This window comes from Streptomyces sp. NPDC012825 (assembly GCF_042900925.1).
Lineage (GTDB): Bacteria > Actinomycetota > Actinomycetes > Streptomycetales > Streptomycetaceae > Streptomyces.
This window is the reverse complement of the sequence record NZ_JBIBBZ010000003.1, coordinates 453,685-509,015: the sequence shown is the minus strand read 5'-3', so window position 1 is coordinate 509,015 and position 55,331 is coordinate 453,685. Positions and strand designations below refer to the sequence as shown.

The 55,331-nt window shown below is 72.3% G+C and carries 56 protein-coding genes and 1 tRNA gene (2 of these 57 only partly in view); 23 read left to right on the top strand and 34 right to left on the bottom strand.

The annotated features are described in order from the left end of the window. A protein-coding gene (gene ssd / locus ACFY7E_RS10965) for a septum site-determining protein Ssd (RefSeq protein WP_389483077.1) crosses the window boundary here: on the bottom strand, positions 1-685 show its 5' portion. Its footprint begins 536 nt before the window's first position; only the first 685 of its 1,221 coding nucleotides appear in the window; the start codon lies at positions 683-685; its stop codon lies beyond the left edge, outside the window. A gap of 450 nt (positions 686-1,135) precedes the next feature. On the opposite strand from ssd, the gene ACFY7E_RS10960 reads away from it, so the two are divergent. Beyond that, positions 1,136-2,005, top strand: a complete 870-nt coding sequence (locus tag ACFY7E_RS10960) for an HAD family hydrolase (protein WP_389483075.1) — start codon at positions 1,136-1,138, stop codon at positions 2,003-2,005. A 335-nt stretch (positions 2,006-2,340) separates the two neighbouring features. Here ACFY7E_RS10960 and ACFY7E_RS10955 read toward each other — a convergent pair whose 3' ends face one another. Continuing rightward, positions 2,341-3,159, bottom strand: a complete 819-nt coding sequence (locus ACFY7E_RS10955) for an oxidoreductase (protein WP_389483073.1) — start codon at positions 3,157-3,159, stop codon at positions 2,341-2,343. A gap of 102 nt (positions 3,160-3,261) precedes the next feature. On the opposite strand from ACFY7E_RS10955, the gene ACFY7E_RS10950 reads away from it, so the two are divergent. Then, positions 3,262-4,236, top strand: coding sequence for an ATP-binding protein (locus ACFY7E_RS10950; RefSeq protein ID WP_389483071.1), 975 nt, complete (start codon positions 3,262-3,264; stop codon positions 4,234-4,236). Between the two features lie 22 nt (positions 4,237-4,258). Here the strand turns inward: ACFY7E_RS10950 and ACFY7E_RS10945 are convergent, their stop codons facing one another. Then, positions 4,259-5,596, bottom strand: coding sequence for a hypothetical protein (locus ACFY7E_RS10945; RefSeq protein ID WP_389483068.1), 1,338 nt, complete (start codon positions 5,594-5,596; stop codon positions 4,259-4,261). Between the two features lie 316 nt (positions 5,597-5,912). Here ACFY7E_RS10945 and ACFY7E_RS10940 point away from each other — a divergent pair, with 316 nt between their 5' ends. From ACFY7E_RS10940 to ACFY7E_RS10915, 6 genes are all read left to right on the top strand, one after another. Further along, complete coding sequence (locus ACFY7E_RS10940) at positions 5,913-8,378, top strand: SulP family inorganic anion transporter (RefSeq protein ID WP_389483066.1); 2,466 nt, start codon at positions 5,913-5,915, stop codon at positions 8,376-8,378. Positions 8,379-8,646: 268 nt separating this feature from the next. Beyond that, positions 8,647-10,602, top strand: a complete 1,956-nt coding sequence (gene acs / locus ACFY7E_RS10935; RefSeq protein WP_389483063.1) for an acetate--CoA ligase — start codon at positions 8,647-8,649, stop codon at positions 10,600-10,602. A 259-nt stretch (positions 10,603-10,861) separates the two neighbouring features. Continuing rightward, entirely contained in the window at positions 10,862-12,253 is a 1,392-nt protein-coding gene (gene nhaA, locus ACFY7E_RS10930) for a Na+/H+ antiporter NhaA (RefSeq protein ID WP_389483061.1), read from the top strand. Positions 12,254-12,289: 36 nt separating this feature from the next. Then, a complete protein-coding gene (locus ACFY7E_RS10925; protein WP_389483058.1) occupies positions 12,290-12,796 on the top strand; it encodes a phage holin family protein in 507 nt (168 codons plus the stop codon). After that, entirely contained in the window at positions 12,793-13,731 is a 939-nt protein-coding gene (locus tag ACFY7E_RS10920) for an alpha/beta fold hydrolase (RefSeq protein WP_389483057.1), read from the top strand. Before ACFY7E_RS10925 ends, ACFY7E_RS10920 begins: the two co-directional genes overlap by 4 nt. Positions 13,732-13,853: 122 nt before the next feature. After that, complete coding sequence (locus ACFY7E_RS10915) at positions 13,854-14,045, top strand: hypothetical protein (protein WP_389483054.1); 192 nt, start codon at positions 13,854-13,856, stop codon at positions 14,043-14,045. Between the two features lie 72 nt (positions 14,046-14,117). On the opposite strand, the gene ACFY7E_RS10910 is transcribed toward ACFY7E_RS10915, so the two are convergent. From ACFY7E_RS10910 to nth, 3 genes are all read right to left on the bottom strand, one after another. Continuing rightward, entirely contained in the window at positions 14,118-15,317 is a 1,200-nt protein-coding gene (locus ACFY7E_RS10910; RefSeq protein ID WP_389483052.1) for a MarP family serine protease, read from the bottom strand. 48 nt (positions 15,318-15,365) lie between these two features. Further along, positions 15,366-16,100: an NUDIX hydrolase gene (locus ACFY7E_RS10905; RefSeq protein WP_383442624.1), complete on the bottom strand. Its 735-nt coding sequence runs from the start codon at positions 16,098-16,100 to the stop codon at positions 15,366-15,368. 96 nt (positions 16,101-16,196) lie between these two features. After that, complete coding sequence (gene nth / locus ACFY7E_RS10900) at positions 16,197-17,114, bottom strand: endonuclease III (protein ID WP_389483048.1); 918 nt, start codon at positions 17,112-17,114, stop codon at positions 16,197-16,199. Between the two features lie 255 nt (positions 17,115-17,369). Here nth and ACFY7E_RS10895 point away from each other — a divergent pair, with 255 nt between their 5' ends. Next, positions 17,370-18,044: a Crp/Fnr family transcriptional regulator gene (locus tag ACFY7E_RS10895; RefSeq protein ID WP_015034542.1), complete on the top strand. Its 675-nt coding sequence runs from the start codon at positions 17,370-17,372 to the stop codon at positions 18,042-18,044. Positions 18,045-18,134: 90 nt separating this feature from the next. Here ACFY7E_RS10895 and ACFY7E_RS10890 read toward each other — a convergent pair whose 3' ends face one another. The 5 genes from ACFY7E_RS10890 to ACFY7E_RS10870 form a co-directional block, all read right to left on the bottom strand. Then, on the bottom strand, positions 18,135-19,019 hold the full coding sequence (locus ACFY7E_RS10890) for an SPFH domain-containing protein (RefSeq protein ID WP_389483046.1): 885 nt from the start codon (positions 19,017-19,019) through the stop codon (positions 18,135-18,137). A gap of 195 nt (positions 19,020-19,214) precedes the next feature. After that, the gene (locus ACFY7E_RS10885; RefSeq protein WP_383442615.1) at positions 19,215-20,045 is read right to left on the bottom strand and encodes an MBL fold metallo-hydrolase; all 831 of its coding nucleotides are present in this window, start codon (positions 20,043-20,045) and stop codon (positions 19,215-19,217) included. Then, on the bottom strand, positions 20,042-20,929 hold the full coding sequence (locus ACFY7E_RS10880) for an NUDIX hydrolase (protein ID WP_383442612.1): 888 nt from the start codon (positions 20,927-20,929) through the stop codon (positions 20,042-20,044). The genes ACFY7E_RS10885 and ACFY7E_RS10880 overlap by 4 nt, the downstream gene beginning before the upstream one ends. Before the next feature lie 171 nt (positions 20,930-21,100). Continuing rightward, a complete protein-coding gene (locus tag ACFY7E_RS10875; RefSeq protein WP_383436699.1) occupies positions 21,101-21,571 on the bottom strand; it encodes a RidA family protein in 471 nt (156 codons plus the stop codon). After that, entirely contained in the window at positions 21,568-21,726 is a 159-nt protein-coding gene (locus tag ACFY7E_RS10870; RefSeq protein ID WP_106969341.1) for a DUF4177 domain-containing protein, read from the bottom strand. The genes ACFY7E_RS10875 and ACFY7E_RS10870 overlap by 4 nt, the downstream gene beginning before the upstream one ends. A gap of 147 nt (positions 21,727-21,873) precedes the next feature. Here ACFY7E_RS10870 and ACFY7E_RS10865 point away from each other — a divergent pair, with 147 nt between their 5' ends. After that, positions 21,874-22,836, top strand: coding sequence for an ArsA family ATPase (locus ACFY7E_RS10865; RefSeq protein ID WP_389483043.1), 963 nt, complete (start codon positions 21,874-21,876; stop codon positions 22,834-22,836). Positions 22,837-22,913: 77 nt separating this feature from the next. Continuing rightward, complete coding sequence (locus ACFY7E_RS10860; RefSeq protein WP_389483380.1) at positions 22,914-24,287, top strand: ArsA family ATPase; 1,374 nt, start codon at positions 22,914-22,916, stop codon at positions 24,285-24,287. Between the two features lie 110 nt (positions 24,288-24,397). Here the strand turns inward: ACFY7E_RS10860 and ACFY7E_RS10855 are convergent, their stop codons facing one another. Beyond that, complete coding sequence (locus tag ACFY7E_RS10855; protein WP_062754170.1) at positions 24,398-24,742, bottom strand: WhiB family transcriptional regulator; 345 nt, start codon at positions 24,740-24,742, stop codon at positions 24,398-24,400. Between the two features lie 504 nt (positions 24,743-25,246). Here ACFY7E_RS10855 and ACFY7E_RS10850 point away from each other — a divergent pair. Further along, positions 25,247-27,442 carry a transglycosylase domain-containing protein gene (locus ACFY7E_RS10850; RefSeq protein WP_389483041.1) on the top strand — a complete coding sequence of 732 codons (2,196 nt, stop codon included), beginning with the start codon at positions 25,247-25,249 and terminating at the stop codon, positions 27,440-27,442. A 73-nt stretch (positions 27,443-27,515) separates the two neighbouring features. On the opposite strand, the gene ACFY7E_RS10845 is transcribed toward ACFY7E_RS10850, so the two are convergent. Continuing rightward, positions 27,516-27,980, bottom strand: coding sequence for a GatB/YqeY domain-containing protein (locus tag ACFY7E_RS10845; protein WP_389483038.1), 465 nt, complete (start codon positions 27,978-27,980; stop codon positions 27,516-27,518). A gap of 73 nt (positions 27,981-28,053) precedes the next feature. Here ACFY7E_RS10845 and ACFY7E_RS10840 point away from each other — a divergent pair, with 73 nt between their 5' ends. Further along, positions 28,054-28,992 (top strand): metallophosphoesterase, encoded by a 939-nt coding sequence (locus ACFY7E_RS10840; RefSeq protein WP_389483036.1) that lies wholly within the window; start codon positions 28,054-28,056, stop codon positions 28,990-28,992. A gap of 99 nt (positions 28,993-29,091) precedes the next feature. Next, a tRNA-Pro gene (locus ACFY7E_RS10835) sits at positions 29,092-29,165 on the top strand. A gap of 108 nt (positions 29,166-29,273) precedes the next feature. Here ACFY7E_RS10835 and ACFY7E_RS10830 read toward each other — a convergent pair. Further along, the gene (locus ACFY7E_RS10830) at positions 29,274-30,152 is read right to left on the bottom strand and encodes a glycosyltransferase family 2 protein (protein ID WP_389483034.1); all 879 of its coding nucleotides are present in this window, start codon (positions 30,150-30,152) and stop codon (positions 29,274-29,276) included. A gap of 251 nt (positions 30,153-30,403) precedes the next feature. Between ACFY7E_RS10830 and ACFY7E_RS10825 the strand changes: the two genes are divergently transcribed. After that, positions 30,404-31,465: a protein kinase gene (locus ACFY7E_RS10825; RefSeq protein ID WP_389483032.1), complete on the top strand. Its 1,062-nt coding sequence runs from the start codon at positions 30,404-30,406 to the stop codon at positions 31,463-31,465. 55 nt (positions 31,466-31,520) lie between these two features. Here the strand turns inward: ACFY7E_RS10825 and ACFY7E_RS10820 are convergent, their stop codons facing one another. Then, positions 31,521-31,802 carry a hypothetical protein gene (locus ACFY7E_RS10820; RefSeq protein ID WP_383436723.1) on the bottom strand — a complete coding sequence of 94 codons (282 nt, stop codon included), beginning with the start codon at positions 31,800-31,802 and terminating at the stop codon, positions 31,521-31,523. A 168-nt stretch (positions 31,803-31,970) separates the two neighbouring features. Between ACFY7E_RS10820 and ACFY7E_RS10815 the strand changes: the two genes are divergently transcribed. Further along, positions 31,971-32,270, top strand: coding sequence for a hypothetical protein (locus ACFY7E_RS10815; RefSeq protein WP_389483030.1), 300 nt, complete (start codon positions 31,971-31,973; stop codon positions 32,268-32,270). Further along, complete coding sequence (locus ACFY7E_RS10810; protein ID WP_389483377.1) at positions 32,165-32,839, top strand: alkyl sulfatase C-terminal domain-containing protein; 675 nt, start codon at positions 32,165-32,167, stop codon at positions 32,837-32,839. Before ACFY7E_RS10815 ends, ACFY7E_RS10810 begins: the two co-directional genes overlap by 106 nt. A 156-nt stretch (positions 32,840-32,995) precedes the next feature. Here the strand turns inward: ACFY7E_RS10810 and ACFY7E_RS10805 are convergent, their stop codons facing one another. Next, complete coding sequence (locus tag ACFY7E_RS10805) at positions 32,996-34,339, bottom strand: tetratricopeptide repeat protein (protein WP_389483028.1); 1,344 nt, start codon at positions 34,337-34,339, stop codon at positions 32,996-32,998. A gap of 410 nt (positions 34,340-34,749) precedes the next feature. Here ACFY7E_RS10805 and ACFY7E_RS10800 point away from each other — a divergent pair, with 410 nt between their 5' ends. Further along, positions 34,750-35,784 carry an Lrp/AsnC family transcriptional regulator gene (locus ACFY7E_RS10800; RefSeq protein ID WP_389483026.1) on the top strand — a complete coding sequence of 345 codons (1,035 nt, stop codon included), beginning with the start codon at positions 34,750-34,752 and terminating at the stop codon, positions 35,782-35,784. Between the two features lie 23 nt (positions 35,785-35,807). On the opposite strand, the gene ACFY7E_RS10795 is transcribed toward ACFY7E_RS10800, so the two are convergent. Further along, positions 35,808-36,638 carry a class I SAM-dependent methyltransferase gene (locus ACFY7E_RS10795; protein ID WP_389483023.1) on the bottom strand — a complete coding sequence of 277 codons (831 nt, stop codon included), beginning with the start codon at positions 36,636-36,638 and terminating at the stop codon, positions 35,808-35,810. Positions 36,639-36,700: 62 nt separating this feature from the next. Here ACFY7E_RS10795 and ACFY7E_RS10790 point away from each other — a divergent pair, with 62 nt between their 5' ends. Both ACFY7E_RS10790 and ACFY7E_RS10785 read left to right on the top strand, forming a co-directional pair. Further along, positions 36,701-38,545: a prolyl oligopeptidase family serine peptidase gene (locus ACFY7E_RS10790; RefSeq protein ID WP_383436814.1), complete on the top strand. Its 1,845-nt coding sequence runs from the start codon at positions 36,701-36,703 to the stop codon at positions 38,543-38,545. A gap of 141 nt (positions 38,546-38,686) precedes the next feature. After that, positions 38,687-39,427: an SURF1 family protein gene (locus ACFY7E_RS10785; protein ID WP_389483020.1), complete on the top strand. Its 741-nt coding sequence runs from the start codon at positions 38,687-38,689 to the stop codon at positions 39,425-39,427. A 122-nt stretch (positions 39,428-39,549) separates the two neighbouring features. Here the strand turns inward: ACFY7E_RS10785 and ACFY7E_RS10780 are convergent, their stop codons facing one another. The 6 genes from ACFY7E_RS10780 to ACFY7E_RS10755 all read right to left on the bottom strand — a co-directional run bounded on the left by ACFY7E_RS10780 (position 39,550) and on the right by ACFY7E_RS10755 (position 45,363). Next, the gene (locus ACFY7E_RS10780) at positions 39,550-40,665 is read right to left on the bottom strand and encodes a hypothetical protein (protein ID WP_389483018.1); all 1,116 of its coding nucleotides are present in this window, start codon (positions 40,663-40,665) and stop codon (positions 39,550-39,552) included. 431 nt (positions 40,666-41,096) lie between these two features. Further along, complete coding sequence (locus ACFY7E_RS10775; RefSeq protein ID WP_389483015.1) at positions 41,097-41,825, bottom strand: SigE family RNA polymerase sigma factor; 729 nt, start codon at positions 41,823-41,825, stop codon at positions 41,097-41,099. Positions 41,826-42,192: 367 nt separating this feature from the next. Continuing rightward, the gene (locus tag ACFY7E_RS10770) at positions 42,193-43,464 is read right to left on the bottom strand and encodes an aspartate kinase (protein ID WP_389483013.1); all 1,272 of its coding nucleotides are present in this window, start codon (positions 43,462-43,464) and stop codon (positions 42,193-42,195) included. Positions 43,465-43,622: 158 nt separating this feature from the next. Beyond that, a complete protein-coding gene (locus ACFY7E_RS10765) occupies positions 43,623-44,285 on the bottom strand; it encodes a DUF5063 domain-containing protein (protein ID WP_389483010.1) in 663 nt (220 codons plus the stop codon). Positions 44,286-44,323: 38 nt separating this feature from the next. Further along, positions 44,324-44,923, bottom strand: coding sequence for a recombination mediator RecR (recR, locus tag ACFY7E_RS10760; protein WP_188271073.1), 600 nt, complete (start codon positions 44,921-44,923; stop codon positions 44,324-44,326). Positions 44,924-45,027: 104 nt separating this feature from the next. Further along, complete coding sequence (locus ACFY7E_RS10755; protein ID WP_365539404.1) at positions 45,028-45,363, bottom strand: YbaB/EbfC family nucleoid-associated protein; 336 nt, start codon at positions 45,361-45,363, stop codon at positions 45,028-45,030. 374 nt (positions 45,364-45,737) lie between these two features. Between ACFY7E_RS10755 and ACFY7E_RS10750 the strand changes: the two genes are divergently transcribed. Continuing rightward, positions 45,738-46,493 (top strand): SLATT domain-containing protein, encoded by a 756-nt coding sequence (locus ACFY7E_RS10750; RefSeq protein WP_389483375.1) that lies wholly within the window; start codon positions 45,738-45,740, stop codon positions 46,491-46,493. Positions 46,494-46,524: 31 nt separating this feature from the next. Here the strand turns inward: ACFY7E_RS10750 and ACFY7E_RS10745 are convergent, their stop codons facing one another. The 6 genes from ACFY7E_RS10745 to ACFY7E_RS10720 form a co-directional block, all read right to left on the bottom strand. Next, on the bottom strand, positions 46,525-47,178 hold the full coding sequence (locus ACFY7E_RS10745) for a hypothetical protein (RefSeq protein ID WP_383436760.1): 654 nt from the start codon (positions 47,176-47,178) through the stop codon (positions 46,525-46,527). A gap of 96 nt (positions 47,179-47,274) precedes the next feature. Continuing rightward, positions 47,275-47,991 carry a GntR family transcriptional regulator gene (locus ACFY7E_RS10740; protein ID WP_389483006.1) on the bottom strand — a complete coding sequence of 239 codons (717 nt, stop codon included), beginning with the start codon at positions 47,989-47,991 and terminating at the stop codon, positions 47,275-47,277. Positions 47,992-48,071: 80 nt separating this feature from the next. Next, positions 48,072-49,433, bottom strand: a complete 1,362-nt coding sequence (locus ACFY7E_RS10735) for an aspartate aminotransferase family protein (protein ID WP_389483003.1) — start codon at positions 49,431-49,433, stop codon at positions 48,072-48,074. Between the two features lie 105 nt (positions 49,434-49,538). Beyond that, positions 49,539-49,937, bottom strand: coding sequence for a type II toxin-antitoxin system VapC family toxin (locus tag ACFY7E_RS10730; RefSeq protein WP_389483000.1), 399 nt, complete (start codon positions 49,935-49,937; stop codon positions 49,539-49,541). Further along, positions 49,934-50,200 carry a hypothetical protein gene (locus tag ACFY7E_RS10725; RefSeq protein ID WP_389482998.1) on the bottom strand — a complete coding sequence of 89 codons (267 nt, stop codon included), beginning with the start codon at positions 50,198-50,200 and terminating at the stop codon, positions 49,934-49,936. Before ACFY7E_RS10725 ends, ACFY7E_RS10730 begins: the two co-directional genes overlap by 4 nt. 197 nt (positions 50,201-50,397) lie before the next feature. Continuing rightward, positions 50,398-50,847 carry a hypothetical protein gene (locus ACFY7E_RS10720; RefSeq protein ID WP_389483373.1) on the bottom strand — a complete coding sequence of 150 codons (450 nt, stop codon included), beginning with the start codon at positions 50,845-50,847 and terminating at the stop codon, positions 50,398-50,400. A gap of 157 nt (positions 50,848-51,004) precedes the next feature. Between ACFY7E_RS10720 and ACFY7E_RS10715 the strand changes: the two genes are divergently transcribed. Beyond that, the gene (locus ACFY7E_RS10715) at positions 51,005-51,841 is read left to right on the top strand and encodes a Scr1 family TA system antitoxin-like transcriptional regulator (protein ID WP_389482995.1); all 837 of its coding nucleotides are present in this window, start codon (positions 51,005-51,007) and stop codon (positions 51,839-51,841) included. Further along, entirely contained in the window at positions 51,838-52,077 is a 240-nt protein-coding gene (locus ACFY7E_RS10710) for a DUF397 domain-containing protein (protein ID WP_389482993.1), read from the top strand. The genes ACFY7E_RS10715 and ACFY7E_RS10710 overlap by 4 nt, the downstream gene beginning before the upstream one ends. A gap of 7 nt (positions 52,078-52,084) precedes the next feature. Here ACFY7E_RS10710 and ACFY7E_RS10705 read toward each other — a convergent pair whose 3' ends face one another. The 5 genes from ACFY7E_RS10705 to ACFY7E_RS10685 all read right to left on the bottom strand — a co-directional run. Further along, positions 52,085-52,975 (bottom strand): glycoside hydrolase family 19 protein, encoded by an 891-nt coding sequence (locus tag ACFY7E_RS10705; RefSeq protein WP_389482991.1) that lies wholly within the window; start codon positions 52,973-52,975, stop codon positions 52,085-52,087. 175 nt (positions 52,976-53,150) lie between these two features. After that, positions 53,151-54,095 carry an FG-GAP repeat domain-containing protein gene (locus tag ACFY7E_RS10700; protein ID WP_389482988.1) on the bottom strand — a complete coding sequence of 315 codons (945 nt, stop codon included), beginning with the start codon at positions 54,093-54,095 and terminating at the stop codon, positions 53,151-53,153. 161 nt (positions 54,096-54,256) lie between these two features. Continuing rightward, positions 54,257-54,406 carry a hypothetical protein gene (locus ACFY7E_RS10695; RefSeq protein ID WP_389482985.1) on the bottom strand — a complete coding sequence of 50 codons (150 nt, stop codon included), beginning with the start codon at positions 54,404-54,406 and terminating at the stop codon, positions 54,257-54,259. 397 nt (positions 54,407-54,803) lie between these two features. After that, positions 54,804-55,007: a hypothetical protein gene (locus tag ACFY7E_RS10690; protein WP_389482982.1), complete on the bottom strand. Its 204-nt coding sequence runs from the start codon at positions 55,005-55,007 to the stop codon at positions 54,804-54,806. A gap of 96 nt (positions 55,008-55,103) precedes the next feature. Next, positions 55,104-55,331, bottom strand: partial view of an NADP-dependent oxidoreductase gene (locus ACFY7E_RS10685; protein ID WP_389482980.1) — the final stretch only. 714 nt of this gene lie beyond the right edge of the window; the window shows 228 of its 942 coding nt (coding positions 715-942); the start codon falls outside the window, past its right edge — the gene reads right to left on this strand; its stop codon occupies positions 55,104-55,106.

The following is a 55,331-nucleotide window of genomic DNA, read 5'->3' as shown; positions in this document are numbered from 1 at the left end:
GCCACCGCCTGCCCTCCTCGCGCTCGCCGCCGAGCAGCACGTCGAGGCCGCCGCCCAGCGGGTCGCCGTCGACGAGGAGGGTGCGCCGCCCGGTCCTGGCGGCGGCGAGGGCGAGACCGCAGGCCAGGGTGGAGGCGCCCGCGCCCCCGCGGCCGCCGACGACGCCGACGGTCAGCGCCTGCCGGCCCACTCCTTCGGCCGCGTCGGCGATGCGGTCCACGAGGAGGCCCTCGGCGTCCGGAAGCCGCAGCACGCACTCCGCGCCGATCTCCACGGCGAGGCGCCACACCCCCGGATCGTCCCGGTCCCGTCCGACGAGGACGGTCCCCGGCCGGCGCACCGCTCCCCGGCAGCGGGCGGCGGCGTCGTCGCCGACCAGGACGAGCGGTGGGTCCGTCCAGCCCGCCCGTCGCTCGGGCACCCGGTGGTGCACCTCGGGTTCGACCCCGGCCGCCGCGCACAGCCTGAGGAGGTCGTCGAGCAGCCCGAGGTCCTCGGTGACGATCAGCGGCCCGGCCCGACGCCCCTCGTCCACACCCCGCGCCCCGGACCCTCGCCCCTCGTCCGCACCCCGCGCCCCGGGCCCTCGCGCCTCGGTTTCCCGCGCCGGCGACAGCGGGCCCCGGTCCTTCTCTCCCCCGGTCCCGGCTCCTGGCCCGGCCCCGGAAGTCCTGGATGCCTCCATGGCACACGCCCCTCTCGTGATTCCCTCCGTCCGCGAACTTCGCGACAGGAATCACCGTGGGGCAGCCCAGGAAATCGTGGGGATCTCACCGAAAAACTGTGGATAAGGGAGGGCCTGTGAATAACCGCGTCACCCCTCCGGAGACTGCCCGGAACGCATCACACTGGTTACTCTGAGTGAGGAATCGAGGGCACGACAGCCCGATGGCCGACTCGCGGCCGAGGGGCGAAGAGAAGGGAGCGGGCGATGTCTCACAGGCCCGAAACGGCTCCGGACATGCGACGACCCCCGCCGGGGGGGAGAGCGGGGGTCGTCTCTCCGGCCGACTCGGGGGGGGAGGAGCCGGACCGGGGTAGCACGGTCGCGAACGATCCGTGACTTCCATGGTGTACCCGAGAGGCTTCTCAGGCAAACCCACGCGCCCCAGCGTACGCCGAATGGCGGGCACCTATGCTCGGGCTCGTGGAAAACCACTCCTTGCCGCGCACAGCCGCCTTCTTCGACCTGGACAAGACGGTCATTGCGAAGTCCTCGACGCTGACCTTCAGCAAGTCCTTCTACCGGGGCGGGCTGATCAGTCGCCGTGCCGCCCTGCGGACGGCCTACATCCAGTTCGTCTTCCTGGCGGGCGGAGCCGATCACGACCAGATGGAGCGGATGCGCGAATATCTTTCCGCCCTCTGCAAAGGCTGGAACGTCGCCCAGGTGAAGGAGCTCGTCGCCGAGACCCTTCACGATCTGATCGACCCGATCATCTACGACGAGGCGGCCTCCCTCATCGAGACCCACCACGCCGCCGGTCGGGACGTCGTCATCGTCTCGACCTCCGGCGCCGAGGTGGTCGAGCCGATCGGCGAGATGCTCGGGGCCGACCGGGTCGTCGCCACCCGGATGGTGGTCGGCGAGGACGGCTGCTTCACAGGGGAGGTGGAGTACTACGCCTACGGACCGACGAAGGCCGAGGCCGTCCGGGAACTCGCCGAGTCGGAGGGCTACGACCTCTCGCGCTGCTACGCGTACAGCGACTCGGCGACCGACATCCCCATGCTGGAGGCCGTCGGCCACCCGCACGCGGTCAACCCCGACCGGACGCTGCGCCGCGAGGCCGTCGCCCGGGAGTGGCCGGTCCTCACCTTCGAGAAGCCGGTCCGCCTCAAGCAGCGGCTGCCCGATTTCCGGATGCCGCCCCGGCCCGCGCTCGTCGCCGCGGCGGCCGTGGGAGCGGCCGCCGTCGGAGCCGGGCTCGTCTGGTACGCCGCCAGGCGTCGGCAGGCCACCCTCGCCGCCTCCCGGACCGCCGGCGACTTTGCCCGAATTTGAGCAAAAACCAGAGAAGTGGAACCAGCACTTTCGCTTCTACCCCAAGAGGAGTAAAAAGGAATCAGGCCCGCGAGACCTGGGACATCCGAGAGGATCACCTGTTGAGCATGAAGGCCCCACGGACCTAGCACGAAAACCAGGTACCCACGCGACGTCGACCCGTCGATTACGGGCCAGCCGCACCAGGCCACGGGCAAAGTTCCCGGCCTGATGGGCACATATCGAGGACGCTTGGTAACTGGGTGGACGTGCCAGCGGCGGTACCCGAACGGGTACCGCCGCAACCCTTTCCAGAACCCGGTACCGAAGTGCTCCCGTCCCGGAACCGGAGTGCCTCAGGCCGCGCCCCGCTGAAGCGCCTCGCAGACGGCCGTCGACTCCCTGACCCCCAGCTCCACCGAGCGCCCGCAGTGCGCGATCCAGGCACCCACGCCCTCCGGCGACCCCGACAGGTATCCCTCGAACGCGGCGAGGTACGCGGCCCGGCCCTGCTCCGCGTGGCCCACCTCGGCCGGGCAGACCGCCTTGGGGTCGAGGCCGCTGCCGACGAGCGCGATCCGCTCGGCCGCCCGCGCCACCAGGCCGTTGTGCGAGGTGAAGGGGCGCAGCGCGAGCAGTTCGCCGTGCACCACGGAAGCCGTCACGAGCGCCGGGGCCGCGCTGCCCGCGACGATCAGCTCCGCCAGGCCGTCGAGTCGTCCGGCGACCTCGGCGGGCGTCGGCACCGGGCCCTCGATCAGCGGCTCGTCGACCTTCTCGCCGTCCAGCCGGGGCCGTCCCACCGAGTCGTCCGGGTCTCCCGCGGCGACCAGGTGGAGGCGGGCGAGCACGCGCAGCGGCGACTGGCGCCAGATGGAGAGGAGCTGACCCGCCTCGGCGCCCAGACGCAGGGCGGCGCCGACCGTGCGGGCCTCGGGGTCGGCACTGAAGTCGGTGCGCCGGCGGACCTCCTCCAGGGCCCAGTCGGCGCCGGACAGGGCGGCCGAGCCACGCGCCCCGCGCAGGGCCGCTTCGGAGGAGATCTCGTTGCTTCGGCGGCGCATCACACGGTGGCCGTAGACCCGGTCGACGGCCTTGCGTACGGAGTCCACCGCGTCGGCGACGCCCGGCAGGGAGCCGAGCGCGGCCAAGGGGTCAGAGGCGTGCGTACTCATAGGTAGGGAGGCTACGCGCCCGGCGGCCCCGCCCCACGATGGAGTGGTCTTCTTCACGCAACCCGACCACGCATGGCTATCATGCAGCTACCCTAGGTGAACATGAAGATCGCTTTCGTCGGGAAGGGCGGCAGCGGCAAGACCACGCTGTCCTCGCTCTTCATCCGCCACCTCACCGCCAACGAAGCTCCGGTCGTCGCCGTCGACGCGGACATCAACCAGCACCTGGGCGCCGCGCTCGGCCTGTCCGAGACGGAGGCCGCCGAGCTGCCCGCGATGGGCGCGCACCTGCCGCTCATCAAGGAGTACCTGCGGGGTACCAACCCGCGGATCGTCTCCGCCGACACGATGATCAAGACGACGCCGCCCGGGGAGGGCTCCCGACTGCTGCGGGTCCGCGAGGACAACCCGGTGTACGAGGCGTGCGCGCGTCCGGTCCGGCTCGACGACGGAGAGGTCCGGCTGATGGCGACCGGTCCCTTCACGGAGTCGGACCTCGGGGTCGCCTGCTACCACTCGAAGGTCGGGGCGGTGGAGCTCTGCCTCAACCACCTGCTCGACGGCCCCGACGAGTACGTGGTCGTCGACATGACGGCGGGTTCGGACTCCTTCGCCTCCGGTCTCTTCACCCGCTTCGACATGACCTTCCTGGTGGCGGAGCCGACCCGCAAGGGCGTCTCGGTCTACCGCCAGTACAAGGAGTACGCGCGGGACTTCGGCGTCGCGCTCAAGGTCGTCGGCAACAAGGTGCAGGGCCCGGACGACCTCGACTTCCTGCGCGAGGAGGTCGGGGAGGACCTGCTCGTGACGGTGGGGCACTCGGACTGGGTCCGCGCGATGGAGAAGGGCCGGCCGTCCCGCTTCGAGCTCCTGGAGGCGGAGAACCGCATGGCGCTCCAGGCCCTCCAGGACGCGGCGGACGACTCGTACGCCCACCGCGACTGGGAGCGGTACACGCGCCAGATGGTCCACTTCCACCTGCGGAACGCGGAGAGCTGGGGCAACGCCAAGACCGGGGCCGACCTGGCGGCGCAGGTCGACCCCGGTTTCGTCCTCGGCGAGCCGCTGGCGGTGTAGCGGCGGTTCGCGCCGGGCCGGGTCAGCCCGCCGCGGGGGCGGCGGCGCCCGCCTTCGCCGGGCGGGCGGCGGCGGAGGCCGGAGCGGCCGGGGAAGCCGGGGCGGCCGGTGAGGAGGAGAGGAAGGCCTTCCAGCCGGCCGCCGGGGCCTCGCCGACCTTCAGGGTGCGCATCTTGGCGACGACGTCGGGGTCCTGGGCGTCGAGCCAGTCGGCGAGCTGGCGGAAGGAGACGCACTTGACGTCCTTCTGCACGCAGACGGTGGCGATGGTCTCCTCGACGGCCTTCATGTACGTGCCGCCGTTCCAGGATTCGAAGTGGTTGCCGATGATCAGCGGGGCGCGGTTGCCCCGGTAGGAGCGCTCGAAGGCCTGCACCAGACCGTCCCGCATCTGGTTGCCCCAGTACCGGTGCTGGGCGGGGTCGCCCTGGGTGGTGCCGGGAGACTGGTTGACCAGGAAGTTGTAGTCCATGGACAGCGTCTGGAAGGCGCGGCCGGGCATGGGCACGAGCTGCAGCGACAGGTCCCAGAGGCCCAGGTCCTTCTTGGGCCAGATCTGGTCGTTGACGCCGCTGGTGTCGTAGCGGAAGCCCATCTGCGCCGCCGCCTGGACGAAGTTCTTCCGGCCCTCCAGGCAGGGGGTGCGGGCGCCGACGAGCTCCTTGTCGTAGTCGAAGGGCAGCGGCTGCTCGGCACGCAGGCCGGCGTTCGTCTTCCAGGTCTTGACGAAGGACTTGGCCTGGTTGATCTCGCTCTTCCACTCCTCGACGGACCAGGTGCCGACACCGCCGTCGGGGCCGCAGAAGTGCCCGTTGAAGTGGGTGCCGATCTCGTTGCCGTCCTGCCAGGCCCCGCGGAGTTCGCGGACGGTGGCGCGGATGCCCTCGGTGTCGTTGAAGCCGATGTCGGAGCGGCCCGTGCTGTGCTGCGGCGGGTCGTAGAGGCTCCGCTTCTCCTCGGGCAGCAGGTACACCCCGCTGAGGAAGTACGTCATGGTGGCGTTGTACTTCTTGCCCACCTGGCGGAAGTGGGAGAACAGCTTCTGGCTGTCCTCGCCCGCGCCGTCCCACGAGAAGACCACGAACTGCGGCGGGGTCTCCCCCGGCTTGAGGCGCTGCCAGGCCGGCTGCTTCGGCTGGGCGCCGGTGAAGGCGGTCGAGCCGTCGCCGATCAGCCGGGGCACCGTCTGCGGGGCCGCGGCCGGGCCCTTCTTGGCACCCGGGCCGCCGCCCGGCGTGCCCTTCGTGGCGTCTCCGTCGGAGCCCGAGCAGCCGGCGACGCCGGTGATCAGGGCGACGGCGAGGGCGCCGGCGGCGAGCACCCTCTTCTGGGCAGTGGTCCTTCTCCCGGCGGCAGTCATCCGCCCACCTCTCCTCGGTTCCGTGCGAGCGGCGTCAACGTCGCACCGAGACCGCCGGGGAGATGAAACGACAAGCGGAGTAATACGCACTAATCACCAGAACAGGTGAACCACTGCCCCATTTGCCCGGAAAGTACTGCCAGAGTCTTTACTCTCCATTACGATCTATTTACCGAGCGTTGATGATTTCTTCGAAGGGTCTCGTGTCGAGAGACCCCTAGCGCACATCCCGCCGCTGTATGCCGTGCCCACGGCCGCGAGCCCCACGTTCGACCCGCACGAGCCGCGACCGCGCCGCCCCGGAGGAGACGGGAACATGACCCTCTGCACCCCTGACCGCACGACCACCCGACCCCGCGTCCAGCGGCCGCACAGTCCCCCGGAGGGACCGCGCCGCTTCCGCGTCGCCGCCGTCGACGTGTCCGCGTCGATCGCCGTCTTCCTGATCGCGCTGCCCCTCTCGCTCGGCATCGCGCTCGCCACCGGAGCCCCGCTCCAGGCCGGCCTGGTGGCCGCCGCCGTCGGCGGCCTCGTCGCCGGCCGCTTCGGCGGCTCCCCGCTCCAGGTGAGCGGCCCCGCCGCCGGTCTCACCGTCGTGACCGCCGAGCTCATCCGGCTCTACGGCTGGCGCACCACCTGCGCCATCACCGTCCTCGCCGGACTCGCCCAACTCGGCCTGTCCGCCCTGCGCGTGGCCCGCTCCGCGCTCGCCGTCTCGCCCGCGATCGTGCACGGCATGCTGGGCGGCATCGGCGTCACCATCGCCCTCGCCCAGCTGCACATCGTGCTCGGCGGCACCCCCCAGAGCTCCGCCGTGGACAACGCCCTGGGTCTGCCCGCCCAGTTGGCGCACGTCCAGCCGGCCGCGTTCGCCATCAGCGCGCTCACCGTGGCCGCGCTGCTCTGCTGGCCGCGCCTGCCGGGCCGTGCCGGAAGACTCCTGCGCAAGGCCCCGGCCGCGCTCGTGGCGGTGGCGGGCGCGACGGCGGTGGCGGTGCTCGCCGGACTCGCCGTGCCCCGCGTCGACCTGCCGTCCTGGAGCAGCCACGCCCTGCCGGGAATGCCCGAGGGGCCGGTCCTCGGCATCGCCGCCGGCGTGCTCACGATCACCCTCGTCACCAGCGTGCAGTCGCTGCTCTCCGCCGTCGCGGTCGACAAGCTCGTCGCCGCCCGCCCGGACCACGGCCTGGGCATCCCGCGCACGGCCCTCGACCGCGAACTCGCCGGCCAGGGCGTGGCGAACGTGGTCTCCGGCGCGCTCGGCGGCCTTCCGGTCGCCGGAGTCGCGGTCCGCAGCGTCGCCAACGTCTCGGCGGGCGCGGTGAGTCGCGCCTCCACCATGCTGCACGGTTTGTGGATCGTGCTCGCGGCCCTGCTGCTCGTGCCCGTGCTCGACCTGATCCCGCTGCCCGCGCTCGCCGCCCTCGTGATGGTGGTCGGCATCCAGATGGTCAGCATCACCCACATCCGCACCGTCACCCGTCACCGTGAAGTCGTCGTCTACGCGGTGACGCTGACCGGAGTCGTCCTCATCGGCATCCTGGAGGGCGTGGCCCTCGGCATCGGCGTGGCCGTCGCGGTCGCTCTGCACCGGCTCACCCGCACCCGGATCACCCGCGAGGAGCGGGACGGGCGCCATCTGCTGCACGTCCGGGGCCAGCTGACCTTCCTCGCCGTGCCCCGGCTGAGCCGGGCCCTGCACCAACTGCCCGCCGGTTCCGACGTGGTGGTCGAGCTGGACGGGTCCTTCATGGACCACGCCGCGTACGAGGCGCTGAGCGACTGGACGGCCGGGCACCTCGCCCACGGCGGCAAGGTGGAGACGACCGGCCCCACCGGCGCCCGGATCGCCGAGCCCTCCCCCGGCGCGGCCCCGCACTCCTGCTGCCGCCCCTGGACCCCCTGGCACAACCACCAGTGCGGGGAGCCGCCGGCCGAACGGAAGGGGCCGGGGCCCGACGGGGCGGACGAGGAGCGGCCCGCGCCGGGGCTGAAGCTGGCGAGCGGGATCGGCAAGTTCCAGCGGAACACCGCCCCGCTCGTACGGGACGAGCTGGCCCGGCTCGCCCGGGAGGGCCAGCGTCCCTCGCAGCTCTTCCTGACCTGCGCCGACTCCCGCCTGGTCACCAGCATGATCACGGCGAGCGGCCCCGGCGACCTCTTCACCGTGCGCAATGTCGGCAATCTCGTCCCGCTCCCCGGCGAGGAGAGCGGAGACGACTCGGTGGCGGCGGCGATCGAGTACGCGGTGGAGGTGCTGCGGGTCGAGTCGATCACCGTCTGCGGCCACTCCGGCTGCGGCGCGATGCAGGCCCTCATGAACGCCGGCCCGGACGATCCGTCGTCCCCGCTCCGCCGCTGGCTCCGGCACGGCCGACCCAGTCTGGAGCGGATGGCGAGCAGACGCCACGCCTGGGCCAGGATCGCGGGACGCCTGCCGGCCGACGCGGTCGAGCAGCTCTGCCTGACCAACGTCGTCCAGCAGCTGGAGCACCTGCGGGCGTACGAGTCGGTGGCCCGTCGGCTCGCCGACGGCAGCCTCACTCTGCACGGGATGTACTTCCACGTGGGCGAGGCACAGGCGTACCTGCTCAGCGGCACGGACGAGCCGCACGGCCACGACGCCTACGACGACGTCTTCACCCGCGTCATGCCGACCGCCCTGCCGGCCGCACCGGAGACCGAAACGGAGAAGGAGCGGGGGGCCGAACCGGAGGAGGACCAGGGAGCCGAACCGGCGACCCGTCCGGCGGCCCGGCTGGAGGCGGCGCGCGCCTCCTGAGCAGGCGCCTCCCCGCGAGCCTGCGCCTCCGGGGCTCGCGCCCCGGGCGTACGGCCCCGGGGCGCGCGCTCCCTGAACCATCGGTGCCGTCCGTCCGTGAGACTGTGTGGCCCCTTCTCCCACCGCTCGGGAAGAAGGGGCCACCCACGCCAGGCCGCCCACAGGTCTAAACCAATTACCTGGAGACCCTTGTCACCCGGGCCTCTGACTGGTGAGCTATGACGCGGGACACATACGCACAGAGGACGCCCTGGGAAAGGGAGATGTCGTGAGCAACGAAAGCCTGGCCAATCTGCTTCGCGAGGAGCGCCGCTTCGCGCCGCCCGCGGAGCTGGCGGCGGACGCCAATGTGACGGCGGAGGCGTACGAGCAGGCCAAGGCGGACCGTCTGGGCTTCTGGGCCGAGCAGGCCAAGCGGCTGACCTGGGCCACCGAGCCGACCGAGACCCTGGACTGGTCGAACCCGCCGTTCGCCAGGTGGTTCGCGGACGGCGAGCTGAACGTGGCGTACAACTGCGTCGACCGGCACGTCGAGGCCGGTCACGGCGACCGGGTCGCCATCCACTTCGAGGGCGAGCCGGGCGACAGCCGCGCGATCACCTACGCCGAGCTCAAGGACGAGGTCTCCAGGGCCGCCAACGCCCTGACCGAGCTGGGCGTCCGCAAGGGCGACCGGGTCGCCGTCTACCTGCCGATGATCCCCGAGGCGGCCGTCACGATGCTGGCCTGCGCCCGCGTCGGCGCCGCCCACTCGGTGGTCTTCGGCGGCTTCTCCGCCGACGCCGTGGCCTCCCGCATCCAGGACGCCGACGCCAAGCTGGTCGTGACCGCCGACGGCGGCTACCGCCGCGGCAAGCCGAGCGCCCTCAAACCGGCCATCGACGAGGCCGTCGCCAAGTGTCCGCAGGTCGAGCACGTCCTCGTGGTCCGCCGCACGGGCCAGGACACCGCCTTCACCGAGGGCCGCGACGTGTGGTGGGACGACATCGTCGCCCGCCAGTCCGCCGAGCACACCCCGGAGGCCTTCGAGGCGGAGCACCCGCTCTTCATCCTCTACACCTCGGGCACCACGGGGAAGCCGAAGGGCATCCTGCACACCTCCGGCGGCTACCTCACCCAGGCCGCCTACACCCACCACGCCGTCTTCGACCTCAAGCCGGAGAGCGACGTCTACTGGTGCACCGCCGACATCGGCTGGGTCACCGGACACTCGTACATCGTCTACGGCCCGCTGGCCAACGGCGCGACGCAGGTCATGTACGAGGGCACCCCGGACACCCCGCACCAGGGCCGGTTCTGGGAGATCGTGCAGAAGTACGGCGTCACGATCCTCTACACGGCGCCGACCGCGATCCGCACGTTCATGAAGTGGGGCGACGACATCCCCGCGAAGTTCGACCTGTCGAGCCTGCGCGTCCTCGGCTCGGTCGGCGAGCCGATCAATCCCGAGGCCTGGGTCTGGTACCGCGAGCACATCGGCGCCGGCAAGACCCCGATCGTGGACACCTGGTGGCAGACCGAGACCGGCGCGATGATGATCTCGCCGCTGCCGGGCGTCACCGAGACCAAGCCGGGCTCCGCCCAGCGCCCGCTGCCGGGCATCTCCGCCACCGTCGTGGACGACGAGGCGGGCGAGGTGCCGAACGGCGGGGGCGGCTACCTGGTCCTCACCGAGCCGTGGCCGTCGATGCTCCGAACCATCTGGGGCGACGACCAGCGCTACATCGACACGTACTGGTCCCGCTTCGAGGGCAAGTACTTCGCGGGCGACGGCGCCAAGAAGGACGAGGACGGCGACATCTGGCTGCTCGGCCGGGTCGACGACGTCATGCTCGTCTCGGGCCACAACATCTCGACGACCGAGGTCGAGTCGGCCCTCGTCTCCCACCCGGCCGTCGCCGAGGCGGCCGTCGTCGGCGCCGCCGACGAGACGACCGGCCAGGCGATCGTCGCCTTCGTGATCCTGCGCGGCACCGCAAGCCAGGACGAGAACCTGGTGTCCGAGCTGCGCAACCACGTCGGCGCGACCCTCGGCCCGATCGCCAAGCCGAAGCGGGTCCTGCCGGTGGCGGAGCTGCCGAAGACCCGCTCGGGCAAGATCATGCGCCGTCTGCTGCGCGACGTGGCGGAGAACCGGGAGCTGGGCGACGTCACCACGCTGACCGACTCCTCGGTCATGTCGCTCATCCAGACCCAGCTGCCGACCACCTCCAGCGAGGACTGAGCGCGGACCGAGCGAGGACCGTACGACGGAACGCCCGCCCCGGGAAGCACCGCCCGGAGCGGGCGTTCCCGCGTACCCGCACGCCCCTCCCCGAGGGGACGAAACGGGAGAAACTCCCTAGGCTGCTTCTCGCCGGACGCCCCACCGTCGCCTTGGGTAGGGTGAGGGTCGCGTCGGAGACGCGACAGAAGGACCAAGGTGCGCCGGGAAGTCTGGTCGGCATGTGCTTCGCCCTGCCCGCCCGACGGAGGTCCCCCGCATGTCCGCGCCCACCGACCGCAAGTTCCTCGGCCTGCTCCCCCTACCCGAGCGCCGCTACCTCGCCGACGCCCTGCGCACCGAGACCGTCGGCGGCGTCCTGCTCCTCCTCGCCGCCGTCGCCGCCCTGATCTGGGCGAACACCCCGCTGAGCGACAGCTACGAGTCCCTGCGCGACTTCCACTTCGGCCCCGCCGCCCTCGGCCTCGACCTCTCCGTCGAGCACTGGGCCGCCGACGGCCTCCTCGCGGTCTTCTTCTTCGTCGCCGGCGTCGAGCTCAAGCGCGAACTCGTCGCGGGCGAGCTGCGCGACCCCCGGGCCGCCGCGCTCCCCGTCGTCGCCGCGCTCTGCGGCATGGCCGCGCCCGCCCTCGTCTACACCCTGGTCAACGTCCTCGGCGACGGCCCACTCGGCGGCTGGGCCGTCCCCACCGCGACCGACATCGCCTTCGCGCTCGCCGTCCTCGCCGTGATCGGCACCTCGCTGCCGTCCGCGCTGCGCGCCTTCCTGCTCACCCTCGCCGTCGTCGACGACCTCTTCGCCATCCTGATCATCGCGGTCTTCTTCACCACGGACCTGAACTTCGCCGCGCTCGGCGGCGCCCTCGCCGGCCTCGCCGTCTTCTGGCTGCTGCTCCGCAAGGGGGTCCGCGGCTGGTACGTGTACGTGCCGCTCGCCCTGGTGATCTGGGGCCTGATGTACAACAGCGGCGTCCACGCCACCATCGCCGGCGTCGCCATGGGCCTGATGCTGCGCTGCACCACCCGGGAGGGCGAGGAGCACTCCCCCGGCGAGCACATCGAGCACCTCGTCCGCCCGTTCTCGGCCGGTGTCGCGGTGCCGCTGTTCGCCCTCTTCTCCGCCGGCGTCGGCGTCTCCGGCAAGTCCCTCGGGGACGTCTTCACCCAGCCGGTCACCCTCGGCGTCGTCCTCGGTCTCGTCGTCGGCAAGGCCGTCGGCATCTTCGGCGGCACCTGGCTCACCGCCCGCTTCACCCGGGCCGAACTCAACCCCGAGCTGAACTGGCCGGACGTCTTCGCCCTCGCCACCCTCGCCGGGATCGGCTTCACCGTCTCGCTCCTCATCGGCGAACTCGCCTTCACCGACGACCCCGCCCTCACGGATCAGGTGAAGGCCGCAGTCCTGACGGGCTCGCTCGTCGCGGCCGTCCTCGCCACCGTCCTGCTGAAGCTGCGGGTGCGGAAGTACAGCGCGCTCTACGCGGACGAGGAGCGCGACGAGGACGAGGACGGCATCCCGGACATCTACGAGGAGAACACTCCGGAGTACCACCTCCGGATGGCCGCGATCCACGAGCGGAAGGCCGCCGAACACCGACAGCGCGCCCAACTGGCGGGGGCATCGAGCGAGGAGGCCGACCGTCCGGCATGATCTGAGTCGGACCGTAGACGAGGAGAGGGAGCAGCGATGAGCGACCTGTACGACAAGGGCGAGCCGAGCCTCGGCCAACTGGTCGCCTCGGCGACCGCCGAGATGTCGGCACTGGTGCACGACGAGATCGCCCTGGCGAAGGCGGAGCTGAGGCAGGACGTCAAGCGCGGCGCGATGGGCGGAGCGGCGGGGACCGCGGCCGCCGTGGTGCTGATGTTCTCGCTGCCGATGCTGAGCTTCGCCCTCGCGTACGCCATCAACACCTGGACCGGCGGGCACAACGGCAACGGGGGCTGGAACCTCGTCTGGTGCTTCCTGCTCTCCTTCGCCGCGAACGTGCTGCTCGCGGGGCTCCTCGGCCTCGTCGCGTACTCCAAGTTCAAGAAGGTCAAGCCGCCGGAGAGGTCCATCGCGTCGGCCAAGCAGACGGCCGCGATCGTGCAGAACGTCAAGCCGCACCCGCGTCCCGGGGCGCCCAAGGCTCTGGTCAAGGGCTCCGTCGACCTGGACAAGGGCACCGTTGTGGCACGCTCGTCCGTATGACCCTTCCCGAGAGCAGCACCGCCGGCGGTGGACCCGTACGGCTCGACGGGCCGTGGACCCACCGGGACGTGGCGGCCAACGGCGCCCGCTTCCACATCGCCGAGATGGGCGACGGGCCGCTGGTGCTGCTCCTGCACGGCTTCCCGCAGTTCTGGTGGACATGGCGCCATCAGCTGCCCGCCCTCGCCGAGGCCGGGTTCCGGGCCGTCGCGATGGACCTGCGCGGGGTCGGCGGCAGCGACCGCACCCCCCGGGGTTACGACCCCGCCAACCTGGCCCTCGACATCACCGGCGTCGTCCGCTCGCTCGGCGAGCCGGACGCGGCGCTCGTCGGGCACGACCTGGGCGGCTACCTCGCCTGGACGGCGGCCGTGATGCGGCCCAAGCTGGTGCGCCGGCTCGTGGTCTCCTCCATGCCGCACCCGCGCCGCTGGCGCTCGGCGATGCTCTCCGACCTCTCCCAGTCCCGGGCCGGTTCGCACGTCTGGGGCTTCCAGCGACCGTGGCTGCCGGAGCGCCGGCTCGTCGCGGACGACGCCGCGCTCGTCGGGGAGTTGATCCGGGACTGGTCGGGGCCGCAGCCGATCGCCGACGAGGAGGCGTTCGAGACGTACCGGCGGGCGATGCTCGTCCCGTCGACGGCGCACTGCTCGATCGAGCCGTACCGCTGGATGGTGCGGTCGCTCGCCCGCCCGGACGGCATCCAGTTCAACCGGCGCATGAAGCGGCCGGTGCGGGTGCCGACGCTGCATCTGCACGGCTCCCTGGACCCGGTGATGCGGACCCGCAGCGCGGCCGGTTCGGGCGAGTACGTGGAGGCGCCGTACCGCTGGCGGCTCTTCGACGGCCTCGGGCACTTCCCCCACGAGGAGGACCCGGTGGCCTTCACCACGGAACTCGTCAACTGGCTGAAGGACCCCGAGCCGGACCGCTGACGGTCCGTCGGACCCCTGTCCGGCGAACGGAGTTGCCTCGAACGGCCATGTGCCCCACGCATACTCCGATTGGCGGGCTCCGGGGAGGTTACCGACCTTGGGCCACGGGCACACGTCGGGGTATGGGCTGGACGCACGACTACGGTGACACGACGGCACACGACCGCGGCTCGGCCGCCGGACCGGGGCCCCTCGAAAGGGGCGGACCTCCGGAGCCGGGCCGTACGCACGCCGTGCAGGGGGTGGGGATCTCGCGCATCCTGCGCCGCCGGGCCCGCTGGGTCTCGGCCCGGCTCAGGCACACCCGCGGCTGACCCTCCGGAGCATCCGGAGCGGTCCGTACGAGGAGTGCGAAAAGCACGTGGAGTACGCGGAGTACGCGGGGGTCAGAGGGCGCAGGCCTGGGTGTCGACCTGCTGGGCGGCGGTCCGGCCGCGCTCGATGTCCCCGTGGATCTCGTCGACCGTCAGGGCGTACCCCGTGTTCGCGTCGTCGCGGGAGCGGGCGAAGATCACGCCGTACACCTCGCCGTCCTCGGTGAGGAGCGGGCCGCCGGAGTTGCCCTGGCGGACCGTCGCGTACAGCGAGTACACGTCCCTGCTGACCTGTCCCCGGCTGTAGATGTCGGGGCCGTCGGCGCCGATGCGGCCCCGGACGCGCGCCGAGCGCACGTCGTACGAGCCGTTCTCCGGGAAGCCGGCGACGATCGCGCCGTCTCCGCTGCGGGCGTCCTCGTCGGTGAAGACGAGCGGCGGGGCCTTGAGGTCCGGCACGTCCAGGACGGCGATGTCGCGCTGCCAGTCGTAGAGGACGACCTTGGCGTCGTAGAGCTTGCCCTCGCCGCCTATCTGGACGGTCGGCTCGTCGACGCCCCCGACGACGTGGGCGTTGGTCATGATGCGACGCTCGGCGAAGACGAAGCCGGTGCCTTCCAGGACCTTGCCGCAGCTCTGCGCGGTGCCGACGACCTTCACGATGGAGCGCTGGGCGCGGGCGGCGACCGGGCTGTTCGCGAGCGCCGGGTCGGGGGGCGTGACCGGGGTGATCGGCTCGTTGACGAAGGGGCTGAAGACCGGCGGGAAGCCGCTGCGGGCCAGGGTGGAGCGGAAGTCGGCGAACCAGCCGGACGCCTGTTGCGGCATCACCCGCTCCAGGCCGAGCAGGACCTTGGAACTCCGCACCTCCTTGCCCAGGGTGGGCATCGGGGTGTTGGCGATGAGCGAGCCGATCAGCCAGGCCACGAGCAGCATCGCGACGACGTTGACCAGGGCGCCGCCCGTGGCGTCGAGGGCGCGCGCGGGCGACCAGGTGATGTGCCGGCGCAGCTTGTTGCCGAGGTGGGTGGTGAAGGCCTGGCCGACGGAGGCGGAGACGATGACGATCATCACGAAGACGACCGTCGCCGTGGTCGAGACCTCGCTGTTGTCGGTCAGCTCGTTCCAGAGGACCGGGAGCAGCAGAACGGCGACGAGGCCGCCGCCGAGGAAGCCGATCACGGAGAGGATGCCGACGACGAACCCCTGGCGGTAACCGATGATCGCGAACCACACGGCGGCGAGCAGCAGCAAGATGTCCAGCACGTTCACCGTCGATAGCCTCGCAGATTCGTTTCCGGTCGCTCCGGGATCAGCCTGTCATGAGCGCCAGTCGAGCGGGACCTGTCTGGACCTGTCCCAGGGCAGCTCCCAGCCGGCGAAGTGGAGGATCCGGTCGATCACGCCGGCGGTGAAACCCCACACCAGGGCGGATTCGACCAGGAACGCCGGGCCTTTGTGGCCGCTGGGGTGGAGGGTGGTCACGCGGTTGCGGGGGTCCGTGAGATCCGCCACGGGGACGGTGAAGACGCGGGCGGTCTCCCCGGGGTCGACGGCGTCGACCGGGCTCGGGGCGCGCCACCAGCCGAGGACCGGGGTGACGACGAAGCGGCTGACCGGGATGTAGAGCCGGGGCAGCACGCCGAAGAGCTGGACGCCGGCGGGGTCGAGCCCGGTCTCCTCCCGGGCCTCGCGCAGGGCGGCGCGCAGCAGCCCGCCGTCCTCGGGGGCGCCGTCCTCGGGGTCGAGGGCGCCGCCGGGGAAGGAGGGCTGCCCGGCGTGCGAACGGAGGGTGCCGGCGCGCTCCATGAGGAGCAGTTCGGGGCCCCGCGCGCCCTCGCCGAAGAGGACGAGGACGGCCGACTGGCGGCCGTCCCCGCTCGCGGGCGGCAGGAAGCGGCTCAGCTGCTCGGGCCGGACGGTGCGGGCGGCCCGGTCGACGGGGCCGAGCCAGGCGGGCAGGCCGTCGCGGCTGACGAGGCCGCCGGTGCCGGGCCCATGGGCCCCGTACCCGTGGGGCTCGTGTCCCTGGGTCTCTTCTTCAGTGCGCGTCATAGGCACCCCCGTTGGTTCACAACGCGATGGACGGACGGGATCGTTCCCCGGGCCGGGCCTCTTCCCGGCCGGAGGGACGGGTGGTGACCGCCGGGCTCAGCCGCTCGCACCCAGGGGCGGCGCCGGGCGGCCCGGGTAGTCGGGCGGCGGATTGAGCCGCTGGCCGGGGAAGCCGCCCTTCTCGTACTTGAGGAGCTTCGCCGCCTTCTCGGGATCGGTCTCGCCCTCCCCGTACGACGGGCAGAGGTGGGTGATCGGGCAGGCACCGCACGCCGGCTTGCGGGCGTGGCAGATGCGGCGGCCGTGGAAGATCACCCGGTGCGAGAGCATGGTCCACTCGCTCTTCGGGAAGATCGTGGCGACCTCGGCCTCGATCTTCACCGGGTCGTCGGACTCGGTCCACTTCCAGCGCCGGGCGAGGCGCATGAAGTGGGTGTCGACGGTGATGCCGGGGACCCCGAAGGCGTTCCCGAGGACGACGAAGGCGGTCTTGCGGCCGACGCCGGGGAGCTTGACGAGGTCCTCCAGACGGCCGGGCACCTCGCCGCCGAAGTCGTCCCTGAGAGCGGCGGAGAGGCCCATGATCGACTTCGTCTTGGCGCGGAAGAAGCCGGTCGGCCGGATCAGCTCCTCGACCTCCTCGGGCACGGCGGCGGCGAGGTCCTCGGGCGTGGGGTACTTCGCGAAGAGGGCGGGGGTGGTCTGGTTGACCCTCAGGTCGGTGGTCTGGGCCGAGAGGACCGTGGCGACGAGCAGCTCGAAGGAGTTGCGGAAGTCGAGCTCCGGGTGGGCGTACGGATAGACCTCGGCCAGCTCGCGATTGATCCGGCGCGCCCGGCGGACCATCGCGAGCCGCGACTCGGGCTCGGCGGCGCGGCGCGACCCGGACTCGGCCGCCCGGGCCGATCCGGTTCCGGCCGTTCGGCTCGATCGGGGTGCGGCCGTGCGTCCGGGCTCGGGCGCAGACTTCCGATTTGCCTCTTTTACCCGTTTGGACGCACCCTGTTCGCCCACGGCGGAATTACTTTCGGCCGACACTCTTCCAGCCCCCTTGGCCTGTGCTTTCACCGGCGAGTTGGACACGCGGCCAGCCTAGGGGCCGCCACCGACATCTGCCCCGGGCACGGCCGATCAGCCCCCGATCGGGCCCCTGACGTACGGAAGTGCGGCACGGTGCGTCAAACTTGTTGTGATTGATCGCACTGTTTTGTACGTCCGGCATCATGGGATCCGGATCCCGTGAGCAGGTCGACAGTATGGAGAGAACTCGTGGACGACGTTCTGCGGCGCGCCCCGCTCTTCGCGGCGCTCGATGACGAGCAGGCTGCCGAGCTGCGCGCCTCGATGAGTGAGGCGACGCTGGCCCGTGGCGACGCGCTCTTCCACGAGGGCGACCCCGGCGACCGCCTGTACGTGGTCACCGAGGGCAAGGTGAAGCTGCACCGCACCTCCCCCGACGGCCGCGAGAACATGCTGGCCGTCCTCGGCCCCGGAGAGCTCATCGGCGAGCTGTCCCTCTTCGACCCGGGCCCGCGCACCGCCACCGCGACCGCGCTGACCGAGGTCAAGCTGCTCGGCCTGGGCCACGGCGACCTCCAGCCCTGGCTGAACGCGCGCCCCGAGGTGGCCACCGCACTGCTGCGCGCGGTCGCCCGCCGCCTGCGCAAGACCAACGACCAGATGTCCGACCTGGTCTTCTCCGACGTGCCGGGCCGTGTCGCCCGCGCGCTCCTCGACCTGTCGCGCCGCTTCGGCGTGCAGTCGGAGGAGGGCATCCACGTCGTCCACGACCTCACCCAGGAGGAGCTGGCCCAGCTCGTCGGCGCCTCCCGCGAGACCGTCAACAAGGCGCTCGCGGACTTCGCCCAGCGCGGCTGGCTGCGCCTGGAGGCCCGCGCCGTGATCCTCCTCGACGTGGAGCGCCTCGCGAAGCGCTCGCGCTAGACGGCCCGAGCACGCGCGCGTACGTACGGAAAAGGCCGCCCCCGGACCACGGGGGCGGCCTTCCGCGTACTGCCGGTCAGGAGCGCGGGATCAGCGCTTCGAGCCGTCCACGATCACCGGGGCCGAGGCGCCGTTCGCGCAGGGCACGGTGTAGACCGGGTTCTTCGCCGCCGCCTCCTTGAAGGCGTCGATGCACTGGTTCATCAGGACCTTGTCCGTCAGCGAGTCGTTGAGGATCCGGTTGGCGCGGGCGATGCCCTCCGCCTCGATCCGGCGCCGGTCGGCCTCGGCCTTGGCGGTGCGGGCGGCCTCGGTGGCCCGCTCGGTGGCCTGCTGCTGCTGGATCTTGCGGTCGATCTGGTCCTGGAGGGCCTCCGAGGGCTTCACGTTGCGCAGGTTGACCGTGGTCACGTCGATGCCGCGCGGGGCCAGGCGCTCCTTGACCAGGGTGCCGATCTCCGCGTTGATCTTCTCGCGGTCGGTGGCGTAGCCCTGCTCGCTCGTGTAGCGGGCGAAGACGTTGCGGACGATCTCACGGCTGTCCGGGAAGACGAGCCGCTGCTGGATGGCGTCCTCGCTGCCCGCGAGCCTGTAGAGCTCGACGGACTTGGCCGGGACGACCGCCCACTTCACCGTCAGCTCGGCGTACATGACGCCGCCCTGCGAGGAGCGGACCTCGACCACGTCCTTGTCGGAGAGGTTGAGGTCGACGGGGCGGGTGGAGAAGGTGGTGACGCTGGTGAACGGCGACTTCAGGTGCAGGCCCGAGGTCATGGGCGAGCCGACCTTGCCGAAGGCGACCGGGACGCCGACCTCGTACGCGCTGATCACGTACGTCATGCTCGCGACCAGCGAGAAGAGGCCGGCGATCACGGCGCCGAGGGCACCGAGCCTCAGCCCCTTCGAGTCCTGCGAGCGGGCGACGAAGTAGAGCACCACTGCGGCTATGAACAACAGGATGGCGACGACGAACACAGGCGTTCCCCCCGAAAGCTATGGCCGGAGCCACGAGCAGATGTAAAGGGAGCGTAAAACACCGGTCGCCGGGGGCCGAGGGCCGGGGCGCGTCCTGGTTCAGGATCGTGACACGACGGGCCCGCCGGTCGCCCGAACACCCTCCACGCGCGGGCGTTCCCCTCTCCGGCCCTCGCTCCCCTGCCCTTTGGCCCCTCAGATCAGCCCGCGCTCCCGCAGGTACTCCAGCTGGGCCCGCACCGACAGCTCGGCCGCCGGCCACAGGGAGCGGTCCACGTCCGCGTACACGTGGGCGACGACCTCCGGTGCCGTACGGAAGCCGTTCTCGGCCGCCGTCTCGACCTGGGCGAGCCGGCTCGCCCGGTGCGCGAGGTAGAACTCCACGGCCCCCTGCGCGTCCTCCAGGACCGGCCCGTGGCCCGGCAGGACCGTGCGCACCCCGTCGTCGACGGCCAGCGAACGCAGCCGCCGCAGCGAGTCCAGGTAGTCCCCGAGGCGCCCGTCCGGGTGCGCGACCATCGTCGTCCCGCGCCCCAGGATCGTGTCGCCGGTGAGGACCGCCCGGTCGGCGGGGAGGTGGAAGCAGAGCGAGTCCGAGGTGTGTCCGGGCGTCGGGACGACCAGCAGCTCCAGGCCGCCGACCGTCACCACGTCCCCCTCGCCGAGCCCCTCGTCACCGAGCCGGAGCGCCGGGTCGAGGGCCCGCACGGGCGTCCGGGTCAGCTCGGCGAAGCGCCCGGCGCCCTCCGCGTGGTCCGGGTGGCCGTGGGTGAGGAGGGTGAGCGCGATCCGCTTGCCGAGCTTCTCGGCGGTCTCGATCACGTTCCGCAGGTGGCCCTCGTCGAGCGGGCCGGGGTCGACGACGACCGCCAGGTCCGAGCCGGGCTCGGAGAGCAGCCAGGTGTTGGTGCCGTCGAGGGTCATCGCGGACGGGTTGGGCGCCAGGACGTTCACGGCCCGGTCGGTCGCGGGCCCGGTGACCACGAGCCCGCGCGGCTGCCCGGGCAGGGCGGCGGCGTCGCTCATCGCACGCCTCCGGCCGGGATGATCTTGGTGAACTCCTCGTGGCCCGGCCAGCTCAGGACCAGCTCCTCGCCCTCCAGGCGCGCCTGGGCGAGTACCGGGGCCAGGTCCTGCGCCTCCGCCGCCGCGAGGGCCTCGGCGGCCGTCCCGTACGGCTCCAGGGTGCGCAGGGTGGAGATCGTCGGCGGCATCATCAGGAGCTCGCCCCGGTCGTAGCCGGCGGCGGCCTCCCCCGGGCGGATCCAGACCGTGTGGTCGGCCTCGGTGGAGGCGTTCCGGGTCCGTTGCCCGGCCGGGAGCGCGGCCACGAAGAACCAGGTGTCGTACCGGCGCTGCTCGAACTCGGGCGTGACCCAGCGGGCCCAGGCGCCGAGCAGGTCGGAGCGCAGGACGAGCCCGCGCCGGTCGAGGAAGTCCGCGAAGGACAGCTCGCGGGCGACGAGCGCCTGCCGGTCCCGCTCCCAGTCCTCGCCGGTCGTGTCCCCGACGACCCCGTCCTCGGTCTCCCCGGCGAGCAGCACGCCCGCCTCCTCGTACGTCTCGCGCACGGCGGCGCAGACGACGGCCTGGGCCTGCGCGGGGTCGTCGAGGCCGAGCCGGGCCGCCCAGGTCTCCCGGGACGGGCCCGCCCAGCGCACCGGGTGCTCGTCGCGCGGGTCGACGCCGCCGCCGGGGTAGGCGTACGCGCCGCCCGCGAAGGCCATCGAGGTGCGGCGGCGCAGCATGTGGACGTCAGGCCCGGCGGCCCCGTCGCGCAGGAGCAGGACGGTGGCGGCGCGCCGGAGCGGCACCGGGGTCAGCTCACCGGCGGCGAAGGCGCGGATGCGGTCGGGCCACTCCGGCGGGTACCACTGACCGTTCGACTGATTCGACTGACCATTCGACATGGCCGGATGCTATGCGCAAGGACGGGAATGCACGAGGGCGAGCCGCCGCGGGGGCCGAAAGGCGCGGGTCCGGGGGGAACGGGTCCGAAGAGGCGGAGCGGCGCCACGCGCGCGAAGGCCGGCCGCCCCCAGGGGGACGACCGGCCTTCGCGCGTACTGCCCGCGGCACGGTCAGGCCTCGGTCAGCTCGACCTGGACCTCGACCTCGACGGGGGCGTCGAGCGGCAGCACGGCCACGCCGACGGCGCTGCGCGCGTGCACGCCCTTCTCGCCGAGGACGGCGCCGAGCAGCTCGCTGGCGCCGTTGATCACGCCCGGCTGCCCGGTGAAGTCGGCGGCGGAGGCGACGAAGCCGACGACCTTCACGACGCGCTTGACGCGGTCGAGGTCACCGGCGACCGACTTCACGGCCGCGAGGGCGTTGAGCGCGCACGTGGCGGCGAGCTGCTTGGCCTCCTCGGCGGTGACCTCGGCGCCGACCTTGCCGGTCACCGGAAGCTTGCCCGCCACCATCGGGAGCTGGCCCGAGGTGTGGACGTACACGCCCGACTGCACGGCCGGCTGGTACGCGGCCAGCGGCGGCACGACCTCCGGCAGGGTCAGGCCCAGCTCGGCGAGCTTCGCCTCGACGGCCCCGCTCACGACTTGGGCCGCTTCAGGTAGGCCACGAGCTGCTCGGGGTTGTTCGGCCCGGGCACGACCTGGACGAGCTCCCAGCCGTCCTCGCCCCAGGTGTCCAGAATCTGCTTGGTCGCGTGCACCAGAAGCGGCACCGTGACGTACTCCCACTTGGTCATGGGCCCGACTGTATCCGCTGCCGGGGAGCGGTTCTCCGAGGCGGCTCCCCGGGAGGCCTCCCGGGGCGACCCCGAAGCGGACCCTAGGGGGGTTCTGGGGGGCGGCCTCCTGATTGGGCGCGGTCGCCAGTGGTTAGGCTCGACAGCGTGAGCAGGCTCCAGGTCGTCAGCGGCAAGGGCGGTACCGGTAAGACGACGGTCGCCGCCGCCCTCGCCCTCGCCCTCGCGACGGAGGGGAAGCGGACCCTCCTCGTCGAGGTCGAAGGCAGGCAGGGCATCGCCCAGCTCTTCGAGACGGAGGCCCTTCCGTACGAGGAGCGCAAGATCGCCGTCGCCCCGGGCGGCGGGGAGGTGTACGCGCTGGCGATCGACGCCGAGCGCGCGCTCCTCGACTACCTCCAGATGTTCTACAAGCTGGGCAGCGCGGGGCGGGCCCTGAAGAAGCTCGGCGCGATCGACTTCGCGACGACGATCGCGCCGGGCGTACGGGACGTCCTGCTGACCGGCAAGGCGTGCGAGGCGGTCCGGCGGCGGGAGAAGGACGGCCGCCCGACCTATGACCACGTGGTCATGGACGCGCCGCCCACCGGCCGCATCACCCGCTTCCTGAACGTCAACGACGAGGTGGCGGGCCTGGCCAGGATAGGCCCGATACACAACCAGGCGCAGGCCGTCATGCGGGTCCTCAAGTCCCCCGAGACGGCGGTCCACCTGGTGACCCTCCTGGAGGAGATGCCGGTCCAGGAGACGGCGGACGGCATCGCGGAGCTCCGCGCGGCCGAACTGCCGGTGGGGCGGATCGTGGTGAACATGGTCCGGCCCCACGTCCTCGACGCCGCGGCGGTACGGGCCGCCTCCGGCGACCACCGGGAGGCGATCGCGAAGACCCTGGCCTCCGTCGGCGTCACGGGCTCCGCGAAGCTGGTCGAGCCGCTCCTCGACCAGGCGGCCGAGCACGCCCGGCGGGTGGAGCTGGAGCGGACGCAGCGCGCCGTCCTGGACGGCATCGGCGTCCCCGCCCACGAGCTTCCGTACCTGGGGGACGGGGGAGACGTCGCGGGGCTCTACCGACTGGCGAAGGAACTGCGGAGACAAGGGGTGGGCGCGTGACGGAGAAGACGGCGACCGCCACGGAGGCGCGCGGGGCGGCCGGTCCGGGCGCGCGCGGAACGACCGCGTCCGTCGGGATCGACACCGCTCCCGTCCTGGAGCTGGACCCGCTGCTCGACGACCGGGGCACCCGCATCATCGTCTGCTGCGGCGCGGGCGGGGTCGGCAAGACGACCACGGCGGCGGCGCTCGGCGTGCGGGCGGCGGAGCGCGGGCGGCGCGTCGTCGTCCTCACCATCGACCCGGCCCGCCGGCTCGCCCAGTCGATGGGGATCGACTCCCTCGACAACACCCCGCGCAGGGTGGCGGGGATCAAGGGCTCCGACGGCGGCGAGCTGCACGCGATGATGCTCGACATGAAGCGGACCTTCGACGAGATCGTCGAGGCGCACGCGGACGCCGGGCGGGCCCGGGCGATCCTGGAGAACCCCTTCTACCAGTCCCTGTCGGCCGGGTTCGCCGGTACGCAGGAGTACATGGCGATGGAGAAGCTGGGCCAGCTCCGGGCGCGGGACGAGTGGGACCTGATCGTCGTCGACACCCCGCCGTCCCGGTCGGCCCTGGATTTCCTGGACGCGCCGAAGCGGCTCGGGTCCTTCCTGGACGGGAAGTTCATCAAGCTGCTCATGGCCCCGGCGAAGGTGGGCGGCCGAGCCGGGATGAAGTTCCTCAACGTCGGCATGTCGATGATGACGGGGACGCTCGGAAAGCTGCTCGGGGGTCAGTTCCTCAAGGACGTGCAGACGTTCGTGGCGGCGATGGACACGATGTTCGGCGGTTTCCGGACCCGCGCCGACGCCACGTACAAGCTGCTCCAGGCCCCGGGCACGGCCTTCCTCGTGGTGGCCACGCCGGAGCGGGACGCGCTGCGCGAGGCCGCGTACTTCGTGGAGCGGCTGGCCGCGGAGCGGATGCCGCTGGCCGGTCTCGTCCTCAACCGCGTGCACGGCAGCGGGGCCGCCGGTCTGTCGGCGGAGCGGGCGCGGGCCGCGGCGGAAAATCTTGACGAGGGTCGCATTGTGGATCAGGGGGACGGGAAGACTGGTCAGCGTGGCTCCCCGGCCACCGACCCCGAGCCGTCCCCACTCGCCACCGCCGCCGCATCTTCCACACCTGCCGCACCCACCGGATCCGAGGCCGCCCCCACGGCCACGACCGATCCGGCCGCACAGCACGCCCACGCACCTGAAGCACGCGACGCACGCGACTCACACGACGACGATGCGGACGACGCCGTAGACGTACGGCATCTCACCGCGGGACTCCTGCGGCTGCATGCCGAGCGCATGCGGGTGCTCGCGCGCGAGCAGCGCACGCGCGACCGCTTCACCGCGCGCCACCCCGAGGTGGCGGTGGCGGAAGTGGCCGCCCTGCCCGACGATGTGCACGACCTCGCCGGGCTGCGGGCCATCGGTGACCGGCTCACGGGCGGACGAACGCCCTCGGCCTGAGCCGTCGCCACCCTCTCCGGATCGTCCCGGAGCCCTCTCCGGATCTTCGGAGCCCTCTCCGGATCGCCCGGAGCGTTTTCCGCGCGTCGGGGGCGTACGCCCCGGCGCGTTCACCCGACCGCCGCGTACTCCTCGTACGTCGCGTCGTCATCCATCGCCACGGGCAGCAGGCCCGCTCCGCGCTCGTACTCCGTGCGCGCGGTCTCCAGGAGCCGGCGCCACGAGGTGACGGTCGGTCTCCGGCGCAGCAGGGCGCGGCGCTCGCGCTCCGTCATGCCGCCCCACACGCCGAACTCCACGCGGTTGTCGAGGGCGTCGGCGAGGCACTCGGTCCGCACCGGACATCCGGTGCACACCGCCTTCGCCCTGTTCTGCGCCGCTCCCTGCACGAAAAGTTCATCCGGATCGGTAGTGCGGCAGGCCGCCTGCGCACTCCAGTCAGCTACCCAGCCCATACCGGCGCCGTCCTCTCCCGAATCGAGGCTCCCCCACGGCGGCAGCGGCATATTCACCGCTGCCAGTTGGGACGTTACGGAAGGTGGGCACAGCGCAACACCCCCTTCGGGCCCAATCTTGAATGGCCCGAACGGACTATGCGTGCGCGTCAGATCACCCAGGGGAGTGATCGATGGACATGCGTGGGGTAACGGACATACCTCGCGGATATGCCCTTCCTCGGCGGTGTCACTTGGGACGCCGCGTGACGCATGTGCCGGAATCGGACACGAGCTTCCCGTGTTTCGGGGTCACGGAAATTCATGCCGACGTCACAACCGGGCCTTGTTGTCGGACCGCACTGCTGTGACAGTTGTGAGCAGCTTAGGCCAAGGCCTGGGCGCGTGTCCGGCGAATGGAAACCTCGGCACGCGCGTGCCCGGATGTCACGGTCCGGTACCCGAACGCTCCGAGGGGCCCCCGCTCCCGCTGTTCGCTCATGTCTACGGATTAGGCTGCCCCCCATGGCAAAGAAGCGCTCGGGCGGTGGTCTGACCGGGACCCAGCAGGCCGCCAAATTCCTCGGTGTCAGTGTGCTCGCCGGAGCCGTGCTGGCAGGCATCGCCCTGCCCGCGGCCGGGGCACTCGGGCTGGCCGCGAAGGGCACGGTCGAGGGGTTCGACGAGATCCCCTCCAATCTGAAGACCCCGCCGCTGAGTCAGCGCACCAAGATCCTCGACTCCGAGGGCGGTCTGATCGCCACGGTGTACTCGCGGGACCGGACGGTCGTCCCGATCGAGAAGATGTCCCCGTACATGCAGAAGGCGATCGTCGCGATCGAGGACGGGCGCTTCTACGAGCACGGGGCGATCGACCTCAAGGGCGTGCTGCGCGCGATCAACCGCAACGCGCAGTCCGGCGGGGTCTCCGAGGGCGCGTCGACGCTCACCCAGCAGTACGTGAAGAACGTCTTCGTCGAGGAGGCCGGCGACGACCCCGAGAAGGTCGCGCAGGCCACCCAGCAGACCATCGGCCGCAAGGTCCGCGAGCTGAAGTTCGCGATCCAGGTCGAGGAGGAGCTGGGCAAGAAGAAGATCCTGGAGAACTACCTCAACATCACCTTCTTCGGTCAGCAGGCGTACGGCATCGAGGCCGCCTCCCAGCGGTACTTCTCCAAGCACGCCGCCGACCTGACCCTCGGTGAGGCGGCGATGATGGCCGGCCTCGTGCAGTCGCCCAGCCGCTACGACCCGATCAACGACATCGAGGAGGCGACCAAGCGCCGCAACGTGGTCCTCCAGCGGATGGCCGACGTGAAGGACATCAGCCAGGCCGAGGCGGACGAGGCGAAGGCCGCCCCGCTGAAGCTGAAGGTGAAGACCCCGAAGAACGGCTGCATCACCGCCGTCGACGGCGCCGGCTTCTTCTGCGACTACGTCCGCAAGACGATCCTCAGCGACCCGGTCTTCGGCAAGACGTCCGAGGAGCGCCAGAAGCTGTGGAACCTGGGCGGCCTCACCGTCAGGACCACGCTCAGCCCGCGCGCCCAGGCCGCCGCCAACGAGGCCGCCATCGCGAAGGTCAACAAGGACGACCCGGTCGCCACCTCGGTGGTGCAGGTCCAGCCCGGCACCGGCAAGATCCTCTCGATGGGCCAGTCCCGCCCGTACGGCCTGGACCCGAAGAAGAACGAGACGACGCTCAACCTCGCCGTCAGCAACCGGATGGGCGGCAGCACGTACGGCTTCCAGGTCGGCTCGACCTTCAAGCCGTTCACCGCCGCCGCGGCCCTGGAGAAGGGCATCAGCCCGGCGCAGTCGTACACCACGCCGTGGAAGATCAAGGTCAACGAGAACACCTTCCGCGACTGCACCGGCGCCCCCGGCGGCAACAGGGAGTGGGAGCCGGAGAACGAGCTGGAGTCCGAGGCCGGCTCCTGGGACATGACGAGCGCGCTCAGCAAGTCCATCAACACCTACTTCGTGCTCCTGGAGCAGCAGGCCGGTCTGTGCGAGACGGCCCAGATGGCGCAGAAGCTGGGGTACGCGCGCGGTGACGGCAAGCCGCTCGACGTGACGCCGGCGCTCACCCTCGGCAGCCAGGTCAGCACTCCGCTGGCGATGGCGTCCGCCTACGCGGCCTTCGCCAACCGCGGTCTGTACTGCACCCCGGTCGCCATCGAGTCGATCAAGGCCGCCAACGGCGACAAGCTCAACGTGCCGCAGACGAAGTGCACGCGGGCGATGAGCGACCGGACCGCCGACACGGTCAACCAGATGCTGAAGGGCGTCGTCGAGGACGGCACCGGCACGAAGGCCGGTCTGAGCGACCGCGACAACGCGGGCAAGACCGGTACCACCAACGACCGCAAGGACGCCTGGTTCGTCGGCTACACCCCGAACCTCTCCACGGCGGTCTGGGTCGGCGACGACGTCGGCGAGCAGAAGCCGATGCACGACATCACCATCGGCGGCCAGTACTACGACAAGGTCTGCGGCGGCTGCCTTCCCGGACCGATCTGGCGGATCGCCATGACGGGCGCGCTGGACGCCGGCGACACCCCGTCCTTCACCCCCGTCTCCGTCCCCCGGGCCGAGAACCCCAAGGACAAGGAGCCGGAGGGGGACGAGGGCCCCAACAAGCCGGGGAAGCCGAACAAGCCCGGTGACCGCAAGCCGAACATCCCCGGGATCACGCTCCCGCCGGGCCTGTTCGACTGAGACCGGCCCCGCCGAACGACGAGAGAGGGCGCCCCCACGACGGGGGCGCCCTCTCTCGTGCGTTCTCCGCGGGTCAGCCCGCGAGCAGCTTCTTCACGGCGGCGGCGACCCGGCCGCCCTCGGCCCGGCCGGCCACCTTCGGGTTCACGATCTTCATGACGGCGCCCATGGCGCGCGGCCCCTCGGCGCCCGCGGCCCTCGCCTCCTCGACGGCCTCCGCGACGATCCCGTCGAGCTCCTCGTCACCGAGCTGCTTCGGCAGGTACGCGTCGAGGAGGACGCCCTCGGCCCGCTCCCGCTCGGCGGACTCGGGGCGACCGCCCTGCTCGAAGGCCTCCGCCGCCTCGCGGCGCTTCTTCGCCTCCTTGGCGATCACCTTCTGCACCTCGTCGTCGGAGAGCTCGCGCTTCGTCTTGCCCGCGACCTCCTCCTTGGTGATCGCGGTGATGGTCAGCCGCAGGGTCGAGGAGCGCAGTTCGTCGCGCTCCCTGATCGCGGCGTTGAGGTCGTCCTGGAGCTTCGCCTTGAGCGTGGTCATGACCCAAGTGTGGCAGGTGCGGCCTCCCCACCGCCCGCGCATTTCCCCCGCACGGGTCTGCGACGATGGGGGGATGCGCGCACGGTACGGGATCCCTCTGAAGATCACGGCAGGTCTCACGGCGACGGCCGCGGCCGGACTCGTCTACGCGGCGGGCTTCGAGGCCCGCTCCTTCCGGCTCCGCCGGGTGACGGTCCCGGTCCTCCCCCGGGGCATGGGGGACCTGCGGGTCCTCCAGGTCTCCGACATCCACATGGTGAGCGGGCAGGGCAAGAAGCGGGCCTGGCTCCAGTCGCTCGCCGGGCTCCGCCCGGACTTCGTCGTCAACACCGGCGACAACCTCTCCGACACCGAGGCGGTGCCGGAGGTCCTGGACGCGCTCGGGCCGCTGATGGAGTTCCCGGGCGTGTACGTCTTCGGCTCCAACGACTACTACGGGCCGAAGCTGCGCAACCCCGCTCGCTACCTCCTGGAGAAGGCGCAGGGCCGCCACGGCCTCAACGGCAACAAGCCGGCCGTCGGCGTCGTCCACAACCCCTGGGAGGGGATGCGGGACGCCTTCGACGCGGCGGGCTGGGTGGACCTCACCAACACCCGGGGCCGGCTGAAGCTGTCGGGGGCCGAGCTGGCGTTCACCGGCCTGGACGACCCGCACATCAAGCGCGACCGGTACGAGCGGGTGGCGGGCGGACCGGACCCGGACGCCGACTTCACGGTGGGCGTGGTCCACGCCCCGTACCTGCGCTCCCTGGACGCCTTCACGGCGGACGGGTACGAGCTGGTCCTCGCCGGGCACACCCACGGCGGCCAGCTCCGCGTCCCCTTCCGCGGGGCGCTCGTCACCAACTGCGACCTGGACACGGACCGGGCACGGGGCCTCTCCACCCACACGGCCGGGGGCCACACCTCCTACCTGCACGTCTCGGCGGGCTGCGGCACCAACCGCTACACCCCGGTCCGCTTCGCCTGCCCCCCGGAGGCCACCCTCCTCACCCTGACGGCCCGCTCCTGACCCCGGGGCGGCGCCCCCGGATACCGGATTTCGCCTCAGCGCGCGCGTGGGCTAAAGTAATCGATGTCGCCGCGACGTGAACACGCAGAGCAGTGACATCGGGGTGTAGCGCAGCTTGGCAGCGCGCTTCGTTCGGGACGAAGAGGTCGTGGGTTCAAATCCCGCCACCCCGACAGCCGAAATATCAGGTCAGGCGGTTACTGGATCCAGTAACCGCCTGACCTGTTCTCGTTCCCGGGTGGGTGGCCGTGGGGGCGGGCCGCAGCCCGCCCCCGGGCCGGCTAGATCACCGGCGGGCGGCCCAGGCGGGTCATGCGCAGGACCGTGGACCAGCGGATCGGGGTGCGGGGGCCCGCCGGGCGGCGGACGCCCTCGGCGAAGCCGGCGAGCCAGGCGCCGAGGCCCGGGAGGGAGCGGGTGCGGGCCAGGGTGAGGAGGGTCCAGACGCCGAGGTAGACGGGGACGAGGGGGGCCGGGAGGTTGCGCTTGGCCAGCCAGACGCGGTTGCGGGCGGTCATCCGGTGGTAGACGGCGTGCCGGGCCGGGCTGGTCTTCGGGTGCTGGAGGAGGAGTTCCGGCGCGTAGACGACCTTCCAGCCCGCGTCGAGGGCCCGCCAGGCCAGGTCCGTCTCCTCGTGGGCGAAGAAGAAGTCCTCCGGCCAGCCGCCGATCTCGTCGAGCATCCGCATGGACAGGCCGTGGCCGCCGCCGAGGAAGGTGGTCACCTCGCCGCCGCGCAGCGGGTCCTTCGCCCCGAGGCGCGGGACGTGGCGACGCTGGGTCTCGCCGGTCTCGTCCGCGATCCGGAACGAGACGACGCCGAGCGCCGGATCCCCGTCGTACAGGTCCGCGAGGCGGCGGAAGACGTCCCGGTCGACCAGGAGACCGTCGTCGTCGAGGTCCACCACCACGTCCACGTCGCCGAAGGCGCGGAGCGTGTCGAGCGCGACGTTCCGGCCGCCCGTCACCCCCCGGTTCTCCGGCAGTTCGACCCCGGTCACGCCCTCGGGCAGCTCCGGGAGCGTTCCCGTGCCGTTGCCGACGACCACGATCCGGGCGGCCCGCTCGTCCTGGTCCGCCACGGCGTCGAGCAGCGCCCGCAGTTCGGTCGGGCGCGTGCCCATCGTCAGTACCGCCACACCCACGCGCGGTCGCGCCACGGTCCGCTCCGTTCCCTGTTCGCCGAAGGTCCTCGAAGAGCCTCGAAGGCCTTTTCGGGCGCGATGCTAGCCGCACACCGACACCTTCCGTTCATCCGCGCCACAGATGTCGTGCACCGTGAGGGCGTTCGGAGGGGGAGCGCGGCGAGGAGCGCGGCCGCGCGGCTCTACGCTGGTTCTCTTCCGTCAGGTTGATCGATCTTCGAAAGGGTGGTCTCCAGGTGCTGGTCGCGGACCGATATCGGCTTCACGTGTGTATCGGCCGGGGCGGCATGGGCGAGGTGTGGCAGGCCACCGACGAGGTCCTCGGCCGGGCCGTGGCCGTGAAGCTGATGCTGGCGAACGCGGCCGACCCCTCCGCCGGCGACCGGTTCCGCCTGGAGGCGCAGACCGCCGCCCGGCTGAGCCACCCGCACGTCGTGGGCGTCTTCGACTTCGGCACGTGGGACGGGAAGTTGTTCCTCGTCATGGAGCTGGTCGAGGGCGACAGCCTCGCCGGAAGCCCCTCCGATCCCCTGGTCCTGCCGCCCGAGCGGGTCGCCGTGGTCGCCGCGCACGCCGCCGCCGGGCTCGCGGCCGCGCACCGGCAGGGCGTGGTGCACCGGGACATCAAGCCGGGGAACCTGCTCATCGACGCCGAAGGGACGGTCAAGCTGGCCGACTTCGGCATCGCCCGCTTCGTCGACGACCCCTCCGCCGCACTCACGACGACCGGTCAGATCGTGGGCACCGGCCTCTACCTGGCCCCCGAGCGGGCCCTCGGACAACCCGCCTCGCCCGCCTCCGACGTGTACTCCCTGGGCTGCGTGCTCTACCAACTGCTCACCGGGAGACCTCCGTTCCGCGCGGACACCGCGACCGCCCTGCTGTACCAGCACATCGACACCCCGCCGGCGCCGCCCGCGCACCTCGGGGTCGCGCTGCCGCCCGAGTTCGAGTCGTACCTGCTGAGCCTGCTCGCGAAGCAGCCGGAGCAGCGTCCCCCGGCCCAGGCCATCGCCGACTGGTTCTCCTCCGGCGCCTGGCGGTCCTACCACCGGGCCCCCGCCGCCCCAGCACCTCAGCACCACACCGCTCCGGCGCCCCGGCACCACACCGGGCCCGCGCCCATGCCCCGGCACGTGTCCGCTCCCACCCCGCCGCCGACGACCGGGCCCGTCGCCGCCGCGCCCGCCTCCCGTCGCCGCGAGCGCCCGGCCGCCGGCGGCGGGCTCGCGGAGCTCTCCCGGCGCCGTCCGCGCAAGACGGCCGCCGTGGCCGGTGCCATCGCCTTCGTGGTCTTCCTGGTCATCGGCATGGCCTGGCTCTCCTGAGGCCCGTCGGCATGGAGGCCCCGGCTCCCGTCCGTACGGCCCCGGGCGCGGCCGTTCAGTACGCCCTCGGCGGCATCACCAGCGGGTCCCCCTCGCCCGCCGGGATCAGCAGACAGCGCGGTACGCCGGGGCCCGCGGCCACCCTCACGGTCACCGTCGTCGGCGGGTCGGCCGGCAGCTCGACCGGGAGCGCGACCTGCCGCTCGTGCCCGATCCCGACCCGGGCGGTCTCCTTGCCGTCGACGAGGACGTCGACGACCGCCGAGTGACCCGTCTCCACGGTCACGGAGACCGAGTGCCCGAGGTGGTCGATGTGGAAGTGGTGCCGTCGTCCCATGGGACACCTCCGTACCACCCAGGGTAGGCACGCCACGGGCCTTCCGCCCTTCCCGTTCCGGCGTGCGGGTCCCGGGGTCCGGTGGTCAGATGGATCGGTACATATCGGCATGGATCATCACGTACCGGTAAGGCGAGCGCCGCCCGCGCGGAACGGAGCACCCCGCCCATGAGCGACACCCTCCCCCCGTTCGAGGACACGACGGACTTCGACGACGCCGACCGGGGCTTCCTCGCCGCCCTCGTCCCCGGCACGGTCACGGACGCCGCCGGGCGGACCGTCTGGGACGGCGACGCCTACCGGTTCCTGGAGGCGGACTGCCCCGACACCGCGCACCCCAGCCTCTGGCGCCAGTCGCGGCTCTGCGCCCGGCAGGGGCTCTACGAGGTCACCGAGGGGATCTACCAGGTGCGGGGCCTCGACCTGCCGAAGAGGAGGGCGACCTGCGGTTCGCCGCGACCCTTCTGAACCACCTGGTCTTCGCCACCGCGCCGGAGGTCCCCGTCGGCGAGGAGCGGCCGGCGAGCGCGGTGCACGAGGAGGCCAAGGAGGCGCTCGCCTCGGTCTACGAGCGGCTGGGACACGGCTCCGAGAACGGCCCCTGGCGCAACTTCTACCTCACCTCGGCGCAGGAGCTCCGGGAGGGGATCAGCGGCGAGATGGTCGACATGACCAACCCGGAGATGGCGGCGGCCCTCACCGTCCCCATGCTGATCGACTCGGTCGCCGTCGCGATCGACGGGCCGCGCGCCCGGGACGACGACCTGACCGTCGACCTGGTCCTGACGGACGACCCCGTGGGCGGGCGGCGGCGCCTGACCCTGCACAACGGCGCCCTCACCCACCGGGCGGTCGCCGAACCCCGGACGCCCGCCGGGCTCACCCTGACCCTGTCCAAGCAGCAGCTCCTCGGCCTGCTCGCCGGGAAGGGGCCCGGGGAGCTCGGGGTCGGTGTGAAGGGCGACCCCGCCCTGTTCGCCCGCCTCCTCTCGTACGTGACGAAGCCCGATCCGCTGTTCCCGATCGTCACCCCGTAACTACCCGGCAGGGCACCGGGGAAGACGCCGGAGGTCCCTGAGAGGACCCGGAGAGGTCCCCTGACAGGGCCCGGACGGCCCCTGGGCAGGGCCCCCTGAGGCCCCCTAGGGCTTTCTCCGGCTCCTCGGACCCCTCCCTCCGGCTCCTCCGGGCTCCTAAGGCTCCTCGGAGAGGGCGAACAGGCCCAGGCTCGCGCCCTCCTCGCGGGCCCGGCACAGCTCCTCCGTGCCGAGCGCCTCCCGCAGGGCCCGGTCGCTGCGCCGCCGCGCCGCCGCGCTGGAGGCCGCCGGGCGGTACTCCTCGCCGAAGACGGAGGACCGCAGCACGTCCACGGCGCCCAGGACGTGGGCGGCGGCGACGGGCCGCCCGGTCGTGATCCGCAGCTCCGCGAGGAGTTCGGCCGCGCAGGACGCGCCCGCCGCCGAGCCGAGTGCCAGATGGCCGCGGAGCGCCCGCCGGGCGTGGTCGACGGCCCTCCCCCGCTCCCCGTCCCAGGCGAGGAGCTCGGCACGCGCGTGGTGCGCCCACGCGTCGGCCCACAGGTCCCGACCCGCCCAGGCCCGCCGCCCCGCCCGTTCGAGCGGCAGCCGGTCCAGGGCCTCCTGCGCCGCCTCCGGGTCGGTGCGGGCGAGGGCGAGCGCGAGCCCCGCCCAGCCCGCCTCGCGGCCGGGGCCGAAGTCCGGGGGCCCCTCCGTCAGGGCCAGCGCCTCCCGGAACTCGGCCGCCGCCGCGCGCGTGCGCCCCTGGTGGAGGGCGGTGGAGCCGCGCAGCTGCGCGAGCAGGCCCAGACACCGGTCGTCGCCGTCCCGTACGGCCGCCGCCCAGGCCTGGACGAGGAGCGGGTCGGCGTCCTCGGGACGGCCCGCCTCCAGCTCCAGGTGGGCGGCGAGCCACAGGGCGCGGGCCGGCGGCGGCCCGGGGTGCAGGGCGAGGGCGTGCCGCAGCCGGGTCCGGCCCTCGGCGACCCGTCCGCAGACCACCCACAGGAACCACAGGGAGACCGTGATCTCGACGGCCGTGCCGGACTCGGCGTTCGGGGACAGCGGCGCGGTCGTGGGGTCCATGGCGGCGGCCAGGTCCGGGAGTTCCCGCAGGGCGAGATCGCGGGCGTCGAGCTGCCGGCCGCTCTGCCACCGGTCGGCGGCCCGCCGGGCGAGCCGGGCGCACCACCTGCGGTGGCGCAGGACGACGGACCGGCGGTCGCCGCGCTCGGTGAGCCTGCGGGCGCCCACCGCGCGCACGGGGTGCGGCATCCAGTAACGGGGCGCCTCCTCCTCACCGTCGAAGAGGTCGTCGACGGGCAGGAGCGCGAGGGGCGCGAGCCGGTCGAGAACCGCCGGGACCAAGGCCGGGGGGAGCGTGCCGGAGGCGCACACCTCGCGGACGGCGTCCCGGCCGAAGGCGCCCTCGAAGACGGAGAGCCGTTCCCACAGGAGCCGTTCCTCCGGTCCGCAGCGGGCGTATCCGCTCTCGGCGGCGGCGAGTTGACCTGCGGTCACCGGCTCGCCCCACAGCAGCTCGGCCTCCGGGGGGCCGCCACCGGTCCCGAAGCCTCCGGCGCCTCCGACGCACCCGCCGTTCCCGGTGCTCCCTGCGCTCCCGACGTTCCTGCTGTTCCCGACGTGTCCGATGCTCCGGACCTGTCCGGTCGTGCCGGCGTCCGGTCCTCCGGCCGGACGGCCGGACGGACGTCCGTTCCCCCGCAGGTGCCTCCTCATCCCCGCCCTTCCCTGCTCGTCCCGACCCACGCGCGCGCGTGGGGACGTCACGGACCGCCGTGCCCGCGCATTGTGCCCGACGACGTGGCGGAGGCCGTCGTCACGGGATTGAATGCACGTGCTCCGGTGCACATCCTGGGGCGCCCCGGAACCCATGGGTGGGGTTTTCCGGGGATCGGCCAAGGAGGCACATGGATACCGGGGAATCCGTCCTTGGAGAGGCGGATCTGGCGCTGATCCACGCACTGCAGATGGCTCCGCGCGCCAGTTGGACCCAGCTCTCGGCCGTCCTGGAGGCGAGCCCCGACACCCTCGCCCGGCGCTGGGAGCACCTCAACGCCAAGGGTTACGCCTGGAGTTCCCTGCTCCCCGCCCGGCGCGGCAAGGAAGCCACCCTGTACGCGTGGGTGGAGCTGGAGTGCGTCGCCGGGGACATCGAGGCCACCGCGGGCGAGCTCTCGGAGGACCCCTGCACCCTCGGCGTCCACCAGGTGACCGGCGAGGCCGACCTGGTGCTGCTCGTCGCCTCCCCCGACCTCTACGCCCTCGACGGCTACCTCGCCGGCCGGGTGCGGCGCCTGCCCGGGGTGGTCAGGTGCCGCGCCCAGGTCGTCACGCGGCTGCACAACCGCCCGTACCGGTCGCGGATCGACCGGCTCGCCCCCGGACAGGTCCAGCTCCTCACGGAGCTGACGAGCGGAAAGCAGCAGGGCAGGACCCACGCGCGCGCGTACCCGTACGTCACCGACCTCGACCGGCGGATCGTCGCGGAGCTGGCGGGGGACGCCCGCCGGAGCGCCGCCGAGCTCGCCCGGCAGTGCGGTACGAGCGAGTCGACGGTGCGGCGCAGGCTGGACGTCCTGACGGCGACCGGCGCGTTCCACCACCACTGTCTGCCCGCGCCGCGCTTCTCCGGGCGCCCGGTGTGGGCCCTCGTGATGGCGGACATCCCGCCCGTCGAGGTGCCGGAGACGGTCGCCGCGCTCGGCCGGCTGCGCCAGACCCGGCTCGTCACCTCGGTCACCGGGCCGCACAACCTGGCGCTCGCGATGTGGCTCCGTACCGTCGACGAGCTGCACGAGGTGACGGCGGCGCTCGTCCGGGCCGCGCCGGCGCTGCGGATCACGGGCACCTCGCTGTCCCTGCGCACGCACAAGATTGGGGCGCAGGTCCTGGGCCCCGACGGCCGCCGGACGCACCACGTGCGCCCGGGGGACGCGGCCTGAGGCCGTGACGGGCCCGGGGCGCCTCAGGCCGGGCGGGACGCCTTGAGGGAGTACATCAGCGGGACGCGGGGGCGGTCCGCCGGGAAGCGGTAGTAGCCGTCCTCGTGCCGCTGCAGCGTGCCGTAGCGGGGGAAGAGCGAGACGTCGTGCTCGTGCAGGAACTCGATCTGCAGGCCCGCCCGCGCGAGCGCCGTGACGACCTCGCCGACCGGGTGCACCCACTCCACGCTGCGGTTGTGGACGGTGGTGGCGTCGAGGTCGGCGTACGTGCCCGGGGTGGTGTCCACCCACGGGTCGCGGACGAAGTAGTCGTGGACGATCCGGCTGCCGGTCTCGTCGTCGAGCGAGTCGGTCAGCGGATGGAACTCTGCCAGGTAGAGGAAGCCGCCGGGGGCGACGAGCGAGGCGGCGGTCTCCGCCCAGCGCTCGATGTCGGGCAGCCAGCACAGCGCCCCGCCGCCGGTGTAGACGACGTCGTACGAGCTGTCGGGGACGGCCTCGGCCGCGTCGTACACGTCGGCGGCGACGAAGGCGGCCCGGTCCTGCGCGAGGCCCAGGTCGGCGGCGAGCGAGCGGGCGGTCTCGACGGCCGGCTCGGAGAAGTCCAGGCCGACGACGTGGGCGGCGCCCCGCCGGGCCCAGGAGAGGGTGTCCAGGCCGATGTGGCACTGGAGGTGGAGCAGGGTCCGCCCGGTGACGTCCCCGACCTCGGCGAGCTCGAAGTCCCGCAGGGCGTCCTTGCCCGCGCGGAAGGCGTCGAGGTCGTAGAAGGAACCGGCCGCGTGGATCGGGACGCGCTCGTCCCAGCGCGCCCGGTTGGCCTCGCGCCAGTCCTCGGGGGTCGGAGAGTACATGTCGGCGAGGTTATCCACAGGTTGCGGAGCACGCGACCCGGTTGTCCGCCGCCCGGAGCATGATGGGTGCCATGACCGAGAGTGAGAACCCCCAGAGTCCCCAGAGCTCCGAGAACCCCGACGCGCCCGTCTGGGAGCAGCGCTTCCGCGCGCCCCGCGTCTCCCTGCCCGAGTGGGCCGAGGAGGCGCCGGACCGCTCGTTGTTCGTGTCCAACGCGACGGGGACGTACGAGCTGTACGCGTGGGACCGGGCGACCGGGGAGCAGCGGCAGGTCACGGACCGGCCGAACGGCACGACGGACGGGACGCTGTCCCCGGACGGCGAGTGGGTCTGGTGGTTCGCGGACACCGACGGGGACGAGTTCGGGGTGTGGATGCGGCAGCCGTTCGCGGGCGGCGCGGACGAGCCGGCCGTGCCGGACCTGGCCCCCTCCTATCCGGCGGGCCTCGCCATCGGCCGGGAGGGCACGGTCGTGGTGGGCCGGTCCACCGACGAGGACGGCTCGACGGTGCATCTCGTACGGCCCGGGGGCGGCGCCCCGGTCGAGATCTACCGGCACCGGGAGTCGGCCGGGGTCGGCGACCTGTCGTACGACGGCTCGCTGGTCGCGGTCGAGCACACCGAGCACGGGGACGCGATGCACTCGGCGCTCCGGGTCCTGCGCGCCTCGGACGGGAGCGCGGTCGCGGAGCTCGACGACACCAAGGGCGGCACGGAGGAGCTGGGCCTCACGGTCCTCGGCTTCGCCCCGGCCGCCGGGGACACCCGGCTGCTCGTCGGCCACCAGCGGCGCGGGCGCTGGGAGCCGATGCTGTGGGACGTGGCGACGGGTGCCGAGACCGATCTGCGGCTCGACCTGCCGGGCGACGTGTCGGCGGAGTGGTACCCGGACGGCTCGGGCCTGCTGATCGTGCACGGCTACGAGGCCCGCAGCGAGCTGTGGCGGTACGAGATCGCCACCGGCGCCCTGGTCCGGGTGGAGACCCCGGCCGGTTCGGTGTCGAGCGCGACGGCCCGGCCGGACGGCTCCGTGGAGTACCTGTGGTCCTCGGCCGCCGAGCCGCCGGTGGTGCGCTCCACGGACGGCGGGGTCGTCCTCGACCCGCCCGGCCCGAAGGCGCCGCCGTCGCTGCCGGTGGAGGACGTGTGGGTGGAGGGGCCCGGCGGCAGGGTCCACGCGCTCGTGCAGCGCCCGGCGGAGGGCGAGGGTCCGTTCCCGACCGTCTTCGAGGTGCACGGCGGCCCGACCTGGCACGACAGCGACGCCTTCGCGTCGGGCCCGGCGGCCTGGCTGGACCACGGGTACGCGGTGGTGCGGGTCAACTACCGGGGTTCGACGGGATACGGGCGGGAGTGGACGGACGCCCTGAAGCACCGGGTCGGCCTGATCGAACTGGAGGACATCGAGGCGGTCCGGGAGTGGGCGGTGACGAGCGGGCTCGCGGACCCGGAGCGGCTCGTCCTCTCCGGCGGCTCGTGGGGCGGCTATCTGACCCTCCTCGGCCTGGGCACGCGGCCGGACGCCTGGGCGGTCGGTCTCGCGGCGGTGCCGGTCGCGGACTACGTGGCGGCGTACGAGGACGAGATGGAGGCCCTGAAGGCGCTGGACCGCACGCTCCTGGGCGGCTCCCCGGAGGAGGTGCCCGAGCGGTACGCGGCCTCGTCGCCGCTGACGTACGTGGACGAGGTGAAGGCCCCGGTGCACATCTCGGCCGGCGTCAACGACCCGCGCTGCCCGATCCGCCAGATCGACAACTACGTCGAGCGGCTCGCGGCCCGGGGCGCGGTCCACGAGGTGTACCGGTACGACGCGGGCCACGGCTCCCTGGTGGTGGAGGAGCGGATCAAGCAGGTCGCCCTGGACCTGGCGTTCGCCGCGAAGCACCTGGGGACCCGGCCGGTCTAGGACTGTGCGACCCCGATCCGCCGGTCGGGCCCCGGACGGTCCAGGCCTGTCCGCCCCCGATCCGGCGGACGGGCTCCGGTCGGGCTCCGGTCGGGCACCCGGGCGACGGGGGGCCGGGCGGCCTTGCGTACCGTGGGGGGCGTGTACCGGTTCCTGAACACTCCCCGCTGGTGGGGGATCAACCTCTTCGTCCTCCTCGCGATCCCGTTCTGCGTCTTCATGGGGACCTGGCAGCTGGGCAAGTTCGAGGACCGCGTCGACTCCCACCAGGAGGCGGAGGAGCGGCCCGCGCCGAGCACGGCGAGGACCGAGCCGCTGGACTCGCTGCTCCCGGTGGACAAGGAGACGTCGGGCCGCACGGCCGAGGCGCGCGGCCGGTTCGGGGACCAGTTCCTCGTGCCGGGCCGCGAGCTGGACGGCCGGACCGGGTCGTACGTCCTGACGCTGCTGCGGACGGACGGCGGCCGGTCCCTGCCGGTGGTCCGGGGCTGGCTCCCCGAGGGCGGGCGGGCGCCCGTCCCGCCGTCCGGCGAGGTCACGGTGGTGGGCGCGCTCCAGGCCTCGGAGAACCAGGGCTCGAAGGGCGTGAACGCGGCGGGCGGGCTGCCCGAGGGGCAGCTCGGCATGATCAGCGCGGCGTCCCTGGTGAACGTGGTGACGGACGACGTCTACGACGCCTGGATCACCCTCGCGGACTCCCCCGCCGGGCTCACGCCGGTCCCGGCGGCGGCCGCCGCGGGCACGGGTCTGGACGCGAAGGCGTTCCAGAACCTCGGCTACACGGCGGAGTGGTTCGTCTTCGCCGGCTTCGTGCTCTTCATGTGGTTCCGGCTCGTACGCCGCGAGGCGGAGGCCTCCCGGGACGCGGCTCTGGGGTTGTAGGGACCTACGCCCCGGGCCGGACGGTCCGGCAGTCCGGCAGTCCGGCAGTCCGGCAGTCCAAGTGGCCCGGCGGTCCGGATGGCCCGGCGGTCCGGGTGGCCCGGTGGTCCGGGCCCCCGGGCTCAGGAGGGGATGAGGAGGCCGGTGCGGTAGACCGTGCCGGCGCAGGCGTCGGGGACGACGGCCGACAGCGAGGGGCCGCCGGGCTCCGCCGTGTGGCTGACCACGACGTCGCCGTCCGCCGGTTCGCCGTCCGCCAGGAGCAGCTGGGCCGCCGGGCCGCCGTCGGCCGCCGGACCCGGATCCGGGCTGTCGCCGGTACCGCCGGTGCCGCCGGATCCCGGGCCCGTACTGGGGTCGGGGTCGCCCGTGGACTCGGTCGGAGTGGGCGTCGGGGGCGTCGTGGTCGGCGGGTCGACGGGGGTGGTCGGCGTCGGGGTGGGGGTGCTCCCGGTCGTCGGACAGGTCTCGCTCGGCACCCAGACGAACTTCACCTCGTAGGAGGCGTTCGGCTTCAGGAGGAGCCGGGCGGACTCCTGCGAGGGGTCGGGCAGCCCGCTGCCCGCGTCGCCGGAGGTGTGCCGGACCACCGAGACGCGCCCGGGGTCGGCCGCCCCCCGGGCCTCCAGACCGACGGCGCCGACGCCCTCCACGACACAGGGGGTGCCGGAGACGTTGACGACGCGGAAGCTGCCGTACACCCTGCCCTCGGCGTCGGGTGCGCCGGCCTGCGCGCCGCCGGAGCCGAGGCGGCCGGACGAGCAGCGGTCGAAGCCGACTCCCAACCCGTTCCCCGGGAACGTGCCGGAGGCTTCGTCGCCGGGCTGTTCCGGCTTTCCGGAGGAGCCGTCGGCCGCGCCCTCCCCGCCGTCCGGGCTCGGGGAGGCGCTGGTCGCGGTGGGTTCGGCGCTCTGGCCGCCCTCGACGCCGGTCTCGGTGCCGGTGCCGCCTTGGGCCTCCTCGCCGTGGCCGGCGTTGACGGGGCTGGCGGTGGTGGTGCCCTCCGAGGAGGCGACGTGCACGAAGGCCGGCACGGCCGTTCCGATGAGGACCGCGGCGGCCGCGGCGCCCACGACGGCCTGGCGCTTGCGGGCGCGGCGGGCGGGCACGGCGCGGCGCAGGTGCTCCAGCGAACCGAGGGAGGGTTCCAGTCCCTCCACGGCGCCGTGGAGCATCCGCCGCAGCGCCAACTCCTCGTCCCCGCCGCCCTCGCCGGGCCCGGGCTCGATGTTCACCATGCGCTGTCCACTCAGATCGTCACGTTCGTCTCGGGCACGGGCCCCGGGGCCCCCGGCGACCTTACGGCCTCCGGTCCCCCCGTGGTCCTCGGTCTCCCCGCCGCCCCCGGCCTCCCCCTGGTCCTCGGTCTCCGCCCCACGGCCACCGTGGTCCCCGGCGGTCGCTCCACGTCCCTCTGACTCCCCGGGCTTCCCGGCGTCCCCGGACTCCCCGACGTCTCCAGCGCTCTCGGAGCCCCCGGACTCCCCGGCCTCCGCCCCGCGCCCCCCGCGTTCCTCGGGCTCCCCGGCCTCTCCGGGCTCCCCGCGCTCCTCGGCGTGGTCCCCGGGCGGTGTGCCGTCCTCGGTGGTCTCGCGGCCCCCGGGGGTCACCGCGTCCTCGGCGGAGGTCCGCTCCTCGGGGGTCCTGCCCCTCTCGCCACGCGCCCCGCTCACGACGTCGCTCCCATGGCGACGCGCAGTGCCGCGACGCCCCGCGAGCCGTACGCCTTCACCGAGCCCAGGGATATCCCCAGCGTCTCGGCGACCTGGACCTCGGTCATGTCCGCGAAGTACCGCAGGACGAGGACCTCGCGCTGGCGCCGCTGGAGCCCGCGCATCGCCTTGATCAGGTCGTCGCGCTCCAGCCGGTCGTACGCCCCCTCCTCCGCGCTGGCCATGTCCGGCATCGGCTTCGAGAGCAGCTTGAGGCCGAGGATGCGGCGGCGCAGCGCGGACCGGGAGAGGTTCACGACGGTCTGGCGCAGGTAGGCGAGCGTCTTCTCCGGCTCACGGACCCGCTTGCGGGCCGAGTGGACGCGGATGAACGCCTCCTGGACCACGTCCTCGCAGGAGGCCGTGTCGTCGAGGAGCAGCGCGGCGAGGCCGAGGAGCGACCGGTAGTGGGCGCGGTAGGTCTCGGTCAGGTGGTCGACGGTGGTGCCGACGGCCGGGACGTCCTCGTCGCTCGTGCGGGGCGACGGGATGCCTTTCACCCGGGGAGGCCGGGAGTCGGTGGGCACGGGGGCGATCACCGGCATTCCGCCGAGGGCCCGCGGCCGCCTGAAGGGGGCGACGACGGGGCCGCGCACGGGGCCGGCGACGCCGCTCCGTACGGGGAGCAACGCCGTGCCCGCGCCGCGCGGCGGGGCGATGGTCGCGATGTCGAGTACCTCTGCCACGCCTGTTGGACACGCCTACCCCCGGCAGGGTTGTACGCGCTCGCCGTCGTTTTCGACGGCGGGTTGTTCGTCCTCATGCGTAACCGTTCTCCCCCGATGCCCCGCTTCCCCAGCGCGCCCGGCGCCACACGCCCATGGGTGTCCACGGAGACGCGCCCCGCTCAACTACTGGTTGCAGCAAGGGGGAAGTGCATCGTCGTCCAGGACATCACCGCAGTTCAAGGGTTATCTGACACCTATTTGCTCACAGCTCGTCCACAGATCGCACAAATCCGTGACACACGACTCCCCCCGCGCGGACGGCCGGGGGCCGCCGTGCGGGGGGAGAGGTGAGAAGGGCCGGGAGGCCGGGAGGGACCGGGCGGAGTCAGCGCCCGGTGCCGCCGTAGACCACGGCCTCGTCCGAGTCGCTGTCCAGACCGAAGGCGGTGTGGACGGCGCGCACGGCCTCGTTGACGTCGTCGGCGCGGGTGACGACCGAGATGCGGATCTCGGAGGTCGAGATCAGCTCGATGTTCACGCCCGCGTCGGAGAGCGCCCGGAAGAAGTCGGCGGTGACGCCCGGGTTGGTCTTCATGCCGGCGCCGACGAGTGAGATCTTGCCGATCTGGTCGTCGTAGCGCAGCGAGTCGAAGCCGATCGCGTCCTTCGCCTTCTCCAGGGCGTCGATGGCCTTGCGGCCCTCGGCCTTGGGGAGGGTGAAGGAGATGTCCGTGAGGCCGGTGGAGGCGGCGGACACGTTCTGGACGATCATGTCGATGTTGATCTCGGCGTCCGCGACGGCGCGGAAGATGGCCGCGGCCTCGCCCGGCTTGTCCGGCACGCCGACGACGGTGATCTTCGCCTCGGAGGTGTCGTGGGCGACACCCGAGATGATGGCCTGCTCCACCTTGGAGTCCCCTGTCGGTTCGTTGCTGACCCACGTGCCCTGGAGTCCGGAGAAGGACGACCGGACGTGGATCGGGATGTTGTAGCGGCGCGCGTACTCGACGCAGCGGTGCAGCAGCACCTTGGAGCCGGAGGCGGCGAGCTCCAGCATGTCCTCGAAGGAGATCCACTCGATCTTCTTCGCCTTCTTCACCACGCGCGGGTCGGCGGTGAAGACGCCGTCGACGTCGGTGTAGATCTCGCAGACCTCGGCGTCGAGCGCGGCGGCGAGCGCCACGGCGGTGGTGTCCGAGCCGCCGCGGCCCAGCGTGGTGATGTCCTTCTTGTCCTGGGACACGCCCTGGAAGCCGGCGACGATGGCGATGTTGCCCTCGTCGAGGGCGGTGCGGATCCGGCCCGGCGTGACATCGATGATGCGCGCCTTGTTGTGGACCGAGTCGGTGATGACACCGGCCTGGCTGCCCGTGAAGGACTGGGCCTCGTGGCCCAGGTTTTTGATCGCCATGGCCAGCAGGGCCATGGAGATCCGCTCCCCGGCGGTCAGCAGCATGTCGAATTCGCGGCCGGAAGGAATCGGGGATACCTGTCCGGCGAGATCGATCAGCTCGTCCGTCGTGTCGCCCATCGCGGAAACCACGACGACCACCTGGTGGCCGTTCTTCTTGGCGTCCACGATCCGCTTGGCGACGCGCTTGATGCCTTCGGCATCGGCAACGGAGGAGCCTCCGTACTTCTGCACGACAAGGCCCACGTGCGCTCCTCGCTCAGTCTGTGCCGCAGCCGGCGCTGCGATCGGCTCAGTCTATCGAGCGACTCGAAAACGCCTACGAGGTATCGCATGGTGAGACGAGCCGCTCAGCAGGTGATCACCCGACCGAAATGCCCCGAACGGTCCGCCCGGCCGGGCCCTCAGCGCTTGAGCGACCGCAGCCCCAGCGGCCCCGCGATCTCCCGGATCATCACCAGTCCCGCCTCCTCCGCGAGGTCGTCCTCGGCCATGTCCTCGTCCGTGTCGAGGCCGTCCAGGGCCGCGAGGGGCTGGTCGAGGCGGACGTGGGCGACGAGGGACTGGAGGGCGCGGAGGGTGGCCGAGGCGGTCGGCCCCCAGTTGGAGAAGTACGAGAACTGCCACCACCACAGGGCCTCGCTGGTCCGGCCCGCCCGGTAGTGGGCCAGGCCGTGGCTCAGGTCGGCGACGACGTCGGCCAGGTTGTCGGAGATCCGGGCCGGGACCGGGGCCTTGCGGGGCTCGTACGGGTCGAAGACCTCCGAGAAGACGTCGACCGGCTCCAGGAGGGCGGCGAACCGCTCGCGCAGGTCGTCCGCGTCCGGCTCCGGACCGGTGTCCGTCTCGTACCGCTCGTCCGGGAGGATGTCCTCGTGGGCGCCGAGCCGCCCGCCCGCCAGAAGGAGCTGGGAGACCTCCAGGAGCAGGAAGGGGACCGTGCTGCCCGGCTCGTCGCCCTTGGCCACCTCGGTGGTCGCGACGATGAAGCTCTCGATGGAGTCGGCGATCTGGACCGCGAAGTCGTCGGGGTCCTGCGTGACGGAGTGCAGTGTGGGGTCAGACATCGAGCCGCCTTCCTCGGAGCAACACACGCCCCAGGTCGTCATACATCCAGCAGCCTCCGGCCCTCGAAGGCGCGGCCCAGGGTCACCTCGTCCGCGTACTCCAGGTCGCCGCCGACCGGGAGACCGCTCGCGAGCCGGGTGACCCGCAGGCCCATGGGCTTGATCATCCGCGCCAGGTACGTCGCGGTGGCCTCGCCCTCCAGGTTCGGGTCGGTCGCGAGGATCAGCTCGGTGACCGTGCCGTCCGCGAGCCGCGCGAGCAGCTCGCGGATGCGCAGGTCGTCCGGGCCGACGCCCTCGATGGGGCTGATCGCGCCGCCGAGGACGTGGTAGCGGCCGCGGAACTCCCGCGTCCGCTCGATCGCCACGACGTCCTTGGGCTCCTCGACCACGCAGATGACGGTCAGGTCCCGGCGCGGGTCCCGGCAGATGTTGCACTGCTCCTGCTGTGCCACGTTGCCGCAGACCGCGCAGAACCTGACCTTCTCCTTGACCTCCAGGAGCGCGTGCGCGAGCCGGCGGACGTCCGTCGGCTCCGCCTGGAGGACGTGGAAGGCGATCCGCTGCGCGCTCTTGGGACCGACGCCGGGCAGCCTGCCCAGTTCGTCGATGAGGTCCTGAACCACGCCTTCGTACAACGGAACGCCCTTCTCGGGGGTGCTTGATTCTTACGGTAGTGGCTGGGGCCGGGCCTGGGGAGCCCAACGGAGGGGGTGCCGTGGACGGGCCCCGCCGGCGGGTCTCAGAGGCCGAGGCCCGGCAGGCCGCCCATGCCCTGGGCCAGCGGGCCCAGCTTGGCCTGCTGGAGCTGCTGCGCGTTGTCGTTGGCGGCCTGCACGGCGGCCACGATCAGGTCGGCCAGCGTCTCGGTGTCCTCCGGATCGACCGCCTTGGGGTCGATCACCAGGCCGCGCAGCTCGCCGGAGCCGGTCACGGTCGCCCGGACCAGGCCGCCGCCCGCCTGTCCGTCGACCTCGGTCGCCGCGAGCTCCTCCTGCGCCCTGGCGAGGTCCTGCTGCATCTTCTGGGCCTGCTGGAGAAGCTGCTGCATGTTGGGCTGGCCACCACCGGGAATCACGGTCACTCCTGAGGGTCGGTACGTCGTCCGGTCTGGACGTCTGGTCGGCATGTCCGGTCGGTACGTACGGTCCGCGCGTCCGGTCGGTACGTACGGTCCATATGTCTGACTCGGTACGCCGAGCCTACGTGGTCCCCGCCTGCGCTGCCTCCACCACTCTTTCAGGTGAGAAATCGCGGGCTCCTCTACCTGATCAACACCCTCTTGCGGGCGGAAATCCTGGGATTCCGGGCCCGCCGCCCTCCATTCGGCGGTAGGAAGGGCAGGCACCACGTGCACCGCATGTCCCAGAAGGACACGAGCGACACGAGCGCCGAGCCGAGCGGAGGCGCTGAGCCGAACAGAGGAGTCCCCCGGTGAGCCAGCAGCCGGAGATGCAGCCACCGGGGCACCCCGGGGGAGACGTCCACCCCGGGTCGACCGGCCGTCCCGGCCCGGCCGGCCGCGGCGCGAGCGGCCGCGACCTGGCCGGCAGACCCTTCCCCCTGGGGGACTGGGGCGAGCCGGCCGAGCGGCTCGACGAGCTGTACCGCTGGGTGGAGGCGAACGCCCTGCGCACCGCCGAGTGGTACCTGTCCGACCGGGTCTGGAAACGCCGCGCCGCCCGCCTCCTGCGCGTCGGCACCACCGTCGGGGTGACCGCGGGCGCCGCGCTGCCGCTGCTCGACCTGACCGGGGTCGCCGCGGGCACGGCCGGCTGGGGCTATCTGTCGCTGCTGCTCGGCGCCGCGTGCATGGCCTGCGACCGGTACTTCGGGGTGACGTCGGGCTGGATGCGGGACGTGGCGACGGCGCAGGCGGTGCAGCGGCGGCTCCAGGTGCTCCAGTTCGACTGGGCCTCGGAGAGCGTCCGGGAGGTCCTCGGGCCCACGGAGGGCACCGCGAGCGAGGCGGCCGAGCGCTGTCTCGGCGTGCTGCGCCGCTTCTCGGAGGACGTGACGGAGCTGGTACGGGCGGAGACCGCCGACTGGATGGTCGAGTTCCGCTCGGGTCCGGCGCCGCTCGCGCTCCAGTCGGTCGGCGTGGTGCCGTCCCGGCCCGAGAGCGTCCAGCCCGTGAGCGGCCGCTTCCCGCTGCCGCCGGGCACCCGCCCGAACATGCCGCGCCAGCGGCCCCCGGAGGCCCGCTGAGGCCTCTCCGGGGGCGCCGGGCCCGCGAAGATCAGCTCAGGATGATCATCGAGCCCTGGGCCAGGCTCCGGGTCGCCGCCGCGTGCAGCCCCAGCCACACGTGGCGCTCCCGGGCGAAGGGCCCCTGGTCGTGCGGGGAGGGGCCGACGGCCGGCTCCTCCAGGGCGGTCGGCCGCTCCGGCGGCAGCGGGGCGGCCGGCGGGTTCGCCGGGTCGATGCCGATCGAGGGCGCCACGAACTGGAGTTCCCGCAGCAGCCCGTGCGAGGAGCCGAGCGGTCCGCCGCCCTCCAGCAGCTCGTCGCTGGCGAGCGGCGCCGGGAAGTCGACCGGCACGTACGCGCCCGCGTGGTCGTAGTGCCAGACCAGGTGCGACTGCTGGGCGGTCGCCTCGAACATCTCCAGGAGCTGTTCGTAGTCCCCGCCCAGCTCGCCGACCGGCTCGACCGGCAGGCCGTGCACCTGGAGCAGGTAGGCGCGGCGCAGGAAGTGCAGGGCCTCGTAGTCGAACCCGGCGACCGGGGCGACGTCGCCGGAGAGCCCCGGCATGTACGCGTAGACGGGCACGGTCGGCAGGCCCGAGGCGCTGAGGACGGCGTCGTAGGCGGCGATCTCTTCGGCGAAGGGGTTGTCGGGGCTGTGGCACAGCACGTCGACGAGGGGGACCAGCCACAGGTCACAGGCCAAGGGAGGCTCGCTCTCCGTCAGTTGCAGGGACGGCCAGGGTAGTCGGATCGTCCGACCACGCCCACCCGCTGAGGACCTGCCCCCGGAGGCGCCCCCTCAACCCGCCGGTCCCCGCTCTCCCCGCCGCTCCAGCCCGTCCGCCCATTCCAGCGCGTGCGCGTTGTACTCCCGCACGACCGTCACGGCGGCCTCCGCGTCGCCGCGGGTGATCGCGTCGATCAGGTCCACGTGCCCGCTCCACAGCCGGCCCAGGAGGTCCCGCTCGGAGCGCAGGTGGGGGACGGAGAAGGCCCAGGCCTGGACGCGGAGCCGGTGCAGGAAGTCCGCGAGGTGGTCGTTGGCGGCGACCAGGCGCCCCAGCTCGCGCCAGTAGCGGATGTCGTAGCCGACGAGGACGTCCAGGTCCCCGGCGCGGGCCGCGCGCGCGGCGGCCTCGCCCCGGCGGCGCACGGAGACGAGCACGACCCCGATGCCGGGCTCGGGGGCCGGGGGCGGGGGCGGGAGGGTGGTAGCGCGACGGCGGAAGATGCCCTCGACGACGAGCATGCGGGCCTCGACCATCCGCCGGTAGTCGTCCACGGAGTACCGGTGGACGCGGAAGCCGCGGTGCTGGTCGGAGTCGAGGAGCCCCTGCGCGCAGAGGTCCACGAGGGCTTCGCGGACGGGCGTGGCCGAGACGCCGTACTGCTCGGCGATCTGCTTGACGGTGAACTCCCGCCCGGCCTCGAGACGGCCCGCGAGCACCTCGTCACGCAGCGCGTCCGCGATCTGCTGTCGCAGGGTGCTGCGGGTGACGCCTCCGCTCGCGGGCATGGTGGTGGGTCCCCTCCGTCCGGCTCCGGACACCCTAGTCCAGACGGAGGGGACCTCTCCGGTACGGCTCGTACCAGCGCTTACGCGGTGTGCTCGTCGGCCACCGAGAGGGCCGCGTCCAGGGCCGCGAGGCCCTCCTTGGCCTCCGCCTCGGAGACGTTGCAGGCGGGGACGGCGTGGGTGCGGTTCATGTTCACGAAGGGCCACAGGCCGTGCTTCTTCGCGGCGGCGGCGAAGGCGGCCATGGGGGCGTTGGCCTCGCCGGCCGCGTTGTACGGGACGAGCGGCTCGCGGGTCTCCCTGTTCCTGACCAGGTCGAGCGCCCAGAAGACGCCGAGGCCGCGGACCTCGCCCACCGAGGGGTGGCGTTCGGCCAGTTCGCGCAGGCCGGGGCCGAGGACGGTCTCGCCGATGTGCGCGGCGTGCTCGACGACCTTCTCGTCCTCCATCACCCGAATGGTGGCGACGGCGGCGGCGCAGGCCAGCGGGTGACCGGAGTAGGTCAGGCCGCCGGGGTACGGGCGCTTGTCGAAGGTGGCGGCGATCTCGGCGTTGATGGCGACGCCGCCGAGCGGCACGTAGCCGGAGTTCACGCCCTTGGCGAAGGTCATCAGGTCGGGCACGACGTCGAAGTGCTCGGCGGCGAACCACTTTCCGGTGCGGCCGAAGCCGGCCATGACCTCGTCCAGGACGAAGACGATGCCGTACCTGTCGCAGATCTCGCGCACGCCGGCGAGGTAGCCGGGCGGCGGGGTCATGATGCCGGCGGTGCCGGGGACGGTCTCCAGGACGAGCGCGGCGACGGTCGCCGGACCCTCGAAGGCGATCGTGTCCTCCAGGTGCTGGAGGGCCCGCGCGCACTCCTCCGCCTCGGTGGTGGCGTAGAAGGGCGAGCGGTAGAGGAACGGCGCCCAGAAGCGCACGACGCCCGCGGAGCCGGTGTCGGAGGCCCAGCGGCGCGGGTCGCCGGTCAGGTTGATCGCGGTGGAGGTGGCGCCGTGGTACGAGCGGTAGGCGGAGAGCACCTTCGTGCGGCCCGTGTGCAGACGGGCCATGCGGACGGCGTTCTCGACGGCCTCGGCGCCGCCGTTGGTGAAGAAGATCTTGTCCAGGTCGCCCGGGGTGCGCTCGGCGATGAGGCGTGCGGCCTCGGAGCGGACGTCCACGGCGAAGGCGGGCGCGAAGGTGGCGAGCTTCCCGGCCTGCTCCTGGATCGCGGCGACGACCCTGGGGTGCTGGTAGCCGATGTTGGTGTAGACGAGACCGCTGGTGAAGTCGAGGTAGCGGTTGCCGTCGTAGTCCCAGAAGTACGAACCCTCGGCGCCGGCGACGGCGAGCGGGTCGATCAGGCCCTGGGCGGACCAGGAGTGGAACACGTGGGCACGGTCGGCGGCCTTGACGGCGGCGCCGGCCTGCGGATCGGGTGCGGCATGAGGGGTCATGCGGCCGAGGGTAAGGAATCGCAGGTGGGAAGGGCCATGGCCATCTTGTCCACCGAGACCGGGAGGGACGCGACACGTTGCTCTCCCGGTCGTGCCCGGTACGGCTCAGAGGACGACGGCCTCCACGGGGCAACGGATGCCGGAGGCGCGGGCCAGACGCCCGTCGGCGGTGACCAGAGCACAGCCGTACGCCTCCGCCGCGGCGACGTAGGCGGCGTCGTAGGCGGTGAGGTTCCCCCGCAGCTCCCACATCCGGGGCAGGAGGACACGCGACAGCGGGACGACGGGCTCCAGCCGCCCGAGGGCGGCGACGGCGTCCTCCGCGTGCTCCTTCGAGATCTTTCCGCCGAGCAGGTTGCCCCGGATCACCGACAGCACCTCGACCATCCAGTGCTCCGGAGCGATCCATCGGGCGTCGGCGGCGAGGGCGGCGCGGCAGCGATCCCCGATGCCGCCCTGGTCGAGCAGGGAGAACGCGAAGACGGACGCGTCGACGACGATCACTCGCCGCCCTCCGGCACACCGAGGGCGGCGTCACGTTCCTCGCGTCCGGTCCGCAGGGCGTCCAGCACGTCGGCGGTGTCGAGCCGCGCCCGGTAACGACCGGCGGAGAACCCCTCGATGACGGCCAGATTGTCACGGCGCCGCACTTCGTCACTGAGCAGGTCGAAGAGGTACGCCTGCAAGGACTGGCCGCGCTCGCCCGCTATGGCCGCGAGCCGGTCCCGCATGTCCTCCGGTACGTCACGAATCTGCAGTGCAACCATGCACCCATGCTGCATGCAAATCTGCATGCAAGCAACCCGCTCGCCTCCACGCCCTTACCGACCCCGGGGATCGCCCGCGCCAAGCTCCTCGCCCTCACGGAGCAGGGCCGGGCGGCGGTCCGCCGCACTGCTCCTGCGGGAGCTGGGCGGGCAGGAGGCGTTCGACGTACGGGTCCTGGAGCGGCTCTCCCGGGCCCTCACGGCCCTGGAGGGCTTTGCACCGGAAGCAGTGGGCGCGGGCGCTCCAGCAGCTCCGTGACGACCCTCCGCAGGAGCAGCGGGTGCACGAACCGGTCGGGCCCCGACGGCGGACACCGCCACGCGAGCGGCCAGGTCCGTCCGGTCAGCGCGGGCACCGGTACGTAGCTCACGTGCGCCGGTCCCGCGTTGAAGCGGGTCACCCCGCGCGGCCACGCCTTGTGGGCCGTCGTCCCCGGCGGCACCAGGAAGTAGACCCCGCGCCGCCCGTTCGCCTCGATGACGACCGGTCCCGGATCACCGCCGGTGAGCGCCTCCATCCAGTCGGCCAGCCGACGCCCGTCCTCACCATCCACTCGAACGGCGTCGAATTGTACGCCGGCCTTACGAAGCTGGAATCCGGAAACTGGAATCCAGCCCACTTCTACTTCCCGATTCTCTTCAATCACGGAGACATGTTCCCGCGCCGACGCTAGCGTTTTCCACGACTGCTGACGGTGCGTCGGTAAGTGCTTGACCTGCGCCAACGCGCCCCACAGGGAGTTGAATTCGGCGGGGAACAGTTGAGACCGGTTGAGTCCGGTTGAGTTCGATTGGGGATCGCGAATGGCGCGAGCGGAGAACAAGGAAACGGCTGGCCCGGTGGCGCGGATGGTGGCCACTCTGGTCAAGCGAATGCGCATCAAGGAAGGGCTGACACAGGAACAGCTCGGGTCCCGTATGGGCTACACGGGGGCGGCGATCAGCGCCCTGGAGACGCTGGCCCAGCCGGTGAGCGACGGCATGATGGTGCAGCTGGAGGGGGCGCTGGGCGGCGGCACGGGCATCTTCGCGGAGATGCGTCCGCTCGTACGGCTGGAGAAGCTGCCGGAGCTGTTCCGGGACTACGCGCAGATCGAGCAGACGGCCCTGAGCCTGTGCCTGTACTCGGCCCCCAACATCCACGGACTGTTCCAGACGGAGCCGTACGCACGGGCGCAGATCGCGGGCGGGTATCCAACGCCCACGGAGGAACGGGTCGAGGAGCTGGTCAAGGCTCGAATGGACCGCAAGGCGATCTTCGACAAGAAGCCGCTGCGGCTGATCGAACTGATCCTGGACGAGGCGGCACTGCTGCGGAAGTACGGCAGCGAGGAGATCATGCGGGAGCAGTACCGCTACTTGCTGGAGTGCGCTCGGCGCAAGAACGTCACGATCCAGGTTCTGCCCCTGGACGTCGGCCTGAGCGGAGAGAACGCTGGAGCCCGAGGCATGATGAACCTGGTCGAGACCGACGAGCACACCCGGCTCGTCTACCTGGAGGTCCAGGACGAAAGCGTGCTGATCACCGACCCCGTGAAGGTGAGTACGTACGCCCAGCGTTATGCGAAGATCCGGGCACAGGCCCTGGACCCTCGTGCCTCACTGGGCCTCATCGAGCGGTTGGCGGGAGAGGGAACATGAGCAGCACCCTGCACTGGTTCAAGTCCAGTTACAGCAATGACAACGGCGGCGACTGCGTCGAGGTCGCCTTCGACTGGCACAAGTCCTCGTACAGCGACAGCAGTGGCGGCAACTGCGTCGAGGTCGCGTCCTGCGCGCACGCCGTCCACCTCCGTGACTCCAAGCAGCACGACGGCGGGCCCACGTTCGCCGTGGAGCCCGCCGCGTGGAGCCAGTTCGTCGCCTGGCAGAGCTAACCGACCGTCAGCAGGACAGGTTCGCGCCGGTCGGGACGCCCAGGATCTGGGTGAACTGCTGGTACTTGGTGACCCGGCTCTGCACCTGGGCCGGGTTGCCGCCGTTGCACTCCAGGGTGCCGTTGATCGAGCGGATCGTCTCGCCGAAGCCCGCGCCGTTGACCATGGCGTTGTGCGGGGTCATCGTGCCGGGGCCGTTCTGGGTGTTCCAGTACCAGAGGCCGGTGGCCATGGCGACGGCCGGGTCCTGCTCGACGCGCCAGGGGTTGTTCAGGAGGTCGATGCCGAGGGCGTCACCGGCCGCCTTGTAGTTGAAGTTCCAGGAGAGCTGGATCGGGCCGCGGCCGTAGTAAGCGGCCTGGCCGGCGGGGCAGCCGTAGGGCTTCCCGGCGTCGCAGTAGTGCGGGTAGTTGGCCGTGTTCTGCTCGACGATGTAGTAGAGCCCGGCGGTCTCGTGGGAGACGTTGGCGAGGAAGGCCGCGGCCTCCTGCTTCTTCACCGTGTCGCTGCCGGTGTTGGCGAAGGCCGGGTACGACTTGAGGGCGTTGACCAGGCCCGCGTACGTGTAGAACGGGTTCCGGTTCGGGAACATCTGGTTGAACTGGGCCTCGGAGACCACGAAGCCGTTGGTCTGGCCGCCGTCGTCACCGCCGCCGGTGCCGCAGGAGCCCTCGTCGCGCCAGACGTCCGAGGAGCCGGGGCGCTCGTTCTGCGTCCACCACTTCGCGTACCAGTTGTGGCCGTTGTACGAGGCGGTCTTGCCGCCGGTGTAGACCGTGGAGGAGTTCCACGCCGTCACGCAGGCGGGAGCCGCCCCTGCCGAGGCCGCGGGGAGCAGTACGGCCAGGCCCACGGCCGTACAGAGCGCGGCGAACAGGGTGAGCAGCTTACGGAGCATCGCTCGTCCTTCCGGGTGGGGGAATCCGGGTTCGGGAAGGGCCAGCGAATCGCGATTGGTCTGGACCTGTCAAGGTCTAGACCAGAAATCGTGACAGGGGGCGGCAAACGGAAGGGCCCGGGGCGGACGAGAACCGTCCACTCCGGGCCCGTTGCTCACGGCAACGCCAACTCGCTTACAGCAGGTTGAAGTTCTGGAAGCCGGTGCCGATCTTGACGGCCTTCGCGAACGGGGCCGCGGCCGAACCCGTGCCCGAGTAGCGGTACAGCTCGCCGTTCGACTTGCGGGCGATCAGGTCCACCTTGCCGTCGAGGTCGAGGTCGCCCGTGGACAGGATGCGGTCGAACGTGTTCCAGCCGCCACCGATCTGGGTGCGGGCGGTGAAGGGGGCCTTGTAGTTGCCCGTGCCCTTGTACAGCCACAGGACACCGGCCTTGTCGCGGGCCACGACGTCGGCCTTGCCGTCGCCCGTCAGGTCACCGAGACCGGCGACCTGGTTGTAGATGGTCCAGCCGCCGCCGACCTTGGTGCGGGCGGTGAGGCGCCCGTCCGGGTAGGAGAGGTAGCTCCACAGCGTGCCGGCCGTGTCGATCGCGAGGAGGTCGTACTGCGCGGCGCCGCCGATGCTGCCCGGCGAGAAGACCGTCGGGTAGATGTTCCAGCCCTTGCCGACCTGCTTCTGGACGAACTCCTCGCCGATGATCCCGTCGAACCTCAGGGTCCCGTTCTTGAAGAGGGTCCAGCTGCCGTCGGCGAGGTTGTCCTGGTCCAGGTCGAAATCGATCATGTCGACCGTGCCCGGCTCGGCGGGCCCGAAGTTCAGGCTGGCGTCGAAGCCGCCGGTGCCGTTGGGGCCGAAGAAGTGGTACTCCCCGGTCCTCTTGTGGATGCCGTTCATGACGAAGATGGGCGCGTCGAGGATCTCGTCCTGGGCGTCGAAGGCGCCCACCCGCGCGGTGCTCTCGGGCTGGAACTCGTTCTTGGCCTCGGCGACGGCCCGGCCGGGCCCGACGGGCGCGCCGGTGGCGAAGGCGGTGCCGGCGGCGGTCGCAGCGGCGACGGCGACGGCGGTGGCGACGAACGCGCCCTTGAGCGCGCGACGGCCTCGGTTGATCTTCATGGAGATCCCCCCTGGGATGCTCATCGAATGTTTCTCGGACGCTCCGGGCGGTGTGCCGGCCCGGAGCGGTGTGATGTGTGGTGCGTTCGGCGGTCCGGCACGCCCGGTGGGGCGGGGCGCGTGGTGCCCCGGAGTGCCCACCGGGCCGGATCCGCCGGGTTTCAGTGGAGGGTGAGGTTCTGGGAGCCGGTGCCGGTCCCGGCCGTCCCGTCGAGCGGGGCCGGGCGGTCACGGTCGGCGGTGGTCACCGCGGCGACGGCGATGGCGACGGGCGCGCGCCCTGGCACGCGCCGGCGTCGGTCGATGGTCATGGAAGGTCCCCCGCGGTGGTTCTCGTCGGCGGCGTGTGAGGCGGGCCGCCGGTCGTACGAAAGATTCTCACATGAGCAACACGGGACACATGGGAGCCCCCCGTCCCGACGGTCACTCGTGTTACTCCGGCCCCCGGGTCGCCGTTCTTCGCGCGGCCCGCGCGAAGGGGCCCGCGGCGACGGCCGAGGTCGTGGGCGCGCCCTCGAAGGCACGCCGGTTCCGCTTGATGCTCATGAAAATCCCCCCCGGGACGTTCCTGATCGGCGGTGCGCGTGGCGACCGCCGTCAGCTGAGACTCTCTCACAAAATCTTCGGAAAGGTGTTCTCCATTTTTTCTCCCGCCCCGGGAACCCCGGAGGCCTCAACGGGGGCGACGGCGGACCCGGGGTGCGTCGCTCAGTCGGACCGGATGTGCCGGAGCCCGGTCGCCGTCCGCCGCAGACGCGCCCGCAGCGCGCCGCCGGTGTCGGGCGCGAGGCGCGGCCCGGCCGAGGCGGCGATGTGCTCCGCCACCTGCGGAACGGTCAGGCGGTCGGCCCCGACGTGCTCCCCGAACGCGTCACCGCTCAGCCGGGACAGACACAGGTCGAGCTTCGCCACGGCGGAGCTCTCCCGCCGCAGGGGGGCGTCATGCGGCGCAGGCCGAAGCGGGACCCGGATCCAGAGGGCGGGAGTCGGATCCAGAAGGCGGGGAGGTCAGATCAGCAGCACGATCCGGCCCGGCCGGTGGCCCGCCTCCGCGCGGCGGTGGGCCTCGGCGACGGACGCCAGGGGGACGATGTCCGCCGTCCTGGTGGTCAGCTCGCGGGCGGCGACGCCGTCCAGGATCGCCTTCAGGCGCGCGGCGTCCGGGCGGGGCCGGATCGCGGTGACGTCGATGTCCCGGACCCGGTCCGGCAGCCGCTCGCCGGAGGCCGAGACGAA

Coding starts and splice junctions, on each gene's coding strand:
- ACFY7E_RS10925 (WP_389483058.1), top strand. CDS start 12,290: ATGAGCGACCTGTACGACAAGGGCGAGCCGAGCCTCGGCCAACTGGTC.
- ACFY7E_RS10950 (WP_389483071.1), top strand. CDS start 3,262: ATGAAGATCGCTTTCGTCGGGAAGGGCGGCAGCGGCAAGACCACGCTG.
- ACFY7E_RS10955 (WP_389483073.1), bottom strand. CDS start 3,159: ATGAGTACGCACGCCTCTGACCCCTTGGCCGCGCTCGGCTCCCTGCCG.
- ACFY7E_RS10905 (WP_383442624.1), bottom strand. CDS start 16,100: ATGACGCGCACTGAAGAAGAGACCCAGGGACACGAGCCCCACGGGTAC.
- ACFY7E_RS10920 (WP_389483057.1), top strand. CDS start 12,793: ATGACCCTTCCCGAGAGCAGCACCGCCGGCGGTGGACCCGTACGGCTC.
- ACFY7E_RS10885 (WP_383442615.1), bottom strand. CDS start 20,045: ATGAGCGACGCCGCCGCCCTGCCCGGGCAGCCGCGCGGGCTCGTGGTC.
- ACFY7E_RS10820 (WP_383436723.1), bottom strand. CDS start 31,802: ATGGGACGACGGCACCACTTCCACATCGACCACCTCGGGCACTCGGTC.
- ACFY7E_RS10735 (WP_389483003.1), bottom strand. CDS start 49,433: ATGACCCCTCATGCCGCACCCGATCCGCAGGCCGGCGCCGCCGTCAAG.
- ACFY7E_RS10765 (WP_389483010.1), bottom strand. CDS start 44,285: ATGTCTGACCCCACACTGCACTCCGTCACGCAGGACCCCGACGACTTC.
- ACFY7E_RS10750 (WP_389483375.1), top strand. CDS start 45,738: ATGCAGCCACCGGGGCACCCCGGGGGAGACGTCCACCCCGGGTCGACC.
- ACFY7E_RS10855 (WP_062754170.1), bottom strand. CDS start 24,742: ATGGGCTGGGTAGCTGACTGGAGTGCGCAGGCGGCCTGCCGCACTACC.
- ACFY7E_RS10840 (WP_389483036.1), top strand. CDS start 28,054: ATGCGCGCACGGTACGGGATCCCTCTGAAGATCACGGCAGGTCTCACG.
- ACFY7E_RS10960 (WP_389483075.1), top strand. CDS start 1,136: ATGCTCGGGCTCGTGGAAAACCACTCCTTGCCGCGCACAGCCGCCTTC.
- ACFY7E_RS10880 (WP_383442612.1), bottom strand. CDS start 20,929: ATGTCGAATGGTCAGTCGAATCAGTCGAACGGTCAGTGGTACCCGCCG.
- ACFY7E_RS10705 (WP_389482991.1), bottom strand. CDS start 52,975: ATGCTCCGTAAGCTGCTCACCCTGTTCGCCGCGCTCTGTACGGCCGTG.
- ACFY7E_RS10940 (WP_389483066.1), top strand. CDS start 5,913: ATGACCCTCTGCACCCCTGACCGCACGACCACCCGACCCCGCGTCCAG.
- ACFY7E_RS10800 (WP_389483026.1), top strand. CDS start 34,750: ATGGATACCGGGGAATCCGTCCTTGGAGAGGCGGATCTGGCGCTGATC.
- ACFY7E_RS10740 (WP_389483006.1), bottom strand. CDS start 47,991: ATGCCCGCGAGCGGAGGCGTCACCCGCAGCACCCTGCGACAGCAGATC.
- ACFY7E_RS10700 (WP_389482988.1), bottom strand. CDS start 54,095: ATGAAGATCAACCGAGGCCGTCGCGCGCTCAAGGGCGCGTTCGTCGCC.
- ACFY7E_RS10870 (WP_106969341.1), bottom strand. CDS start 21,726: ATGACCAAGTGGGAGTACGTCACGGTGCCGCTTCTGGTGCACGCGACC.
- ACFY7E_RS10815 (WP_389483030.1), top strand. CDS start 31,971: ATGAGCGACACCCTCCCCCCGTTCGAGGACACGACGGACTTCGACGAC.
- ACFY7E_RS10790 (WP_383436814.1), top strand. CDS start 36,701: ATGGGTGCCATGACCGAGAGTGAGAACCCCCAGAGTCCCCAGAGCTCC.
- ACFY7E_RS10780 (WP_389483018.1), bottom strand. CDS start 40,665: ATGGTGAACATCGAGCCCGGGCCCGGCGAGGGCGGCGGGGACGAGGAG.
- ACFY7E_RS10695 (WP_389482985.1), bottom strand. CDS start 54,406: ATGACCATCGACCGACGCCGGCGCGTGCCAGGGCGCGCGCCCGTCGCC.
- nhaA (WP_389483061.1), top strand. CDS start 10,862: ATGTCCGCGCCCACCGACCGCAAGTTCCTCGGCCTGCTCCCCCTACCC.
- ACFY7E_RS10915 (WP_389483054.1), top strand. CDS start 13,854: ATGGGCTGGACGCACGACTACGGTGACACGACGGCACACGACCGCGGC.
- ACFY7E_RS10945 (WP_389483068.1), bottom strand. CDS start 5,596: ATGACTGCCGCCGGGAGAAGGACCACTGCCCAGAAGAGGGTGCTCGCC.
- ACFY7E_RS10725 (WP_389482998.1), bottom strand. CDS start 50,200: ATGGTTGCACTGCAGATTCGTGACGTACCGGAGGACATGCGGGACCGG.
- ACFY7E_RS10845 (WP_389483038.1), bottom strand. CDS start 27,980: ATGACCACGCTCAAGGCGAAGCTCCAGGACGACCTCAACGCCGCGATC.
- ACFY7E_RS10715 (WP_389482995.1), top strand. CDS start 51,005: ATGGCGCGAGCGGAGAACAAGGAAACGGCTGGCCCGGTGGCGCGGATG.
- ACFY7E_RS10710 (WP_389482993.1), top strand. CDS start 51,838: ATGAGCAGCACCCTGCACTGGTTCAAGTCCAGTTACAGCAATGACAAC.
- ACFY7E_RS10850 (WP_389483041.1), top strand. CDS start 25,247: ATGGCAAAGAAGCGCTCGGGCGGTGGTCTGACCGGGACCCAGCAGGCC.
- ACFY7E_RS10795 (WP_389483023.1), bottom strand. CDS start 36,638: ATGTACTCTCCGACCCCCGAGGACTGGCGCGAGGCCAACCGGGCGCGC.